At 49.9% G+C, this 57,671-nt stretch carries 58 protein-coding genes (1 of these 58 running past the window's edge); 21 read left to right on the top strand and 37 right to left on the bottom strand.

Going from position 1 to position 57,671, the window contains the following annotated elements:
* Positions 1–239: the end of a sulfate ABC transporter permease subunit CysW gene (gene cysW, locus G3I67_RS00290; RefSeq protein ID WP_163650984.1), read on the top strand. It extends 634 nt beyond the left edge of the window; only the last 239 of its 873 coding nucleotides appear in the window; the start codon falls outside the window, past its left edge; the stop codon is at positions 237–239.
* Positions 236–1,315 carry a sulfate/molybdate ABC transporter ATP-binding protein gene (locus G3I67_RS00285; protein ID WP_163650982.1) on the top strand — a complete coding sequence of 360 codons (1,080 nt, stop codon included), beginning with the start codon at positions 236–238 and terminating at the stop codon, positions 1,313–1,315. Before cysW ends, G3I67_RS00285 begins: the two co-directional genes overlap by 4 nt.
* A gap of 25 nt (positions 1,316–1,340) precedes the next feature.
* Here the strand turns inward: G3I67_RS00285 and pyk are convergent, their stop codons facing one another.
* The gene (gene pyk / locus G3I67_RS00280) at positions 1,341–2,786 is read right to left on the bottom strand and encodes a pyruvate kinase (protein WP_163650974.1); all 1,446 of its coding nucleotides are present in this window, start codon (positions 2,784–2,786) and stop codon (positions 1,341–1,343) included.
* A gap of 120 nt (positions 2,787–2,906) precedes the next feature.
* Here pyk and G3I67_RS00275 point away from each other — a divergent pair, with 120 nt between their 5' ends.
* Complete coding sequence (locus tag G3I67_RS00275; protein ID WP_163650972.1) at positions 2,907–4,157, top strand: Zn-dependent hydrolase; 1,251 nt, start codon at positions 2,907–2,909, stop codon at positions 4,155–4,157.
* Between the two features lie 93 nt (positions 4,158–4,250).
* On the opposite strand, the gene G3I67_RS00270 is transcribed toward G3I67_RS00275, so the two are convergent.
* Positions 4,251–6,110 carry a phosphoenolpyruvate carboxykinase (GTP) gene (locus G3I67_RS00270; protein WP_163650970.1) on the bottom strand — a complete coding sequence of 620 codons (1,860 nt, stop codon included), beginning with the start codon at positions 6,108–6,110 and terminating at the stop codon, positions 4,251–4,253.
* Positions 6,111–6,278: 168 nt separating this feature from the next.
* Here G3I67_RS00270 and G3I67_RS00265 point away from each other — a divergent pair, with 168 nt between their 5' ends.
* A complete protein-coding gene (locus tag G3I67_RS00265) occupies positions 6,279–7,163 on the top strand; it encodes a TauD/TfdA dioxygenase family protein (protein ID WP_163650968.1) in 885 nt (294 codons plus the stop codon).
* 66 nt (positions 7,164–7,229) lie between these two features.
* Here the strand turns inward: G3I67_RS00265 and G3I67_RS00260 are convergent, their stop codons facing one another.
* Complete coding sequence (locus tag G3I67_RS00260; protein ID WP_203583494.1) at positions 7,230–8,054, bottom strand: aspartate dehydrogenase; 825 nt, start codon at positions 8,052–8,054, stop codon at positions 7,230–7,232.
* 116 nt (positions 8,055–8,170) lie between these two features.
* Between G3I67_RS00260 and G3I67_RS00255 the strand changes: the two genes are divergently transcribed.
* Positions 8,171–8,380 carry a hypothetical protein gene (locus G3I67_RS00255; protein ID WP_163650964.1) on the top strand — a complete coding sequence of 70 codons (210 nt, stop codon included), beginning with the start codon at positions 8,171–8,173 and terminating at the stop codon, positions 8,378–8,380.
* Here the strand turns inward: G3I67_RS00255 and G3I67_RS00250 are convergent.
* Positions 8,377–9,093: a class I SAM-dependent DNA methyltransferase gene (locus tag G3I67_RS00250; RefSeq protein WP_163650962.1), complete on the bottom strand. Its 717-nt coding sequence runs from the start codon at positions 9,091–9,093 to the stop codon at positions 8,377–8,379. The genes G3I67_RS00255 and G3I67_RS00250 overlap by 4 nt on opposite strands.
* 150 nt (positions 9,094–9,243) lie before the next feature.
* On the opposite strand from G3I67_RS00250, the gene G3I67_RS00245 reads away from it, so the two are divergent.
* Positions 9,244–9,864 carry a nucleotidyltransferase family protein gene (locus G3I67_RS00245; RefSeq protein ID WP_163650960.1) on the top strand — a complete coding sequence of 207 codons (621 nt, stop codon included), beginning with the start codon at positions 9,244–9,246 and terminating at the stop codon, positions 9,862–9,864.
* 4 nt (positions 9,865–9,868) lie between these two features.
* On the opposite strand, the gene G3I67_RS00240 is transcribed toward G3I67_RS00245, so the two are convergent.
* Positions 9,869–10,663 (bottom strand): DUF2076 domain-containing protein, encoded by a 795-nt coding sequence (locus G3I67_RS00240; protein WP_163650958.1) that lies wholly within the window; start codon positions 10,661–10,663, stop codon positions 9,869–9,871.
* Positions 10,664–10,755: 92 nt separating this feature from the next.
* Between G3I67_RS00240 and G3I67_RS00235 the strand changes: the two genes are divergently transcribed.
* From G3I67_RS00235 to G3I67_RS00215, 5 genes are all read left to right on the top strand, one after another.
* Positions 10,756–11,967 carry a pyridoxal-phosphate-dependent aminotransferase family protein gene (locus G3I67_RS00235; RefSeq protein WP_163650956.1) on the top strand — a complete coding sequence of 404 codons (1,212 nt, stop codon included), beginning with the start codon at positions 10,756–10,758 and terminating at the stop codon, positions 11,965–11,967.
* A 40-nt stretch (positions 11,968–12,007) separates the two neighbouring features.
* Positions 12,008–14,968, top strand: a complete 2,961-nt coding sequence (locus G3I67_RS00230) for an FAD-binding and (Fe-S)-binding domain-containing protein (RefSeq protein WP_235931579.1) — start codon at positions 12,008–12,010, stop codon at positions 14,966–14,968.
* A 9-nt stretch (positions 14,969–14,977) separates the two neighbouring features.
* On the top strand, positions 14,978–15,466 hold the full coding sequence (locus G3I67_RS00225; RefSeq protein ID WP_163650940.1) for a protease inhibitor I42 family protein: 489 nt from the start codon (positions 14,978–14,980) through the stop codon (positions 15,464–15,466).
* 4 nt (positions 15,467–15,470) lie between these two features.
* On the top strand, positions 15,471–16,088 hold the full coding sequence (locus tag G3I67_RS00220; protein WP_163650938.1) for a nitroreductase family protein: 618 nt from the start codon (positions 15,471–15,473) through the stop codon (positions 16,086–16,088).
* Positions 16,089–16,166: 78 nt separating this feature from the next.
* On the top strand, positions 16,167–17,795 hold the full coding sequence (locus G3I67_RS00215) for an acetate--CoA ligase (protein WP_203583493.1): 1,629 nt from the start codon (positions 16,167–16,169) through the stop codon (positions 17,793–17,795).
* Positions 17,796–17,843: 48 nt separating this feature from the next.
* Here G3I67_RS00215 and G3I67_RS00210 read toward each other — a convergent pair whose 3' ends face one another.
* From G3I67_RS00210 to G3I67_RS00200, 3 genes are read right to left on the bottom strand one after another with little or no spacing between them, the layout of a single operon-like run.
* A complete protein-coding gene (locus G3I67_RS00210; RefSeq protein ID WP_163650936.1) occupies positions 17,844–18,854 on the bottom strand; it encodes a Bug family tripartite tricarboxylate transporter substrate binding protein in 1,011 nt (336 codons plus the stop codon).
* Positions 18,855–18,885: 31 nt separating this feature from the next.
* The gene (locus G3I67_RS00205; protein ID WP_163650934.1) at positions 18,886–19,266 is read right to left on the bottom strand and encodes an AtuA-related protein; all 381 of its coding nucleotides are present in this window, start codon (positions 19,264–19,266) and stop codon (positions 18,886–18,888) included.
* Positions 19,266–20,642, bottom strand: a complete 1,377-nt coding sequence (locus G3I67_RS00200) for an acyclic terpene utilization AtuA family protein (RefSeq protein WP_163650932.1) — start codon at positions 20,640–20,642, stop codon at positions 19,266–19,268. The genes G3I67_RS00205 and G3I67_RS00200 overlap by 1 nt, the downstream gene beginning before the upstream one ends.
* Before the next feature lie 90 nt (positions 20,643–20,732).
* Between G3I67_RS00200 and G3I67_RS00195 the strand changes: the two genes are divergently transcribed.
* The 5 genes from G3I67_RS00195 to G3I67_RS00175 all read left to right on the top strand — a co-directional run bounded on the left by G3I67_RS00195 (position 20,733) and on the right by G3I67_RS00175 (position 25,450).
* Positions 20,733–22,058 (top strand): dicarboxylate/amino acid:cation symporter, encoded by a 1,326-nt coding sequence (locus tag G3I67_RS00195; protein ID WP_163650930.1) that lies wholly within the window; start codon positions 20,733–20,735, stop codon positions 22,056–22,058.
* 21 nt (positions 22,059–22,079) lie between these two features.
* A complete protein-coding gene (locus G3I67_RS00190) occupies positions 22,080–23,063 on the top strand; it encodes a Bug family tripartite tricarboxylate transporter substrate binding protein (RefSeq protein WP_163650928.1) in 984 nt (327 codons plus the stop codon).
* A gap of 144 nt (positions 23,064–23,207) precedes the next feature.
* Positions 23,208–23,660: a RepB family protein gene (locus G3I67_RS00185; RefSeq protein ID WP_163650926.1), complete on the top strand. Its 453-nt coding sequence runs from the start codon at positions 23,208–23,210 to the stop codon at positions 23,658–23,660.
* A gap of 106 nt (positions 23,661–23,766) precedes the next feature.
* On the top strand, positions 23,767–24,990 hold the full coding sequence (locus G3I67_RS00180) for a CaiB/BaiF CoA transferase family protein (protein ID WP_163650924.1): 1,224 nt from the start codon (positions 23,767–23,769) through the stop codon (positions 24,988–24,990).
* 16 nt (positions 24,991–25,006) lie between these two features.
* Positions 25,007–25,450 carry an acyl-CoA thioesterase gene (locus tag G3I67_RS00175; RefSeq protein ID WP_163650922.1) on the top strand — a complete coding sequence of 148 codons (444 nt, stop codon included), beginning with the start codon at positions 25,007–25,009 and terminating at the stop codon, positions 25,448–25,450.
* A gap of 10 nt (positions 25,451–25,460) precedes the next feature.
* Here the strand turns inward: G3I67_RS00175 and G3I67_RS00170 are convergent, their stop codons facing one another.
* From G3I67_RS00170 to G3I67_RS00085, 18 genes are all read right to left on the bottom strand, one after another.
* Positions 25,461–25,865 (bottom strand): Zn-ribbon domain-containing OB-fold protein, encoded by a 405-nt coding sequence (locus tag G3I67_RS00170; RefSeq protein ID WP_163650920.1) that lies wholly within the window; start codon positions 25,863–25,865, stop codon positions 25,461–25,463.
* A 3-nt stretch (positions 25,866–25,868) separates the two neighbouring features.
* On the bottom strand, positions 25,869–27,038 hold the full coding sequence (locus tag G3I67_RS00165; RefSeq protein WP_163650918.1) for a thiolase family protein: 1,170 nt from the start codon (positions 27,036–27,038) through the stop codon (positions 25,869–25,871).
* A gap of 117 nt (positions 27,039–27,155) precedes the next feature.
* Complete coding sequence (locus G3I67_RS00160) at positions 27,156–27,704, bottom strand: NUDIX domain-containing protein (RefSeq protein WP_163650917.1); 549 nt, start codon at positions 27,702–27,704, stop codon at positions 27,156–27,158.
* On the bottom strand, positions 27,701–28,096 hold the full coding sequence (locus G3I67_RS00155) for a YchJ family protein (RefSeq protein ID WP_235931577.1): 396 nt from the start codon (positions 28,094–28,096) through the stop codon (positions 27,701–27,703). Before G3I67_RS00155 ends, G3I67_RS00160 begins: the two co-directional genes overlap by 4 nt.
* A gap of 11 nt (positions 28,097–28,107) precedes the next feature.
* Positions 28,108–28,794: a glutathione S-transferase family protein gene (locus G3I67_RS00150; RefSeq protein WP_203583492.1), complete on the bottom strand. Its 687-nt coding sequence runs from the start codon at positions 28,792–28,794 to the stop codon at positions 28,108–28,110.
* 18 nt (positions 28,795–28,812) lie between these two features.
* Positions 28,813–29,595 (bottom strand): bestrophin-like domain, encoded by a 783-nt coding sequence (locus tag G3I67_RS00145; protein ID WP_163650913.1) that lies wholly within the window; start codon positions 29,593–29,595, stop codon positions 28,813–28,815.
* Between the two features lie 23 nt (positions 29,596–29,618).
* Positions 29,619–30,185, bottom strand: a complete 567-nt coding sequence (locus G3I67_RS00140) for a hemerythrin domain-containing protein (protein WP_163650911.1) — start codon at positions 30,183–30,185, stop codon at positions 29,619–29,621.
* Positions 30,186–30,212: 27 nt separating this feature from the next.
* A complete protein-coding gene (locus G3I67_RS00135) occupies positions 30,213–30,914 on the bottom strand; it encodes an ABC transporter ATP-binding protein (RefSeq protein ID WP_203583513.1) in 702 nt (233 codons plus the stop codon).
* 36 nt (positions 30,915–30,950) lie between these two features.
* On the bottom strand, positions 30,951–31,706 hold the full coding sequence (locus G3I67_RS00130; protein ID WP_203583491.1) for an ABC transporter ATP-binding protein: 756 nt from the start codon (positions 31,704–31,706) through the stop codon (positions 30,951–30,953).
* Positions 31,707–31,711: 5 nt separating this feature from the next.
* A complete protein-coding gene (locus G3I67_RS00125) occupies positions 31,712–32,668 on the bottom strand; it encodes a branched-chain amino acid ABC transporter permease (protein WP_163650907.1) in 957 nt (318 codons plus the stop codon).
* Positions 32,665–33,540, bottom strand: coding sequence for a branched-chain amino acid ABC transporter permease (locus G3I67_RS00120; protein ID WP_163650905.1), 876 nt, complete (start codon positions 33,538–33,540; stop codon positions 32,665–32,667). Before G3I67_RS00120 ends, G3I67_RS00125 begins: the two co-directional genes overlap by 4 nt.
* A 49-nt stretch (positions 33,541–33,589) precedes the next feature.
* Positions 33,590–34,741 carry an ABC transporter substrate-binding protein gene (locus G3I67_RS00115; RefSeq protein ID WP_163650903.1) on the bottom strand — a complete coding sequence of 384 codons (1,152 nt, stop codon included), beginning with the start codon at positions 34,739–34,741 and terminating at the stop codon, positions 33,590–33,592.
* Between the two features lie 192 nt (positions 34,742–34,933).
* Positions 34,934–35,521, bottom strand: coding sequence for a TetR/AcrR family transcriptional regulator (locus G3I67_RS00110; RefSeq protein ID WP_163650901.1), 588 nt, complete (start codon positions 35,519–35,521; stop codon positions 34,934–34,936).
* Between the two features lie 12 nt (positions 35,522–35,533).
* Entirely contained in the window at positions 35,534–36,541 is a 1,008-nt protein-coding gene (locus G3I67_RS00105) for a 2Fe-2S iron-sulfur cluster-binding protein (RefSeq protein ID WP_163650899.1), read from the bottom strand.
* A 14-nt stretch (positions 36,542–36,555) separates the two neighbouring features.
* On the bottom strand, positions 36,556–37,647 hold the full coding sequence (locus G3I67_RS00100; protein WP_203583490.1) for a hypothetical protein: 1,092 nt from the start codon (positions 37,645–37,647) through the stop codon (positions 36,556–36,558).
* 43 nt (positions 37,648–37,690) lie between these two features.
* A complete protein-coding gene (locus tag G3I67_RS00095; RefSeq protein WP_163650897.1) occupies positions 37,691–39,031 on the bottom strand; it encodes a phenylacetate--CoA ligase family protein in 1,341 nt (446 codons plus the stop codon).
* Positions 39,032–39,059: 28 nt separating this feature from the next.
* The gene (locus G3I67_RS00090; RefSeq protein ID WP_163650896.1) at positions 39,060–39,830 is read right to left on the bottom strand and encodes an enoyl-CoA hydratase-related protein; all 771 of its coding nucleotides are present in this window, start codon (positions 39,828–39,830) and stop codon (positions 39,060–39,062) included.
* Positions 39,830–40,285, bottom strand: a complete 456-nt coding sequence (locus G3I67_RS00085) for a MaoC/PaaZ C-terminal domain-containing protein (RefSeq protein ID WP_163650894.1) — start codon at positions 40,283–40,285, stop codon at positions 39,830–39,832. The genes G3I67_RS00090 and G3I67_RS00085 overlap by 1 nt, the downstream gene beginning before the upstream one ends.
* A 179-nt stretch (positions 40,286–40,464) precedes the next feature.
* Between G3I67_RS00085 and G3I67_RS00080 the strand changes: the two genes are divergently transcribed.
* Positions 40,465–41,493, top strand: coding sequence for a Bug family tripartite tricarboxylate transporter substrate binding protein (locus tag G3I67_RS00080; protein WP_163650892.1), 1,029 nt, complete (start codon positions 40,465–40,467; stop codon positions 41,491–41,493).
* A 7-nt stretch (positions 41,494–41,500) separates the two neighbouring features.
* On the opposite strand, the gene G3I67_RS00075 is transcribed toward G3I67_RS00080, so the two are convergent.
* The 4 genes from G3I67_RS00075 to G3I67_RS00060 all read right to left on the bottom strand — a co-directional run bounded on the left by G3I67_RS00075 (position 41,501) and on the right by G3I67_RS00060 (position 44,140).
* The gene (locus G3I67_RS00075) at positions 41,501–42,088 is read right to left on the bottom strand and encodes a hypothetical protein (protein ID WP_163650890.1); all 588 of its coding nucleotides are present in this window, start codon (positions 42,086–42,088) and stop codon (positions 41,501–41,503) included.
* Positions 42,089–42,095: 7 nt separating this feature from the next.
* Positions 42,096–42,929, bottom strand: coding sequence for an undecaprenyl-diphosphate phosphatase (locus G3I67_RS00070; protein WP_163650888.1), 834 nt, complete (start codon positions 42,927–42,929; stop codon positions 42,096–42,098).
* Between the two features lie 69 nt (positions 42,930–42,998).
* Positions 42,999–43,481, bottom strand: a complete 483-nt coding sequence (locus G3I67_RS00065) for a SixA phosphatase family protein (protein ID WP_163650886.1) — start codon at positions 43,479–43,481, stop codon at positions 42,999–43,001.
* 32 nt (positions 43,482–43,513) lie between these two features.
* Entirely contained in the window at positions 43,514–44,140 is a 627-nt protein-coding gene (locus G3I67_RS00060; protein WP_163650885.1) for an FMN-binding negative transcriptional regulator, read from the bottom strand.
* Between the two features lie 183 nt (positions 44,141–44,323).
* Between G3I67_RS00060 and G3I67_RS00055 the strand changes: the two genes are divergently transcribed.
* Positions 44,324–44,575 carry a hypothetical protein gene (locus G3I67_RS00055; protein WP_163650883.1) on the top strand — a complete coding sequence of 84 codons (252 nt, stop codon included), beginning with the start codon at positions 44,324–44,326 and terminating at the stop codon, positions 44,573–44,575.
* Positions 44,576–44,615: 40 nt separating this feature from the next.
* Here G3I67_RS00055 and G3I67_RS00050 read toward each other — a convergent pair whose 3' ends face one another.
* From G3I67_RS00050 to G3I67_RS00025, 6 genes are all read right to left on the bottom strand, one after another.
* Complete coding sequence (locus tag G3I67_RS00050; RefSeq protein ID WP_163650881.1) at positions 44,616–45,779, bottom strand: HPP family protein; 1,164 nt, start codon at positions 45,777–45,779, stop codon at positions 44,616–44,618.
* A 17-nt stretch (positions 45,780–45,796) separates the two neighbouring features.
* Entirely contained in the window at positions 45,797–46,999 is a 1,203-nt protein-coding gene (locus tag G3I67_RS00045; RefSeq protein WP_163650879.1) for a M20 aminoacylase family protein, read from the bottom strand.
* A 90-nt stretch (positions 47,000–47,089) separates the two neighbouring features.
* Positions 47,090–47,611, bottom strand: coding sequence for a (2Fe-2S)-binding protein (locus tag G3I67_RS00040; protein ID WP_163650877.1), 522 nt, complete (start codon positions 47,609–47,611; stop codon positions 47,090–47,092).
* Between the two features lie 218 nt (positions 47,612–47,829).
* Positions 47,830–48,009, bottom strand: coding sequence for a molybdopterin cofactor-binding domain-containing protein (locus G3I67_RS15165; protein ID WP_375539292.1), 180 nt, complete (start codon positions 48,007–48,009; stop codon positions 47,830–47,832).
* Positions 48,010–48,117: 108 nt separating this feature from the next.
* Entirely contained in the window at positions 48,118–49,935 is a 1,818-nt protein-coding gene (locus tag G3I67_RS00030) for a bifunctional metallophosphatase/5'-nucleotidase (RefSeq protein WP_163650874.1), read from the bottom strand.
* Positions 49,936–50,336: 401 nt separating this feature from the next.
* Positions 50,337–51,059, bottom strand: coding sequence for an amidohydrolase family protein (locus G3I67_RS00025; protein ID WP_235931620.1), 723 nt, complete (start codon positions 51,057–51,059; stop codon positions 50,337–50,339).
* Positions 51,060–51,455: 396 nt separating this feature from the next.
* On the opposite strand from G3I67_RS00025, the gene dsrO reads away from it, so the two are divergent.
* From dsrO to G3I67_RS00010, 3 genes are all read left to right on the top strand, one after another.
* A complete protein-coding gene (dsrO, locus tag G3I67_RS00020) occupies positions 51,456–52,232 on the top strand; it encodes a sulfate reduction electron transfer complex DsrMKJOP subunit DsrO (RefSeq protein ID WP_163650870.1) in 777 nt (258 codons plus the stop codon).
* A gap of 39 nt (positions 52,233–52,271) precedes the next feature.
* Positions 52,272–53,312 (top strand): NrfD/PsrC family molybdoenzyme membrane anchor subunit, encoded by a 1,041-nt coding sequence (gene nrfD / locus G3I67_RS00015; RefSeq protein WP_163650868.1) that lies wholly within the window; start codon positions 52,272–52,274, stop codon positions 53,310–53,312.
* A gap of 79 nt (positions 53,313–53,391) precedes the next feature.
* The gene (locus tag G3I67_RS00010; protein ID WP_163650866.1) at positions 53,392–56,550 is read left to right on the top strand and encodes a molybdopterin dinucleotide binding domain-containing protein; all 3,159 of its coding nucleotides are present in this window, start codon (positions 53,392–53,394) and stop codon (positions 56,548–56,550) included.
* A 717-nt stretch (positions 56,551–57,267) separates the two neighbouring features.
* On the opposite strand, the gene G3I67_RS00005 is transcribed toward G3I67_RS00010, so the two are convergent.
* Entirely contained in the window at positions 57,268–57,432 is a 165-nt protein-coding gene (locus G3I67_RS00005) for a hypothetical protein (RefSeq protein WP_163650864.1), read from the bottom strand.
* Positions 57,433–57,671 lie beyond the last annotated feature (239 nt).

Genomic DNA, 57,671 nt, shown 5'->3' with positions numbered 1-57,671 from the left:
GCAATGCGCGATCACTTGGCGAGTTTGGAGCAGTCGCGGTTGTCTCGGGACACATTCGCGGTCAGACCAACACCATGCCTTTGCAGGTGGAAATTTTATATAACGAATATCAATCCGTCGCGGCCTTCGCGCTAGCATCGCTGCTTGCTTTGCTGGCCATATTGACGCTCATCATCAAGACTTTCGTCGAGTGGCGGCAAAGAGTGGCGGAAGAATCGATCGAACGAGGTTTGCCATGAGTATCGAAGTCAAGAACGTCACCAAAAATTTTGGACCAATTCGTGTTCTAAACAACGTCAATCTTCGTATCGACTCGGGTGAACTCGTTGCACTGCTTGGACCCTCGGGTTGCGGCAAAACATCTTTGCTAAGGATCATCGCCGGCCTCGAAACAGCCGATTTCGGCAGCATTTATCTTGAAGACGATGATGCGACGCTGACCGATGCCCGTGAACGACAGGTGGGATTCGTGTTCCAGCACTACGCACTTTTCAGGCACATGAGCGTATTCGAGAACGTCGCCTTTGGATTACGCGTCAAACCCAAAAAGCAACGTCCAAGCGAAGATCAGATTCGGGCCAAAGTGCATGAACTGCTCGACATGGTGCAGCTCAAGTTTCTAAAAGACAGGTTTCCTTCGCAGCTATCGGGTGGCCAGCGCCAGCGGATCGCGTTGGCAAGAGCTCTTGCGATTGAGCCCAAAGTGCTTTTGCTTGATGAGCCTTTCGGCGCGCTGGATGCCAAGGTCAGAAAAGAATTGCGCAAATGGTTGCGCAGATTGCACGATGACCTGCATGTCACTTCTGTGTTCGTGACTCACGACCAGGAAGAAGCGCTTGAAGTATCCGATACTGTTGTTTTGATGAACCAGGGCAAGCTCGAACAGATCGGTTCGCCGCAGGAGGTCTACGACCATCCAGCCACACCTTTCGCCTATGGTTTTCTGGGTAACGTCAATCGTTTTGAAGGCACCATCAGTCGCGGTCAATTCAAGTTCGGCGATCTGATCCTGGAACAAGCCGATGCGAGCGATCTGGAGGATCAATCCAAAGCGATTGCCTTCGCACGGCCATCGGATCTGGACATCGCGACGCAGCAAAGCAGTCAAGTGGGAATCCCTGCGGTCATTGATCGAATTTTGTCTTTCGGTCCGACTTCAAGAATCGAGTTGACATCTTCGGATGCATTGACTGAATCCGGCAGACCACTGGAGTTTGAAGTGCATTGGCCGCGCAATCGGGTCGACGATGCATCCCTCAAAGAAGGAATGCATGTGAAACTGATCCCGAACGGGTTAAGAGTGTTCGGACATTAGTTCCCGGGCATCCGTTGCCTGAGCATTAGTTAGGCGCATCCCCGATCCACGCAATTCGAAGCATATTGGTCGTACCCGAAACGCCAAACGGCGTTCCCGCGGCGATCAGTAACGCCTGCCCCGGCACTCCAAAACCGTGCTTGGCAGCAGCTCGCGTAGCATGCATGACGATCTCTTCGATGCTGACGACATCGGAAGACTGGATTGAATGTACTCCCCAGACAAGAGAAAGCCTTCTCGCTGCGGCAGGCACTGGCGTCATACTCAAAATCGGAGCGCGCGGACGCTCATGCGCAACCCGCAATGTTGTCGTACCGGATGATGTGAAAGCAACCGTCGCGGCAACAGGCAATGTCTCCGCGACTGTTCTGATCGCAGCCGAAATCGCATCACGCGTATCGGAATGGCGACGCGAATGAACTGCATCCATGGTGATGCGCTGCAAAGGATCTCGCTCGGTGCTTTGCAAAATTCGATCCATCATCGTGACCGCTTCGATCGGATACGCTCCGGATGCCGACTCGGCAGACAGCATGACCGCATCAACACCATCATAAACGGCGGTAGCCACATCACTCACTTCCGCCCGCGTAGGAACCGGTGTTGAAATCATCGACTCAAGCATTTGCGTGGCCACAATCACGGGCTTGCCCGCCTCACGACAGGCACGCACAATGCGCTTTTGCAAAACGGGGACTTCCTCGGGCGGCAACTCCACGCCCAGATCACCCCGCGCAACCATCACGCCATCAGCAGCGGCAACAATCGCATCCAGCGAGTCGATCGCGGAAGGTTTCTCAAGTTTGGCCATCACCCAGGCGCGGTTGCCGACGATATTCTTCAACTCGTGAATATCCTCAGGACGCTGCACGAAAGACAATGCGATCCAGTCAATGCCGATACTTAATCCGAACTCAAGATCTTCCCGATCCTTTTCGGTCAAAGCTGATAAAGGCAAAATCGCCCCGGGAACATTTACGCCCTTACGATCGGAAATCACGCCGGCATTCAGCGCGATGACCTTGGCATGATCTTTTGAACATTCAAGCACACGCAAGCGCACCTTCCCATCATCGATCAACAGCTCGTCACCCGGACGAACCGCTGCAAAGATTTCTGGATGAAGCAACGGCACGCGACCGTTTTCACCCATATCGGGATTCAAATCCAAGCGTAGTTCCTGTCCGGTTTCAAGCGCCATCTTGCCACCGACAATCTTGCCCAGGCGCAGCTTGGGCCCCTGCAAGTCCATCAGAATTCCGACCGGACGACCTACATCGGCCTCGATCTGGCGGATCGCATCGTAACGGGCCTGATGATCCGCATGCGCACCATGGCTGAAGTTCAGCCTGAACACATCCACGCCGGCATCGAATAGTTGTCGAATTGTCTCGGGATCACTGCTTGCGGGACCCAACGTGGCAACAATCTTGGTGTTTCGGCTACGGTGGGAGATCGCGTCGAGTTTCATGCGTTTAAAACCTTATATGATCAAAAACAGGATGTGCCCAATAGCTGTGCACGATTGCTGTTTGACAGCAGTTGCGTGCCTAGATACGATCCATTAAACCAGACTTCCGGAGTATTTTTAATGACAAATGCTGCAAAATCCATTACCGACCTGCGTATCAATGGAAAAAGACTGTGGGATTCGCTGATGCGTCTGGCAAAAATTGGCGCAACGCAAAAAGGTGGTGTTTGTCGTTTAGCCTTAACCGACCTGGATCGCCAGGGCCGTGAATTCTTTGTCAATGAAGCCCGCGCAGCAGGGTGCACTATCCGTGTCGACCATATCGGCAATATTTTTGCGCGCCGGGCGGGCAAAAATCCCAATCTTCCCGTCGTCATGACCGGCAGTCACATCGATACCCAGCCAACAGGGGGCAAGTTCGACGGAAACTACGGCGTATTGGCCGGCATCGAAGTCCTCAATACCCTCAATGATGCAGGCATCGAAACAGAAGCCCCTCTCGAGGTTGTTGTGTGGACCAACGAAGAAGGCTCGCGCTTTGTGCCTGTCATGATGGGATCGGGCACATTTATTGGTGAATTCAAAATCGATGATGTGCTGGTGCAAAAAGACCGTGACGGAATCACTGTGGGCCATGCGCTTGAAGCCATCGGCTATGCGGGCAAAGATAGCGTCAGTCCTTCTGGCATCGCCGCCTACTTCGAATCACATATCGAACAAGGCCCTGTCCTTGAAGCCAACGACATCACCATTGGAGTCGTCACCGGCGCACTTGGGCAGAGATGGTTCGATGTTGTTATCACCGGATCCGAGGCGCATGCTGGCCCGACTCCGATGAATCTTCGGCACGATGCCCTGCTGGCTGCCTCGCATGTCGTGCAGTTGGTGAACCGTTTGGCCCTCGATCATGCACCTAACGCCCGCGGTACTGTTGGAATGATGGATGTGTATCCGAACTCGCGTAACGTTATTCCGGGTACGGTCAAGATGTCTGTGGATCTTCGTGCCGACAATGATCAGACCTTGACCAAGATGGTCGATACCCTCCACGCTGAATGCGCCAGCATCGCAAAAAAGGGCGACGTCGAAATCGACTTGAAACAGGTGGTTTACTTTCCTCCGCAAGCCTTTGCAGAGCCGCTTGTCGAAGCCATTCGCGCCGGTGCTACAAATATCGGCTTATCCCAAATGAATGTAGTCAGTGGCGCCGGGCATGATGCGGTTTATCTTGCTCGTGTCGCACCGACCGCCATGATTTTTGTGCCCTGCAAGGATGGCATCAGCCACAATGAAATCGAAGATGCGAAACCTGAACATCTTGAGGCGGGATGCAATGTCTTGCTGCATGCGATGTTGAAACGCGCAGGCTGAGCCAATGTCTCCTGGGGGATTCAACCCTTTTAACGGAACCCTCAAAAAAAACGGCCTCATGTTTGAGGCCGTTTTAATTCGAAACCAAAGCTATTAGTTGCCGAGTCTAGCCTCGAACTCGGCCTTGATCGCCAAAAGACGCTGAGGCAAACCCGCTGCCAGCTTATCAAAGAGTTCGGAGTGCAATTCGAATTCTTTGCGCCACGCATCCGCATCAATCGAGGTGATTGTCAAAAACTTCTCGAGCGAAAAGTCCATACCCGCCCAGTCCAGATCGTCATAGCTTGGCGTAATGCCGAACACGTGTTCACGCCCCGCTGCTTCGCCTTCTATTCGACCAAGCATCCACTTCAGAACGCGGGTGTTTTCACTAAAGCCAGGCCAGACAAACTTACCGTTTTCATCTGTACGGAACCAGTTAACGCAGAAAATCTTCGGCAACTTGGCGCCGGATGCCTCAAGGTGCTGACCCAGTTCGAGCCAATGCGAGAAGTATTCAGCCATGTTGTAGCCGCAGAAGGGCAGCATCGCGAAAGGATCGCGGCGAACCACGCCTTGCTGTCCCATTGCCGCTGCTGTCGTTTCCGACCCCATGGTGGCGGCCATATAGACACCTTCTGCCCAGTCGCGTGCTTCGGTTACCAATGGCACAGTAGTCGAGCGGCGTCCACCAAAAATGAATGCGTCAATGACGACTCCTTCCGGGTTATCCCATTCGGGATCAAGCACGGGATTCATGGTTGCAGAAACCGTAAAACGTGCATTCGGATGAGCGGCCTTGACGCCCTTCTCTTTCGCTAGTTCAGGCGTCCAGTCGCGTCCCTGCCAATCGATGGCGTGAGCGGGCGGCTCTTTGGTCATGCCTTCCCACCAGACATCGCCTTCATCGGTCAAAGCGACGTTGGTAAAGATCGTGTCTTGTCTGAGGGTCGCCATGCAGTTGTAGTTTGAAGACTTGTTGGTGCCCGGCGCAACTCCGAAATAACCCGCCTCAGGATTGATCGCACGCAGATTGCCTTTAGCATCAGGTTTAATCCAGGCTATGTCGTCACCGATCGTGGTGATTTTCCAACCTTGTTGAGCTAAACCTGCGGGCGGAATCAACATGGCAAAGTTAGTCTTGCCGCATGCCGAAGGAAACGCGGCCGCAACGTGATACTTCTTGCCCCACGGCGCTTCAACGCCCAAGATCAGCATATGTTCGGCCAGCCAACCTGGCGATTTGCCATCTGCTTCGCTACGCCCCATTGTCGATGCGATGCGCAAGGCGAAACACTTTTTACCCAACAGTGCGTTTCCGCCATAGCCCGAACCGTAGGACCAGATTTCGCGTGTTTCCGGAAAATGAACGATGTACTTGGTCGAATTGCAAGGCCAGACTACATCAGCCTGACCCGCAGCCAGTGGCGCACCCACTGTATGGATGCAAGGCACGAATTCGCCTTCACTACCCAGCACGTCGTAAACCTTCTTGCCCATGCGCGTCATCATGCGCATGTTGACGACTACATACGGGGAGTCAGACAACTCGACTCCGATTTGAGCGATTGGAGATCCCAGAGGTCCCATCGAAAAAGGGATGACATAAAGCGTACGCCCTTGCATGGCCCCATCGAACAATTCGTCCAATTTAGCGCGCATCTCGGCAGGGGCGATCCAGTTATTGGTCGGGCCTGCATCCGCCTCTTTCTCGCTACAAATGAACGTGCGGTCTTCCACGCGCGCCACGTCATCGGGAGACGAGCGAGCCAGATATGAATTGGGGCGCTTAGCTGGATTGAGCTTTTGCAGCATCCCAGCCTGCACCATTTCGGCACATAAACGGTCGTACTCTTCCTGAGAACCGTCACACCAAACGATTTTTGCAGGACGCGTCTTAGCCGCAATCTCTGCAACCCACTTTTTTAGACCCTCGTGGCGGACATATTCGGGTGCATTTAATGAAATACTCATGGAATTGTTACAAGCTGAAGACAAATGGTTAAGTTCAATAACCCAAAATAGTATCACCGTAACCACTATGTAGAAAACTGGTTTGGAGTAGGAGTATATTTATCCGAATAATTTCAAATAATTCAAATGATTAAGAAATACTAAGTTAGTTTCAACCGAGGGGACGACATGAGTTTGAGCTTTAAACGGATACATCCTGACTTTGGTGCTGAGGTCAGTGCAATCGACCTGAATCAAACCTATGACGAACAAACGTTGCAGGAATTAAGGGATGCCATGGCGCAATACAGTGTTCTGGTCTTCAGAGATCAGCACTTTAGCGCTCAAGAGCAGCTTGATTTCGCAAAACGCATGGACGGTGAGTTGCATGCGAAAACTTCCTCATCGGTGTTAGCCAAAAATCGCTACGGTAACGAGGCATTAACCGATATTTCGAATGTCGGGCAAGACGGAGATATTCTGGGGGCGGAAGACCGTCGCCGCATGAACGGAATCAGCAATCGTATCTGGCACACCGATGCTTCTTTTGAAGATCCGGCCGGCCGCTATTCGATGCTTTACGCGCGCAATATCCCCCCGGTTCGTGCCGACACTGAATTTGCAGACATGCGCGCCGCCTACGACGCGCTCGATGACGAAACAAAAAGGACCATTGAAGGTTTGCATGTGAATCACTCGATCGTGTATTCAAGACATACGATGGGATTTGATTTTTCTCCGGAAGAAAGTGAGCGCTTGCCGGGCGCAACTCACCCGCTAGTCAAAATTTGCCAAGACTCTCCGCGCAAATCCCTTTATCTGGCATCACACGCATCCCGCATCATCGAATGGCCTATTCCCGAGGGACGTTTACTGCTGAAAGACCTGATCGAACACGCAACCCAGCGCAAATTCGTGTTTTCGCATGAATGGAGACTCAATGATCTGGTGATCTGGGATAACAGGACCACCATGCATCGCGCACGTCCTTTTGATGACAAAAAGTACAAACGCGAACTCACACGCGTGACCACTCTGGATCTGCCTCGTGAAAAACAAGCTCGTGTAGCTTAAGGGTCTGTGGCCTACCTCGATCGGTGCATGGCGCCCCACGCAAGCCTGATCACCGATCTTGCACAATCATGTTCCGATCCTGAAGCTTGATCTCATTTTGCCAAGCAAAGCAATCACACTCTGGCTCACAATTTTGCTGGTCTTAGGGTTTTCGGAAGGCAGATTTTCCATCGTCGAGGTGAAACGGGTCGAGTCTGAATCGACGATGATTGTGTGGGAATTGCGATGAATTCCGGGATCGGCCCAGACTTCAAGCATGGTTCGCTGCGGACCAATACCCGCCAAAGACAGCGCTGCCACAACATTCACGTTTGCGGGAAACCCGACTGCGGCATCCAGGGCATTTCCTTCAAAAACCTTGAGTGGTGCGGTCAGATTTTGCACATCAATATTATTTTTGACCAAATGAGGCGCCCCTTCCAGACCTGAAGGAGGCTTACGGGTAATCATTTTGACCGAGTGAATGGTACCTCGCGCCGCAGCGAGCATTGCGTCCAAACCGATCAGCGCACCGGTCGGAACATGCATCACCGTGCCCTGGCTCTTGGCCAAATCGATCAGATATGGATGTTTTAACAATGCTGCGACCGATAGCACCATCACTTGTTTGCGCGCCCGAAGCGCCGGCTCAACGATTTCAGCAAACACCGATGCCGGCGCGCACTCAATCACCAGGTCTGCCTTGTCGGACAAATGCGACACTTCAACCACTTGCACATTCGATGCGTATTGTGACAAAAAGTCCTTGGCCTTTTGGTGGTTTTTTGCCGACACCGCCACCAACTCTACGCCAGGAACCTCACCGGCCACTAATGCTTTCGCAATAGACCTTCCAACCGAGCCCAACCCCGCCAAAGCGACACGAAGATTTTGCGAAGAAAATTCATTCATCACGTGATTATTCCTGTTTCCATACGCATACAAGACTTATAATTTGTTACATTGTTTAACAAATTTGAATTAATGCGGTTTTCGCTTCAAATTATTTAGTAGATAAAGGAAATTTTATGTTGAAGAAGCTTGCAGTAGTCGTTCTGGTTGCATTGTTCGGCTTGGCTCAAGCTGCTCCGGTGGCCGCACAAACATCGTCGACGGGCACTCAGCAAACCGCAAAGAAAAAATCCAACAGCAAAAAACAGACAAAAAAGTCGAAAAAATCGAAGAGTTCAAAGAGTTCGACAGCCAAGAAATCGGGTTCAACTTCAACAGCACGTTAATCACAGGCAACGGCTGAAACAACAAGCTGCCGGCCGTACACAACCTGATCCGAAAGCGCCTGCTCCCAGAGTCTGCGAACGCTTTCGTTTTTTGCTTTCCTGACGCGTTTTCTGGCGTAAGCCTTGATGATCCAACCCACAAGTCGCTCCCATGATCTGCGGGGTTTGGGCTCTTGAACCTCAAGCACTGTAATGTCCTTGAAACCGTTTAATCCCAGCAAAAGCCATAACTGAAAGAGTCCGAGCGTAAGCCATGGCATATGGGGCTCGGGCGTATCATTTTGGGAAAACCACGAATACGATCTGGGAAATCCCTGAATCAAATGATTGATTCTGGCGCCGGCGTAGTTTGGATTGGGCACCGACAAAATGAATCGACCGCCCGGATTCAAGTGCGCCCGCACACTCTGCAAAAACAGTCCGGGGTTTTGCAAATAACCCATTGCCTCGCAACAAATCGCGGCGTCATATCGACCTAGATTGTCCGGCACCCCTAGATTGAAATCCCCTTTTTGAAATAAGGCGTATCCACTTGGAGATTCAGCATACAGATCAAGACCGTGGATATGCGCGGGATATTCCAGACTTTCTGGCAACCAACCGTCGCCGCAACAAATATCCAGAATCGTGGTCGGCCGGGATTCATTAAGCGCTTTGGCGACAGCTAAGCGATGCGTGCGTGTCGGATTGATCGAAATAGGCTGTTGCGCCATGGATTTTGCTCGGTAAAAACGACTAAAGGAAGACTATAACAATGAATATGCGCTCACAGTTCCAATTAAGGTTTTAATAGAAGCCTTAAGTGGACGTGCTCTTGAAGGCGGTCGCCCTTGAAATGAAAAAAATGAAACTCGGAGTTGCAATTGAAAATTTGCGCAGTCTTGCTTGCGGCGGGTGAAGGCTCCCGAATGGGGCATATACCGAAATCATTGTTGATGCACAACGGAGAATCTTTTCTCTACAGGCAGCTAAATAGCCTACGACAGGCAGGTACCCAATCAATTTGCGTCGTAACGGGATACTATTTTCAACAGATCGAAGATGCACTGCATGAAATCATGCACCAAGACGGCACTGACAAGACGCTCATCAAAATTTTGCGTAACCCGGCTCCCGATCAAGGTCAGCAAAGCTCAGTAGAACTTGGACTGACGTCCATCAATCCGGATTGCAATGCGGTCATCATTGCGCTTGCCGACCAACCATTAATTGATGCGAAAGACATGATTGAGTTGTTGACCGCATTCGCACAACGCCCCCCCGGCAAAGAAATCCTATACCCAGTTGTGAAGGGGCAACGCGGCAACCCTGTGTTGCTATCCGGAGTTGTGCTTCGGGCCCAACAATCGCAGTCGGGCCGCATGACTTGTCGGGATTTCATCGATACGCACCCCGATCTTGTTGAGAGATGGCATACCGATAATGATCACTACATCATCGACGTAGATACGCCGCAAGATCTGGAGCGGCTAAATAAAGGCTAGGCGCTCACTCGCCATCACCTCCATCACCAAAACCACCGTCCATATCTGAACCGGACTCATCCACCACATCATTATCCACATAGGCTGTGTATACATGCCCTGAAGAAGGCGCGACGGATTGATCCCAATCGGTGCCACCCGAAGACTCTCGCCCTCCTGGCGACGCGTTCGATGCGTTCGATGCGTTCGATGCACTCGCACCATGATTTGAGCTCATCAGGTTTTGAATCCCGTGATAAAGGAATGAACCGGCGACGACACCTGCAGCGGTTGTCGCAACGCTACCAAGAAAGCCTGAGCCCCAGGTCGAGGGCGCCGAGACGGGTGCGGGTGCGGGTTGCGCAGACGGCGCAGACGGCGCAGTCGCCGCAGCCGCCCCACTTGCGCGCAAAGTCTGATTAACGGGTGCGGGACCTGTTGCACTCGCCGACGGTACCATCCCCGATCCTGAAGAAGTAGAGCCGGATGAAGCAACCACTGAGGTGGGCCCCGTCGGTGATGTCCGCCCCCAGGCGTGAACATCGCCAAGAAAGCTGGTTTCAGCAGATTTATCCACCGGCTTGTCGATCTTTTTTTTCAGCTGGTCGATTTCAGCCTGCATGTCAGTCATTCTTGATTGAGCCTGTTGCAACAGCAAATCGAATTGCATTGCGCGCTGTACCAGCAAATATCCCGAATCGGGCTGCTTTTCCATTGCCGATCTGATGAGTGTTTCAGCCTCCTGATCCTTGGGTCCTGGACGTGCCTGAACCATTTGCTCAAGGAAAAGATTTAATGCATCGCGTTCCTGGCTATTCATGAATGAGCTTCCCTCAAATAAAACAAACTGACCCTGTGGATTGTAGTTCCACGATGTGGTAATTTTCTCCGATCCCCCTAACGGAATCCGCCATGATCAAACTCGACTTTCATCCGACCGGCCGACACTTTCTGCAAATTCCCGGTCCTAGCCCTGTACCCGACAGAATTCTGCGTGCCATCAGCTATCCGACGATTGATCACCGCGGCCCGGAGTTTGGCGCGTTAGGGCTTAAAGTCATTGCCGGAATGCAGAAAATCTTCAAGACCAGACACCCGGTCGTGATTTACCCTGCATCGGGCACCGGAGCTTGGGAAGCTGCACTGGTTAATACGCTAAGTCCAGGTGATCATGTTCTGATGTTCGAAACCGGACAATTTGCGTCGTTATGGAACAAGCTTGCAACCCGTATGGGATTAAAAACAGAAATACTGAGCTACCAGGGAAGCGACGAGGTTTTGCCGCAAGCGCCGGGCTGGCGTCAGGGCGTTCAGGCAGATCTGATATTCGATCGCCTGAAACAAGATACGGGACACAGCATCAAAGCCGTCTGTGTCGTACATAACGAAACATCAACTGGTGTCACATCTGATATTGCAGCCGTTCGCAAAGCTATCGATGCAGCCAAACACCCTGCCCTTTTGCTGGTTGATACGATTTCCGGTTTGGGCAGTGCCGACTATCGCCACGACGAATGGGGAGCGGATGTATCGATCAGCGGATCGCAAAAGGGCTTGATGCTGCCGCCCGGCATCAGCTTCAATGCACTGTCCCCACGCGCGATCGAAGCCTCCAAAAGCGCCAAGATGCCACGTGCATTCTGGGCCTGGGATGAAATCGTAGACATGAACAAAGGCGGATACTGGCCCAGTACATCAAGCACTAATCTGCTGTATGGTTTGTCTGAAGCGCAAGATATGATCGAAGAGGAAGGGATGGATCAGGTTTTCGCCCGGCATCAGCGCTGGGCAAAAGGTGTCAGATCGGCCGTTCAGGCATGGGGGTTACCGATTCAATGCGCAGATCCCAAACTGTATTCTCCAGTGTTAACCGGAGTGATCACACCGGATGGAATTGATGCAGACGCCGTACGTCAATTGATTCAGAAACGATTCGATATGTCGCTCGGAACCGGTCTGGGTAAGCTCAAAGGCCGCATGTTCCGTATTGGACATCTGGGCGACAGCAATGACCTCACCCTACTTGCCACGCTTACCGGCATAGAAATGGGTCTGAAGCTATCCGGAGTCAAACTTTCCGGCAGTGGTGTTCAGGCCGGCATGGACTATTTCTCGCAATCGTAATTTCAAATATAGGTTCGACCGAAATATCATGGGTTCAAGCATGCCTTCGCCGCTCGCGAACATACTCAAGAAAGAAATCCGCGGCGATGTGCTGTTTGATACAGCCAGTCGGGGTCGATACTCTACCGATGCATCGATCTACCAGATCATTCCGACCGGCGTAGTCGTACCTCGGGATCAAGCCGATGTGCTGCGAGCCCTTGATATTGCCCGCGACCTTAACGCTCCTGTCATATCCCGCGGTGCAGGCACGAGTCAATGCGGCCAGACGATTGGCGACGCATTGATCATCGACAACAGCAAATGGCTATGCAATGTTATCGACTTCGATCCCGTTGCTCGCACAGTGACAGTCGAACCCGGAATAGTGCTTGATCATTTGAATGCATTCCTCAAGCCCCATGGCCTGTGGTTTCCGGTAGACGTATCGACAAGTGCACAATGTACGATCGGTGGCATGACCGGCAATAACTCTTGCGGATCGCGCTCGATCGAATACGGCAACATGGTCCACAACGTGTTGAGCATCGATGCCGTGCTGGCTGATGGCACGCAAGCCAGATTCGGCCCGGTGAGTCAGCCGATAAGTGGCTCGCGACTGCAAAACATTCACGAGGAAGTAACCCGTATCGCCATGCGTGAACGAGGCGAACTCGCCGAACGCATCCCGAAAGTCCTTCGACGCGTCGCAGGTTACAACCTGGATATTTTCGATTGTCAGAATCCCAGAGCGTACTCGGATGATGGCGTGGCTAACTTGGCTCATCTACTGGTCGGGTCAGAGGGTACCCTTGCCTACAGTAGACAAATCACGCTTAAATTAAGTCCGATCCCAAAGCACAAAACACTGGGGGTTGTGAATTTTCAAAGCTTTTACAAAGCGATGGAAACAACACAGCACATCGTCAAGCTTCAACCCACCGCAGTCGAACTGGTTGATCGCACAATGATCGACCTGGCGATCAGCAATCCGGCATTTAAACCTGTCATCGAAAAAGCGCTTGTTGGAGAGCCTGCAGCCATTTTGCTGGTTGAGTTTGCGGGTGACGATCAATCCGGCTTGATTCGTAAGCTCGATGAGCTTGACACACTGCTAAGTGATCTCGGACTGCCGAACTGTGTAGTCAAAATGCCGCAGGCCAATGCGCAAAAGGCATTATGGGATGTACGCAAGGCCGGCTTGAACATCATGATGAGTATGCGTGGTGACGGCAAACCCGTTTCTTTTGTCGAGGATTGTGCCGTCCCGCTCGAACATCTGGCCGAATACACAAGTCGTTTGACCGAAATATTTCACGAATACGGCACTGAAGGCACTTGGTACGCCCATGCCAGCGTCGGTACATTACATGTGCGTCCGATTCTGGATATGCGTCGTGATGGTGCACACAAAATGCGCGAGATTGCAGAAAAAACAGCCGCCTTGGTTCGCGAGTATAAAGGCGCGTTTTCGGGGGAACATGGGGATGGCCTTTGCAGGGGCGAATGGGTGCAGTGGCAATACGGGCCACGCATTCATCAGGCATTTTCCGAAATAAAAACGCTTTTCGATCCGAACAATCTGTTTAGCCCTGACAAGATCATCAATCCGCCTAAGATGGATGATCGCAGCAAATTCAGGTTCAATGAACACTATGCCGTGATTCCGATCAAGACAGCTTTGGACTGGTCGGCATGGAACGTCGTGCGCAACCCGATGACCGGAGCCGAAACGGCACCCGGCACCGGAAACGATGTGACCAACGGATTGGCTTCGGCAGTTGAAATGTGCAACAACAATGGTCATTGCCGTAAATTCGATGCCGGCACCATGTGCCCGAGTTATCGCGTCACCAAAGACGAACAGCACTTGACGCGTGGACGCGCAAACACCTTGCGCCTAGCTATATCCGGTCAACTTGGACCGGAAGGACTCACCGGGCAGGACGTCAAAGAGACACTCGACCTTTGCGTATCGTGCAAAGGATGCAAGCGCGACTGTCCAACCGGTGTGGACATGGCAAAAATGAAAATCGAGGCTCGAGCCGCATGGTCCGACAAGCATGGCCTTTCATTGCGTGAAAAACTGATTGCCGGCATGCCGCACTATGCCCCGTGGGCATCTAAAATCGGCAGCATACTCGACGCCGCTCAGCGACTTCCCTTCATTGGTCATTTAGCTAAACGCACGCTTGGTTTCGCGACACAGCGTTCATTGCCCAAATTCGAATCGCCTTTCTTGAATGGGCATTCAATTGTGAATCAAACAGATCAGAATGCGAGTGACAAAAAAGAAGTTCTACTTTTCGTCGATACATTCAATAATTATCTTGAATCCGATAATGCCCGTGCTGCCTTGAAAGTACTGCAGGCTGCAGGCTATACCGTTCACCTGAATACCGTTGAGGATCAACGTCCGCTTTGTTGTGGTCGAACATTTTTGTCGACGGGACAGGTCGAAAAAGCGAAAACCGAGGCGCAACGTACGATCAAAGCATTGTTACCCTTTGTCAGGCGCGGTGTAGCCATTGTCGGACTCGAGCCATCTTGCTTATTGACGATGCGAGACGAGTTTATGCAATACGGCTACGGATCGGAAGCAAAACTCATTGCAGATCACGCATTTCTGTTCGAAGAGTTTCTGGTTCGAGAAAAGAATGCCGGCAGGTTGAATCTGCGACTTAAACCGCTCCCAACCGATACAATCATGTTGCATGGGCACTGTCACCAGAAAGCATTCGACGCACTCAGTCCGGTTCAAACGGTGCTGGGTTGGATTCCGGACTTGAAAGTATCTACGATAGAATCCTCTTGTTGCGGGATGGCAGGCAGCTTCGGCTATGAGGCCGAACATTATGGTACTTCCATGGCAATGGCAGAACTGTCTTTGTTACCTGCGGTGCGATCCCGCCCGCAAAATGCCATCGTCGTGGCCGATGGCACAAGCTGTCGACATCAAATTCGCGATGGCGCACAAACTGAGGCTTTGCATTGCGCCGTCGTTCTCGCGCAGGCAATTTGATTTTCATACATGTTCAAGTTCAAGCACGTCAATAAGTTATACCAAGCCTGCGCTTTCGGGTTGCTGACATCGTTGTCTGCTTATGTGCCGGCAGCCGATATTGCGCAGCCCCCTTCGACCAATCAATCTGGCTCAGCGGCTTTGAGATCGATCGAGTTAAATGGCGGCGACGAGATTGCGCTGCATCTAGAGCTAGGCGAAATCGTCCTGATCGAAATGATCAGTAATCCCTCCACGGGTTATCGCTGGGATGCAACCCAACTCACTCGCGAAAAACGTTGCTATCTTGTTAAAGAGTTTGAGATGGAAACCTCGCGCACGCCAACCGAAGGGCAACCCTTGGCCGGTGCCCCGGTCAAGCAACGATTTACGCTCAGACACGACCCGGATTTCCCCTGCTTGTCCGAACAACGCGTCACTTGGACATACCGGCGATCCTGGGAACCATTCAACCACTCGGACCAACGCGCCTCCGTATTACTTCAAGGATTAAAGTAAGTTCATGAAACAAGCCATTACAAATTTGATCGAACAGCGAATTTCAGCGAATCAGTTCGATACAACCAAAAAAATCAGCGTATCCGAAATCCAAGAGCTTGTCCGGCTCGCGACGCGCGCGCCATCTGCATTCAACTTTCAAAACTGGAAGTTCATCGCAGTCCATACCGCCGAAGCTAAAGAACGATTAAAGGCAGTTGCTTATGGTCAGCAAAAAATCGCCGATGCATCAGTGACATTCATTATCTGCGGCACGCTTGCCCCGCATCAATCACTCTCCCGTGCGCTTCAACCATCATTGAAAACGGGATTGCTCGATCAGGCCATGCACGACTCATGGGTAGCCATGGCAACGGCCGGGTATGCTGAAAATCCACAACGCCAACGAGACGAAGCTATCCGATCGGCATCGATGGCAACAATGAACTTGATGTTGGCCGCTCAGGGAATGGGCATGATTAGTGGGCCGATGATCGGCTTCGACCCTGCCGGTGTTGCCAAAGAATTCAATCTGACCGACAACGATGTGCCTGCCATGCTGCTCGCAGTCGGCTATCCTGCTCCCGGAAACTGGCCCCAAAAACCGCGTCTTCCCGTCGATCAGGTATTGTCGATCGTTTAACGTTCATTTAACGATTCAGATCAGGCGGATGCGGGCATAGAAATCGCAACGCCGTTACAACTTAGCACTGGGGGAGACATGATGCTACAAGCCATGCACGATTACGATGCGACAGCGCGTGATTTTGTGCTGGAGGTGCCTGACACCTTCAATTTCGGACATGATGTCATCGATGCGCAAACCTATCGAAACGATAAACCTGCGCTGATCTGGTGTAACGATCAAGGTGACGAACGATTATTCAACTATTCCGATATCACCCGACTGACGAATCAGCTTGCCAATCTTCTGGTCAAGCATGGAGTGAAAAAAGGCGATCGCATTCTGGTCCTAATGCCGCGCATCCCTGAATGGCAGATTGCCATGGTCGCCTGCATGAAAACAGGCGCCATTCCAATCCCTTGCATCGAAATGCTGACCGAAAAGGATGTCGCATTCAGAATTGGGCACTCAGGTGCGATTGCCGCGATCACGACGCTTGCCAACACGCACAAGTTCGATTCTTGCGATGCGCTTTCGGTACGAATCGCAGTCGGTCATCCTTCCGACATGCCAACAGGATGGATGTCTTTAGAAGCATCCACACATCAACCCGACACGTTTGAATGCGCGATCATGCAGGCCGAAGATCCTGCCCTGCTTTACTACACCTCGGGATCGTCCGGCCAACCCAAGGGAGTATTACACTCAAGCAGAGGGGTCTTCTCCTGGCGATTATCGGCCGCATGGTGGCAGACTCTGGTTGAGTCCGATATCAAATGGTGCACAGCGGATACCGGATGGGCCAAAGCAGGCACAGGCATTCTGTTCGGCCCATGGAGTCGCGGAAGTTGCGTCCTTTTCTATGATGGCAAATTCGACGCGACCGAACGTTTGCGCCTGCTTGAAAAATACAAAGTGACCGTATTTTGCGGTCCCGCAACCGAGTTCAGACATCTGGTCAATCTTTCCACCAAGGACTACGATTTGTCTGCACTCAGGCTGTGCGTATCTGCGGGAGAATCGGTGAACCCCGATATCGTGAAACGCTGGCATGACATGACAGGAGCGCAATTACTGGATGGTTATGGTCAAACCGAAACGCTGATGACCGTACTAAACTATCCCTGCCTGCCGGTCAAACCCGGTTCAATGGGCAAAGCCATTCCCGGTACGCGCTTTGAAATCCTCAGTCCCGAAGACGAAGTTCTGGGCCCCATGGAGGATGGCCACCTTGCAATGGAATTACCCAACCCGCAATTCATGCTGGGATATTGGAAAGACCCAAAAAAGACCGCAGACAACATCAGGCACGTCAACGGTAAAGACTACTGGCTGACAGGTGATTTATCTTACCGTGATGAAGATGGCTACATCTTTTACGCCGGAAGAACTGACGACATCATCAGTTCTGCAGGTTATAGGATTGGACCGACCGAAGTCGAAAACGTCTTGATTGAACATCCTGCAGTACTTGAAAGCGCAGTCGTGGCCAGTCCGGATGCCCAACGGGGTGAAGTTGTTAAAGCATTCATCATCCTTCGTCCGGGCTATGCTGCATCTGACGCTCTGGTCAAAGAGATTCAGCAGCATGTACAAAAAACGACCGCACCGTACAAGTACCCCAGAAAAATCGAGTTCGTGCAATCTTTGCCCAAAAACCCCTCGGGCAAACTGATGAGGCGCGTATTGAGAAATCAAGAGTTCGGTGCGGCAACGGCAACCTGAATTCAGGTGCCGTAACCGTTGCGAATTAACCAGACAAAAAAGTATTGATCAATCCACTTGCATATTGGTCAACTTGACGACTTCACTCCATTTTTTAATTTCGGACTGAATGAATGCTGCGTATTCTTCAGGGGTGGATGAAACAGGGACAGTTGCCTTGGCCAGAATGCTATCGCGCACATCCGGCATTGCAATGACCTTAGCGGCATCGGCCGATATTTTTTGAATAATTGGCCTGGGAGTGCCCGCCGGCGCCATGAAGCCAAACCAGGCCGTGATTTCGAAGTTGGGAACACCCGCCTCGGCCATGGTCGGGACATCTGGCGCGGAGGGCGATCTAGTCGCACTCGTGATCGCAAGCGCCTTGAGTGCTCCCGACTTGATATGAGGCAACACTACGGGAGCATTATGGAACATGATCTCGATCTGGCCACCTATCGCATCGGTCGTCATTTGCGCACTGGACTTATACGGAATAGCAGTCAACTTGATACTTTCACGCAAATTGAGCAGCTCACCCGACAAGTGCTGTGTCGTACCCGGACCCGCTGTGCCGTAACGCAATTTGCCAGGCTCTTTTTTGGCAAGAGCGATCAATTCGGCTACCGAATTCACCGGTAACTTCGGGTGTACTGTCACAAAGTTAGGCATCTTGGCGATGAGGCTGATCGGAGCAAGATCTTTCACCGGATCATAGGGTAATTTGCCTTTAAACAAGGTGTAATTGACCGAAATCGGTCCCATCGTATTGAACAATAAGGTGTATCCATCCGCAGGTGACTTGGCTGCACGATCCGTTCCGATGTTGCCCGAGGCGCCCACGATATTTTCAACAGTGACTGTTTGTCCCCACATCACGGAAAATTTCTGGGCAAACATGCGCACTAGACCATCCGGGGCGCTTCCGGGTGGAGCAGGCACAATGATTTTGACCGCTCTTTCAGGCCATTTTTCTGCCTGAGCGCAGGCAGTACCCGCAGTAATCGTCAAACCGACCGAAAGCATCGATAAAACCGAAAGGCCTGCATAGCGTTTGATTGTTTTTTGTATCTCGAACATATTGTCTCCATTTATTGATTTGATTTTGGTCTCAGGATGCAGATTGCTTCACAAATTTAGCTGGAACCCGTACAGGCATGGCCAGCAAGATGAAAGAATTACTCTTGCCGTGACCATCCAGATTGAGGCTACCGTTCACGCCTCCTTCGAGCACATCGTCAATCACGAAATTCATCGCGGGCAGCAAAGGTAGGTCGTAACGCTTGACCGAACTCGCTCCGCGATGCTTGTACAAACCAAGCACGCATTGTTCGGTCAATTGTTCCGCAAGCAGCGAAAAAGCGTCAGAGTCATAGGGCATGATGCTGACATTCAGACGATTGCCTTTATCGCCTGCCCGGCCATGCGCAACGCGATGCAGGGGTACAGTCACAAAAGTATCGGGAGTATGGTTCGATTGATTGGTAGTCATCACGCAAGCTCCTTGGCCGTATGAACTGTGCAGCCTGGTGACAAATCACTTGGCAGCATTAAATAAGACTGGGTGCGAATGCGCGGCGTGGTTTTCCATCGCACACCTCCCCCTCCGGCAGGGCCGCAACAATACAGGGCCAGTGCTTCACGTGCAGCCTGATCCGCATCGTCCTGCGTACGAGCCGACACAGCCAGTCGAACGCGAATGTCGTCCGGTTCTGCCATGGACTCACGCCATTTGGTACCGCCATCTCCATCATGGACACTGGCAACTCCAATCAGATCGACACGCGCCTGAACGTCAAGCTTTCGGATTTTCAATCGCTCAAGCAGCACATCTGCAGCGATTCGGGCACGCGCACGACAATTCGGTCCCGCATAAGATATCTCTCCTTCGCCTAACCAGCCGCCATCAAAGCAAACGGTCGCTTTAATGGTTGTTGGAGCAGCACTACCCTTGATACCCTTGATCTGTACCCTATCCTTTCCGATTTCGGTTACGGTCACACCCGATAAATCCAGAATCACATCAGGGGTAATGTATCGACTCGGATCATGAATTTCGTAGAGCAATTGCTCTTTCACGACTTGTGCGTTGACCAGACCGCCTGTGCGGTTTGCCTTAGTGATAACCAGGCTGCCATCAGCCCCTACTTCGGCAATTGGAAATCCGATATTGGCAGGATCAGGAATATCCTTGAAACCCGGATCATAGTAATAACCACCAGTGATCTGGGCTCCGCATTCCAGCAAATGGCCTGCCGTTGCACCGATCGCCAATTTTGCCCAGTCGTCTTCCGACCATCCGAAGTGATGCATCAATGGAGCCAGCGCAAGAGATGGATCTCCCGTGCGCCCCGTCACCACGACCTGAGCCCCGGCTTTTAAAGCTTCGACAATCGGTTTGGCCGAAATGTAGGCATTCGCAGAAACAACATCACCACCACCCATGTCCAACCCGGTATCAGCCTCGTACACGGCGTGAGTCTCCAGGTTAAGGCGATCGCGAACATCGTCTCCGTACACCACACCAATTTTCAGATCGGGCAAGCCGAGTCGCTTAGCTAATTGTGCAATCAGTTTGGCCGCTCCCGGCGGGTTCGCGGCGCCAAAATTGCCTATGATCGGAATACCGTGCTTTGCGCAACGCACCAAAATCGGTTCAAGCAACCGCTCAAGCATAGGCTCATAACCACGCGAGGGATCGCGTCTTTTTTCAAGTTGAGCTAGCGCAACCGTTCTCTCACCCAGAGTCTCGAAAAAAATAGCGCAAGGCCCCCCTGCTTCAATCAGCGTATCCACTACAGGGCTAGCCGCGTCTACACGGTCTCCCGAAAAACCAGCACAATTTCCTATCCTGAATACATTACTCATCCAGATCCCCTCCATTCTTGTCATCGGTCTTTTTTAACATGAGGATATGCTTAAATGTTTATCCATTTTCAAATTTGAAACCGAATACAAATGACTCACCCAAGCAGCACCCGTACTGAGAAAAAAAGTTCGCCACTGATTATTGTTTACGCAATGATTCTGGGCATTGTGGCAGGATATGTCATCAATACCCAAACAGCCAGCCCAGAAAGCGCACTACACATAGCCGGCTATTTTTCAGTGATTTCGGATGCATTTTTGCGCTTAATCAAGATGATCATCGCACCGTTGGTGTTTTCGACGCTGGTGGTCGGTATAGCGCACATGGGGGATGCCAGCTCTGTCGGGCGAATCTTCGCAAAATCCCTAGCCTGGTTTCTGACTGCATCATTATTTTCCTTGCTCCTCGGAATGACTCTTTCCAATCTGTTGGAGCCGGGCTATTACTTGCACCTTCCACTTCCCGATAGCAATGCATCAGCCAATTTAGCCCAAGGCGGATTCTCATTGAATGAATTCGTCAAACACCTGATCCCGCAGTCTGTGATCGAATCAATGGCCAAAAACGAAATACTGCAAATTGTCGTATTTTCATTATTTTTTGGCATCGCAATGTCTGCAATTGGCGAAAAAAACAAAAACCTGCTTGCCTCAATCGACGATTTGTCGCACATCATGCTCAAGATCACCGGCTATGTGATGAAGTTCGCACCTCTTGCCGTATTTGCAGCGATTACCGCCACTATTGCAGAAAACGGCATTGGCATCATGGCCCAGTTCGCAATCTTCATGGTGGACTTCTATCTGGGGCTTATTTTGCTTTGGTGTGCGCTGATTTTTGCCGGTTACCTGTTTCTGGGTAAGCGCATTAAGCAATTGCTGATCAATGTACGCGAAGCTTTTCTGATTTCTTTTGCCACCGCAAGCTCAGAAGCGGCCTATCCGAAAATCCTGGACGGATTGGATCGTTTTGGTGTCAATCGCAAAATCTCGAGCTTTGTCATGCCGTTAGGTTACTCGTTCAATCTGGACGGGTCGATGATGTATTGCACCTTCGCCACACTGTTCATCGCACAGGCATATGACATTCAACTCGATCTGGGCACGCAAATCAGTATGCTACTGATTCTGATGCTGACTTCCAAAGGGATGGCCGGGGTACCACGCGCTTCGCTGGTTGTCATAGCAGCCACCTTGAACCAATTCAATATCCCCGAGGCCGGACTTTTATTGATATTGGGGATCGATACCTTCCTGGACATGGGGCGCTCGGCAACCAACGCAGTCGGCAACTCGATTGCGGCAGCTGTCATCGCAAAATCTGAAGGTGAATTATTATCAGTACACGATGCAAAAATTCGCGCCGCAGCAATCGAGCAGGAAGCCAGCGCACATATGCATGGCGTAAAAGATTGATCAACAACAAATGGAGACAACATGAAAAAACGCACTTTTTTCAAGCAAATAGTCAGCACCGTTGCACTTGCCACAAGTGCGATGTGTCTGCCTGCAATCGCCCAGGCGCAAGCATGGCCGAGTAAGCCTATTCGTATTGTCTTGCAGTTTCCACCCGGTGGATCAACTGATGTCGTTGCCCGAGTGTTGGCACAAGCTTTGACAACGAAACTTGGCCAAACAGTCATTATCGAAAACAAACCCGGCGCCGATGGCGCCATTGCTGCTGACTATGTTTTGAGAAGCGAGCCGGACGGACACACCTTTTTTCTGGCTTCCAATACGCCAATGATGCAGGTTCCGCTTCTAAAGAAGAATCCACCCTACAATCCCGTGACCAGCTTTACCCCGATTTCGCTGGTTGGCCGCTACATTTATGTCCTGGTCGTCAATCCGACCGTACCTGTCAAAACAGCTGCCGAACTCATCACTTACGCCAAAAACAATCCCGGCAAGCTTAATTACGGCAGTTATAGCAGCGTGACACAACTGATGTACGCCTCGATTCGCGATCAGGCCAAAGTGGACATGAATGCAGTGAATTACAAGGGCGAAGGTCCCACCGTCAACGATATTCTCGGTGGTCATATCCAGCTGACATTCTCGACACCCACCAGCACACTCAACCAGATTAACGAAGGCAAATTACGTGCCCTGGCGGTTGTGTTGCCCGAGCGGGTACCTTATTTGCCCAATGTGCCGACTGTTGCCGAAGCCGGCCTGCCTCCCTTAAAGCCAGCTACCTTTGCCGCACTGTACGGTCCGGCAAAAGTGCCGCCCGAAATCGCTACAAAAATGAGCGAAGCGCTTAAAGATGTGATGAGTCGCCCCGACATACGCGAACGCGTCGAAAAACAAGGTCTTAAGCTTGAAGGCTCGACTCCTCAATGGCTTGGAAACTTCACCAAGGATCAACTTGGTATCTGGAAACAAGCCTTTGATGAAGCAGGTTTGAAGCCGGAGTGATTCAGGCTGCATGATCAGGGCGATCTTCGATTACAAACCGAAAATCGCCCCCATGCTTCGAATAGTTAACCGATCACAAATTAACCAATTACAATATCCGGATAATAATTTACTTGGATTAACTTTTGGTTTGTGGCAGATGCAATGACTATTCCTAAACCACCCAATCTTGATTTATTCGGAAATCCGGATACAGAAAATCAAAAGCCAGCTCATAAATCCGGTAGCCTTAAGAAATCTAAATCATCATCGATTCCAAAAAAATCCAAAATTGAAGACACGGAATCAACAATTCAAGCGAGCCAGGCAAGTAAATCACGAGCTAAAAATCCGGATATTAATATTCACCAGGGGTTTCTGCCCGGCCTATCTCGCAGAGGACGCCCAAGATCAAAGAATCCGATCAGTGCGGTTGAACGCACAGCTAAACACAGGCGTGAACGTCTAGAGTCCGGCTCCAAGCGCGTCGAAGTGATTTTGTCGCCGGAGGTGACGCAAAAACTTCAGACATTGGCTGATCAATTGAAAGAACCGAAATCGGAAGTGATCTCAGCACTCATTACCAAGGCTTACTCTCGATTATCGAAAGCCAAGTAAAGGCGTCCGGTCATTTGCAATTGAGCAAGGCATCTGCGCACTGTATTAGTTTTCGCTATGATCTAGTGATCAACTTAACCAAGATTCAGTTTAGAAGACAACTTTAATGAAATCAGCACTCGGTCATTTACGCATTCTGGATTTATCACGTATTTTTGCCGGCCCCTGGGCAACTCAAAACCTTGCAGACATGGGTGCCGAGGTCATCAAAATCGAACGCCCCAAAAAAGGCGACGACACGCGTGCTTGGGGCCCTCCGTTTTTGAAGGATGCAGATGGCAAAGACACAAAAGATTCGGCCTACTTTCTCGCAGTCAACCGGGCCAAGAAGTCCCTGACGGTCGACATATCGAAGCCCGAGGGTCAGGAAATCATTCGTGAACTAGCCAAGATTTCGGACGTCGTGGTCGAAAACTACAAAGTCGGCGATCTGGCACGCTATGGATTAGCCTGGGAAGACCTGCAAAAAATCAATCCCCGACTGGTTTATTGCTCGATCACCGGATTTGGTCAATCAGGTCCCTATGCCGAACTGCCCGGCTACGATTACGTTTTTCAAGGCATGGGCGGACTAATGAGCCTCACAGGCATTCCCGACGGCCAGCCCGGCGGAGAACCCATGAAAGCCGGTGTCGCAGTCAGCGACCTGATCACAGGCATGTATGCGACGAGCGCGATTTTGGCTGCAATCGAGCACCGACACATCAGCGGCAAAGGCCAGTACATTGATCTGGCATTACTCGACTGTACGGTTGCATTGACCTCGTACATGTCGATGAACTACTTCCTGTCGGGCGTCATCCCTCAACGTATGGGCAATGCACATTCGAATATGGTGCCCTACCAGGTATTCAAGGTTGCGGACGGCAACATGATTGTCGCGGTCGGTAACGACAGCCAATTCGTGTCATTGTGCAATGTGATCGGATTGCCCGAACTGGGCACGGATGAACGCTTCCACTCGTCAGGGCAACGCAATGTGAATCGTCAGATTCTGGTGCCAATCATCGCCGAGGCATTGCTCAAGCGCAATATGAATGACTGGGTTGCTCTGATGGACGCAGCTAATGTTCCTTGCGGTCCGATCAATAATCTCAAGCAGGTTTTCGAACACGAACAGGTGATTCATCGCAACCTCAAGCGATCATTACCCCATGCGATTGGCGTTCAGGCACCTGCTGTTGCCAGTCCAATGAACTTTTCCGATACGCCTATCCAGCACACCCGATCGGCACCTGCACTTGGTGAGCACAGCCGCGATGTTCTGGAAAACGTATTGAAAATGGATAAGCAGAAAATCGACGAACTTGCCAGCAAAGGCATCATCTAACCCCCGAACCGAAATCATGAGTCGCTCCCCTGCAGAAAACCGAAGTGATTTTGCGCACTTCCATAAAATCGAAACGCGCTGGAAAGACAACGACATTTTTGGGCATGTGAACAATGTCGTTTATTACTCGTACATCGATACGGCAGTCAATTCCTTCCTGATTCAGCAGGGGGTGCTTGATCTTCAAAACTCGAAAGTCGTCGGCTTGGTCGCCGAAACCCAGTGCCGCTATAACAGCTCACTGGCGTTTCCGGACACGGTATACGTTGGCTTGAGACTCGCCCACCTTGGCAACAGCAGTATCCGTTACGAATTTGGCGTATTTCGCAACGATGAAGAAGTGGCCTCGGCGCAGGGGCATTTTGTGCACGTTTATGTGGATACGACAACCAACCGTACTGTGCCCATGCCCGAGACACTAGTCCGTGCCGCGGATTTACTCCGGGTCACGAACCGATAGCAGATTTGCTTCAGACAGGCTTGTAAACCGGGACGCTACGACCCTCGGGTGTCTGCTGAAACTGCACCTTCACCTTATCTCCGATCTTGATCGATTTGAAATCGCAATCAACCAGATTGGTTATTGCGATCGGTCCCTCTTCAAGCTCGACGTAAGCCAATACATAAGGCGGATCGGCACGCTCGATCACGCTGAATGAGTAAATTGTGGCATGACCACTCGCCTCTTTCCATTCAGTGTCGTCACTGCCGCATAAAGGGCAAACCACGCGCGGATACCAGTGCGCTTTTTTACAAGTCTTGCATGTCTTGACCAGCAGACGGTTGTTTGCCGCAGCTTCCCAGAAAGGCGCATTTTCGGGATACGAAGTCGCGAAAATATCGTCCAGATATGTTTTTGTCGATTGTGCAGTCATGATTTATTCGCGATCCATAATGATGGTTGAGTGGGCATGTCCGACACCTAACACCAAGCCTGGGCCGGTCGCAAGCGCGATGTCGCAGTTCTTAACCTGCACCGCGGGATGTGCTTCACCCCTGAGCTGTCGAACCGCCTCGATCACTTTGGTGATACCCCCACGATTGTTTGGATGGTTATTGCAAAGACCACCGCCATCGGTATTCCATGGCAACTTACCCTTACCGGAAATCAAGTTGCCTTCAGCGACGAATGCGCCGGCTTGTCCCTTTTTACAGAATCCCAGATCTTCAAGCTGAATAAGCACCATGATGGTGAAGTTGTCATAGATAGAGGCATACTTAATGTCGTTTATCGACACACCGGCCTCTTCGAATGCCATCTTGCCGGTCACAGCCGCGCCAGAACTGGTCGCATCAAGATATCCACCTCGACTGGTATTAATCGTTTCGCCGGTTCCTATCACGCGCACGCGCGGACGATTCAATTTTTTAGCGATTTCGGCATTGGTCAGTATCAACGCACCGCCACCATCGGTAATCACACAACAATCCAGGCGATGCAAAGGTGAAGCGATGATCGGCGAATTCACGACATCCTCGACAGAAACAACCTTGCGCAACAGTGCATTCTCGTTGTACTGGGCGTGAATTGAAGCAGCCACTTTGACAGCGGCAATCTGCTCGGAAGTCGTGCCATATTCATACATATGACGTTGCGCCAGATTGCCATAGACTCCTGTGATAGTTGTCTGATACGGCAGATCAAACGGAGTCTCGGGGCGCTCAGGTCCCAGCGCGCGCGGTTTAGTTCCGGTTGCCATGCCCATGCTTTTGGGCTTACCGGCTAACGTAATCAGCGCAACCGAGCACTTTCCTTCGGCAATCGCCAAAGCTGCGTGACGGACATGAACCATGTACGAGCATCCACCGAGCTCGGATCCATCCATCCATTTCAAATTCAAATTCAGATACTCTGCCATCGACAAAGGTGTCGAACCCGGCACATCTCCTGCGCAGAAATAACCATCCACGTCCTGTATCGACAACCCTGCATCGCGCAGCGCTCCCATGGCCGCCTCGGCATGCAACTGCGTGACCGACTTGTCGGGCGCATAACGTGTCGGATGCTCATAGGCACCCATAATGTAAGCCTTACCTTTTAATGTCATATTGCTCTTCCGAATGAGTGGACTTCATTAATTAATTTTTAAAATTTTCTTACTCGATTCTATCTAAAATCACGCGACCGGGCACGGAAGAATAATCAATCGCCCATTACCAGCCGATTAGCGAAGTAATTGCATGGCGTCCAGTATGATTTTCATATGATCGAAGGCAATCTCGCCACGCCGATGCATAGAAATAATTTCGGACAGTTTCAACCAAGCAACATCACTTGCATCGTCCATTCCCCGCAACTGATTCTTCTGGGCATGAAAGACTTCAGGATGAATCCGATGCAAATAAGCATATGTTTTGGTCCAAGACTCTTCGTTATCACGGGGATCACGTTGATTGCCTTCATAGGTGCCAATCAAAACAATTTGCGAATCCGGTGGTAAATCCAGATTCGTTTCCTCGCGCAACTCTCTTCTGGCGGCAAACTCCGCAGACTCCTTACCCTCTTCCCAGGGATCGCCTCTCTTTGCATCCGTACCGATAAATCCGCCCGGCAAAGCCCATAGTCCGGCACAAGCTTCGGAGGTCTCGCTACGACGAATCAGCAAAATACGCTCATCCGGCGCCACGACCATTAAATCAACAGTCGGATTCACGCCGAAGTGGTAATAAGGATTGTCGGGATTGCGAATGTGTCGAATCGCAGTCGCATTCATTTCAACATGACCCCATCAACGTAATACCACCTCCGGTCTCGAAGCTCAAAACAACTCAGCTCATGCAAACGAGTGGCTATACCATGCAGACGACTTCTGGCGATGAACTCGACCTCGGCATGATCCGGGCCAAGCATGCGATGTGCCTTAACCGCTAAACCAAGCCATTTCACATCGGGATCAAAATCCAGTTGTGCCGGCCTGTGTTTTTCATCCCATGTATCAAGTAGATATTGGGCACGTTCAAGCACAAAGGCTGAATACCTTGATCGCATCAAACTTTCAGGATCTGGAGCAGGTGTGGAGTCAAACGATTCCAGATAACGACCGCAACACTGAACATAAGACAAAGTTTTTTTGCCCTGCAGGCGTCCACAAGGACAAGTCGTCATGATTGATGAGTTCAATCGTAGCCGGGAGCGGATCCGGCCAAGCCATTAAATGCCTGCAATAGTCGTGAACGCCATTGCGCGATCGGATCATCGGATTCAAGCAGCTTGAAAGGGCTAATGCAACGCGCCCACTGAAACACTCCGAAAATGGCGTAATCAGCATACAGAGGCGATTCACCGCCAAAAAATGGCTGTGAACGCAAGGTCATGCGCAAGGGGTGCAGGCTATCTCTAAAACCTTGCAGCTTGTGATCGCGATCAGCCACAACTTGCTCAAGGGTGGCGCCAAAGCGTTGCTCTCGAGACTGCCTGAAATAAGCCTGATCGGTATCGTGCAGGTGGTTATAAATATCAAGCAAAACAAAACGAACAACCTGGCCTGCAATCACATCACCATAGTTGGAATACAGCTTAGATAGCGCCATGCCCTGATGTCCCCCAAACAAAGTTGGTCGATCAGGAAACGTGTCCTCCAGATAGTGAGCGATATCCCACGACTCATGCAACCATTTATCTCCATGCACCAGAACAGGCACTTTACCCTGGCCCGAAGGTGCAATGACATCCTTGTCGCCGAAGCGCCAGGCAACGGTTTCGACATCAAGGCCTTTATGCGCGATCGCCATGCGGATACGCCAGCAATAAGGACTAAAACGCCGATCGCTTTGCGCGCCTGCCAGATCAAATAGCTTCAACATGATTATCGTATCCGGGTATCAAAGAGTCAGTCTGAATTGAGCAAACAGTTCATCATAAATGTTTCTGGAAATAGTCATCGTCCCTTCATAGGGCATACTGTAATCCAGACTGATGGAAATCATCATGGCAAAAATGAACGCCAATCCAAAGCATTGCAGAAAATAAACCCGACCTTTCTGACCGGTACTGAGTATTCCCATGATCGCCATCACCAGCAATGCGGATCCGATCAGAACGACCCACAATAATGTAGCCCCGGACGATACCAGACCGATCAATCGGTGTTGTCGCAGTTTAGCCGCAGCATTCGCGTCTGCGACAATCGACTGGAAGATTACCTGGTCTCCGGGCGTTCGGATCGTCGGAGCAAGCTTTTGCAATGCGGTCCAAAATTCGTTCTGGCGATTTTGAGTTGTGACGTTGACGATTTCCCCATTCGCATGACCTGTCACTTCATCCTTAACCATTGAGGCTACGTAATCTTTGAAGCGCATCATGAGGACAGTCTTTTCGGGGGAGTCTTGCAGCAAGGTGATATTTCGATAGGTGACAGTGATGTTCTCGACTTCTTGATGCGCCGAGTTGCTCACATCCTGGAAATCATTCCAGAAACTCACCACGACAAAGGCTTGCAAGATGCCGGCAATTGAACCAAGAACCTGAAAAATAACCGAGGATGTCGAATAAAACTTTTGAAGTGTTTCTTTATCGATCAGGCGATCAACAAGCCAATGGGATATCCAGGTCACGCACATTAGACCTAGCAACAATATGACAACATTCAAAAAAAAAGACTGCATCGAAAACTTCCAAAATATCCAAATCAGGAACCCAGTCCATAAGGTGCCGGAACCATTGAAACAATGCGAGAAAACAAAGCCTGAAACTCACCGGTCGGCCCCGACCATGGGTCTCGATTGGCTTCAAAAGCCTCGTCTATATCGGCCCAATCTGACGGATTCAAACCTTTTTCCGCCATTGGCAGCAACTCGCGCTCTTCCAATGCAATATGATTCCACGAAAACTTGATGTACGTGCGTGCGATCGATTCAAATGTACTGAAATAGGTATCGCCCGATGCTTCATAAGCGACTAGCGCATCCCTAAGCGCGTGGGTTCTTCTCGCACCCTCTGCATGATCGGCAATCAGTTTATCTAGCAACGCGATAGCTTGCGGCACACGTTGACGGATCTTAACAAATAAATACTCATCCTCTTTTGGATGATGCAACTTATCGGGAACTTCGGTGATGTATTCGATCATCGCCGCCAACAGCTCGAAGTCCGGTTTGTATTTACCATCCCGAATTCCGTCGAGCATGAATCCCAGTGCCTGCAATACAGCTCCGCAAGCCCGGTGCTCGGCATGGATAATATCGATTGATCTCATATTTGCCTCAGATCATTTCCACTCGGATTACATTCCGAGATATGCGCTCTTTACTTCTTCGTTATTCAATAAATCGGCACCCGGTCCAGAAATCTTGATCATGCCTGTTTCGAGCACATAGCCGTGATCGGCAATGGCTAACGCAGCCTGAGCGTTTTGTTCGACCAGTAGAATCGTGATGCCTTGTGCTTTTAGACTGCCAACGATACGAAAAATCTCTTCAACCAATAATGGCGCCAATCCCATGCTCGGTTCATCCAGCAACAACAATCGAGGATGTCCCATCAAGGCCCGCGCCATCGCGAGCATTTGCTGTTGGCCTCCCGACAGTGTGCCAGCAAGCAATTGCCGTTTTTCTTTCAAGATGGGAAATAAGGCATACATCCTTTCAAGGTCGGCACTTAGGTCACCTTTGGGACGAACGTATGCCCCAAGCAAAAGATTGTCCTCGATCGTCATTGGACCAAACACTTGTCGCCCTTCAGGCACCTGGCATATACCTGCCCTCACCCGCTTGTCTGAAGACATATTCGTAATGTCGGCACCATGCAGCGTCATACTGCCACCACTCACAGGCTGGACACCCGAAATCGCACGCAACAAGGTCGTTTTGCCGGCACCATTGGCACCGACCAGCGCGACTAATTGACCTTCATACACATCCAGATCGATACCATGCAAGGCTTGAATCCGACCATAATGACTCGTCAGATTCCTAACCTGAAGCATGGAGGCACCGTTATTTGTCTCAACCATCATGCCCTCTTACGCCGGATGTCCGAGATAGGCAGCAATCACTTCCGGATTGGCGCGCACTTCAGCTGGGGTACCTTCGGCAAGTTTCTTGCCATAATCCAGCACAGTGATTCGAGTAGACAAATTCATAACCAGTTTCATATCGTGCTCGACCAGAACAATCGTGACGCCTGAATCGGCAACCTTGGCAATCAACGCCTCGATTTCACCGGTCTCGGTATGATTCAATCCGGCCGCAGGTTCGTCCAGTAAAAGAATTGAAGGACGCGCCGCCATCGCGCGACCGATTTCAAGGCGTTTTAACGCACCGTAGGGCATTTGATTCGCTGCATAATCGACATACTTACCGACGCCAACAAAATCCATCAACTCACGCGCTTCATCTCGACACGCTGAATCAGCCTTCCTCAATGCAGGCAATCTGAAAATTCCGGCAAGCAAACTATAGTTCAGGCGCAGATGCGCCCCCACCATGACGTTTTCGATCGCACTCATATTCATGCAGATTTGCAGGTTTTGAAACGTGCGACTCATCCCTCGCCTGGCCAACTCGTCCGGTGTCAGACCATCGACACTTTCATCATTGAGCTTCATCGACCCGGTTGTGGGCGTATAAATTCCGGTCATCAGATTCAGCAACGTCGTCTTGCCCGCACCATTCGGACCGATTACGGAGTGAATCGAACCTTTAGAAACGTCCAAATCAACGTTTTGCACTGCCTTCACGCCACCGAAGGTTTTACTTAAGTTCTGTATATTTAGCATGGCGCTTATCCCCGCTGCCCGAAACGTTTGGCCAGCGTAGGCACAAGACCCTTGGGCATGAACAGCATGGTGGACATCAGGATGACGCCATACACAACTGTTTCCCATCCATCAAAACTGACAAGCAACTGCGGCAATAACGTCAGCAACGCCGCACCGACAACAGAGCCGAACACCGAGGCCATTCCACCAACCACCACCATCGTGACCAGTTCAATCGAGTGAAAAAATCCTGCAATTCCGGGCGTGATGAAGCCAACATAATGCGCGGTTAAGCTACCGGCCACACTGGCGATCACAGCCGACAAAACAAAAATACGCGATTTGAATCTGCTGGTTTGAACGCCGACCACACGTGCGGCAACTTCCGATCCATGCAGTGCCTGTAGCGCCCTGCCTCCAGGTGAATCAATCAGATTCAATGCGCCCCATACGACAAGTACAAGAAGGCTCGAGATCAGTATGTACCAGTTCAAGTCACCCGAGACAGTCCAGCCAAAGATTTCCAGCGAAGGGACGGAGACGCCATCGGGACCGCCAGTCCACTGTGTTTCGTTGTTAATCGCGATGGAAATAATGATGCCAAGTCCCAGCGTAGCCATTGCAAGCATGTAACCCTTAAGCTTGAGAATCGGACGTGCAACGATGAACGCCAGCAAACCGACTGCTGCCGCTCCCGTCACCAATGCCAACAAAGGCGGCCAACCGAAGGGCCCGGATAAAACCGCTGATGCATAAGCACCTATGCCAAAAAACGCAGCATGCCCCAGGCTAAGCTGACCGGCATAACCGAGCAAAAGATTTAAGCCGATCACGATAATCGCGTTAATCGCGATGCGTATAACCACATCGAAATAAAACTTATTGGATAACAACAAGGGGATCGCCACAAGTATGGCGACCAACAACAGTAGCCCTGTATAGCGGCTCCACCCCTTTGCGTTCGAAAACGGGTTAGTCATACACGCTCCGAAGATTTCGCGCCGAACAAACCGTTGGGTCGGAAAAATAAGATCAACAAAATCAACAAAAACGGGACTGCATCCTTGTACGAGGATGAGATGTAGCCTGCGGCCATCGCTTCGGCGATGCCAAGCAATAGTCCACCGGCGACCACTGCGGCACCACTGCCCATGCCGCCTAACACTGCGGCGACAAACCCCTTTAACCCCAGCATAATGCCCACGTCATAGGACGTGAAAGTGATAGGAGCGAGAATCGCACCACCAATCGCACCAAGAATCGCTGAAAGTCCAAAGGATAAAAACAAAATGAATTTAGTGTTGATACCCATCAACTGAGCAGCCAGCTTGTTATAGGAAGTGGCCAGCATCGATTTACCCATCACGGTTTTACCGAAAAACCAGCCAAGCAATAAAACAATGACAAAAGCAACCCCCAATACCCACAAGCTCTGGGGCAATAAGCTGGCATCGAAAATTTTCAAAGGCGCGTCACCTGAAAAACTCGGCAGTGTGCGATTTCCCTTGCCCATCCAAACCTGCACACATCCGCGAATAGCCAGAGAAGCGCCAATCGTGATGATGATCAAACCGATCACGTCGGTATTTTTGGCGGGTTCGATCACCAATTTCTCGACAATCAGACCCACTACACCTGTCGCTACGACAGCCACTGCGATCGCCAGATAAAGAGGCAAACCAAAAGCCAGTAATGCAGCTGACAGCATTCCGCCCAGCATGATGAACTCGCCTTGGGCAAAGTTAATCACGCCACTGGTGTTATAGATGATGGTGAAACCAAGCGCAGCCAAAGCATACGCTGCTCCCACCGTAATCCCGGAAAACAGAAACTGCAAAAACTCGGCTGTCATGCTCTGCCTCTATCGTGACGATCAGATTCGATCATGCTTGAATCGCGCTTCAGTCAAGCAACTTCCATGCGCCATTACGCACTTCAGCAATGCGGAAAGCCGACAGATCCAGACCCATGTGATCTTTAGCAGTCATGTTGAACTTACCCGTAGTTCCGATAAAACCGGCAGTCTGTTCAAGTGCATCACGTACTTTGGCCTTGTCTGTCGAGCCTGCCTTCTTGATTGCGTTGACGGCTAAATAAAGCGCATCGTAGGCATAGCCGCCAAAAGTCGATGGATCGGCCTTGTACTTGTCGCGATAAGTTTTGTCGTAACCAACCACAACAGGCTTTTGCGGATCATTATCGGGCAGCGAATTGGCGACCAGCAAAGCGGGCGTCGGCATACGTACACCTTCGGCTGCCTTGCCTGACAGCGTGATGTATTCATTCGATGCTACGCCATGCGACTGATACATAGGAACGGTGATACCTAACTGGCCGTAGTTTTTGGTGGCCACGGCAGAGCCCTGACCAAAACCAAATACAAAGATTGCCTGTACGCCAGGCGTTCCCTTAATCTTGGTTAACTGGGTCGTCACATCGGTATCGGCTGGACCATAGGTCTCGTCGGCGACAAGCGTAATGCCATACTTATCGATAACGCCCTTAGCTTCTTTGCGGCCGGACTGACCAAAGCCACCCGTATCGGACAAAAGCGCGATCTTGGTGATGCCACGTTTTTTCATGTCGGCGAACACTTTTTCTGCAGCCATACGATCCGTGTGTGGAGTCTTGAATACCCATTTCTTAACAGGCTCGATCACCACAACCGCACCGGCCAGAGAAATAAATGGAATTTCTGCTTTTTCGACGAGCGGAACCATTGCCATGGTCGCGCCCGTAGTCGTACCACCGATAATGAAATCAACTTTGTCGGATTCGATCAGGCGCTTTGCAAAGCTATTGGCCTTGCCTGCTTCGGTACCGTCGTCATAGTGGATCAATTCGATCTTGCGTCCGATGACTCCACCTTCGGCATTGATCTTTTCCACATATGTTTGAAGCGTTTTGAGCTCAGGGTCACCCAGATAAGATGCCGGACCGGTCACGGATAGAACCGCTCCGATCTTGATCGGGGCGTTCTGGGCCGAGACGCCGAAGCTGGTAGCCAGGATGGCAGTTGCTGCAAGTGTTTTACAAAAAGATCTACGAATCATGTGAGTCTCCACCAAAATTTTTCAAATTTTTACAACCGTGAGAATTCCTGCGTCTCCGCATTAATCTTCTATTTGGTCAATTATTCGTTAAACAACTGGATATATATATCAAGATAAACCCTATACAGCCATACACCGACTAACTTGCTACTAACCTTTTTTTGCTAACTACGCCCTAATCGATTAAACCAATCAGAGAATTCCGTTCAGACAAAGACTCGTTGCCTCTGCGGCTAATTTTTCGAACGACATGCGATCCGAGGGCTTGTACCAGGTGTAGGTCCAGTTGAGCATGCCATAGATCAGCATGGCATTTGAAAACGTCACATCCCTGTCGCTAAACCGCTTGGCATTTAATTTCTGCAAAATACTTGTCAAACATTCGACAAGCTTGAGTTCGGCCGATTTAAGTTCTTTACGCGCATCCGGCGTCAGATTGTCCGCATCCTGAATCATGACGGAATGACGCTCGCTATGTTCGAAATAGTATTCAAGGTGAGTACGAATGAACACTTCGAAAGTCTCTTTCGGATCCCCCTGACGCTCAGTCAGTGCGGAAACCAGCTGGAGCAGCTCTTGAACGTGCGTATGCAGCATCTCTTCGAGCATGGAGTCTTTGGATGGAAAATAGTGATACATCCTGGACTTCGAAGCCTGACAGGCCTGACCAATCTCGATGATGTTCGTATTCGAAAATCCTTTCTTCGCAAAAAGTCCAGTCGCACAGATCAGTATGTGATCCTTGATGCTATCGAACTCATTAGACTTTGTGCGGGCCATGAAAGAGCGTTCCTAAGCGACATTCGTGAAACTATCGGCCGACATTGCATCTTGAGCCATTCCGAGATCGACGCATGCCGTGGTGGCAGCATCGACAAAACCGGGAGACCCGGAAAGCACCGCGCGCCATCCTTGCAACGAGTCGAATCTGCTACGCAAATACTCCGTAATCAGACCGGTCTGCGCGCAAAATACACTGGGCGCTTCAGCGACAACCATCTCGTATTTAAAATTCGGATAAGCCATTTGTAATCGATTCAACCGCGCCAACTCGAAAACATCAGCGTCTTTCAGCACGCTGAACAACAATAAGAAATCTTCAGTGGCTCCGGATGCGAGAGCATGCTCGAAAATCGAAATAACCGGCGCCAAGCCCGTACCACCCGCCATACCCAGGACATTCCAATTTCCCTCAGGCAACCGGCAAGTACCGAAGGGACCTTTCAAGTCAATGACCTGACCCACACGCAATTGTTCGTGAAGATAAGTGCTGGCTTTTCCACCAGGGTGCAACGATACCAAAAATTCCAACTGACCGGCATCAGTCGCCCCGTTCGAATAACTGTACATTCGGTTAGGAGTGATACCAGGCAATTCAATTTCAGCATAGGCTCCCGGCCTGAATAACTGCGCAGCATTTGACGTCTGCACAATGATACGACGCACTCGATGATTCAATTGCTCGATCGCGACGACTTGACCTTGTAATTGAACAACAGGCGCAATCGCTTCGCCAAAAGGTTCTACGGTTCGAATCGAAAGCTCAGGACTGGTCGGATGGGCCTGACACATTAAACAATAGCCCTGCTCTTTTTCTTCGTCCGTAATGGCAAATCCGAAGGACCAGCCGTGATCGACCGTGCCATGCTCGATGTGAGCCTTACACTGACCGCAAGATGCCCCGCGGCACTGATGCGGCAAGGCGATCCCTTTTGCCAGGCCCGCATCGAGAATGCACTGATCGAATGGGACATCGAATACGATGCCATTATTCAAAACAGTGACTTTGGATTCGCTCATGATATGAAAAATCCTCAGAAAATCGGAATGATTTTTTCAGCATCAAAAGAGACTTCTTTGCCGCTGATTCCGACTTCAGGCAGCGCCGGGAACTCGATGCCATAAGGATCCAGGTTGGCTTTCATACGCAGCACGGCAGTCTTCCAGTTCTCCTTGCGCTCTTCAAGCGTGAGGATACCCAGCCCTGCGCTACGTGCGACCTCTTCCAGTGCCCGTTGAGCGGGAATAAATGTTTCGGGAAGTTGCCAGAAATGTTCTGGCGGCTCGAACAAAATACCGGAAAGGAACACGAACCCGGCGCGCAACTGCAAGGTAATCATTTCCTTGTCCTCAGGTGTCAATTGTGGCAATAGTTTTTGCAACACGGCCAAACAGATGCCCAGATGACGTCCCTCGTCCTGGCCAATACGCTTGAATGCCTCCTTGAATACCGGAATGGTTGTCTTCTCGTACATGCCATGAAACAGCGTGCTGGAAGCGACCTCGCCAAACAAGAATGAAGTAAACAAAATCGGTAATGAGTACTTGTCCACTGCGGCATTAAAGCCCTTCCAGTAGCGCGATCCGTTGTAGTAAAGCCATTCGACGTTGTTGCGCGCAAGTTTGCCAAGTGGTGTAGTCGGCTCGTATCCAAGCGGACCGTTCGGGGTCATCGCTTTGATTGCACGACCGCAAATTTCCTCGTGATTCATCTCGTCGCGTACGACAGAGAAAAAGCATTTACGAATTGGATCTTCTTCTTTGGCTTCGTAGGTATAGATCATTGCGCGTGCGAACACGACCGGACCGGACCCGTCAAACACAGACAACAACGAAAACCAATAGGCAATAGCGTAGCGTTGGTCTTGCGTAAACTTGCTCGGATCCAAGGTATCCCAGGGCAACTTGTTCGGCGCCCAACCCGGATCGCGCGCGCCATCATAGATATCGTAGAGCTTGGGCGTTTGCACATTCCATTCGAGCGGGAAGATATTTTTCTTTTCGATGACGGGAGCCTCGCCCGTTTCGAATAATAATTTTTCAAGATCGGTGACTTCTGTAAGTTTTTCAGGCGGTTCCTGAATCGAAGAGGCCAGATTGCCCAATTTATCGTTGACTGAATTCATGTTGCATTCTCCTGATTTTTAAATGACAGATGCGACAGCAAAACTATTTAGACTTTGGCGGACGCATCAGCACACGCGTCGCTTTAGCTTCGTAACGCGGCAATGCCCCCTCCTCATGACAAACCACCGTGCAGGTCAGTCCCAGTCGGGATTTCAGTTGCCCTTGCACTTCCTGCTCCAGATCGGCGACAGACGCAGCTGCACCAGCGATGCGCTCGATCGCGACCTCGATCTGGCCCAACTCTTTCTCCTGACTGTCGACGTATATCTGCCAAGCCTCTTTGGTGGTGCCTTTCACGCCTGCGATGATTTCTTCGATCTGAGAGGGATAAACCATTACACCGCGAACTTTAAGCATGTCGTCCGATCTGCCGATGATGCGACCGATCAACGGATAGCCATTGCGCCCGCACGCACATGAGTATGGATTTTTAGACAGTCGAACAAGATCGTGTGTGCGCCACCTCAAAACGGGCGATGCCTCTTTGTCCAGCGTTGTCACCACGACTTCGCCAACCTCCCCGGGCGACACGGGTTTTAGCGTCACCGGATCAAGAATTTCGGTCAGCACCGTGTCATCGTTTATCAAATGCATCTCATCGCTAGCGTGCGAATGATCGCAGGATATTGACAGGATCGGTCCGCCTGCTTCGGTCGTGCCGTAAATATTGTGTGCTTTGAAACCGGGAGGCATTTGGGCTTCAAGCTCATTGCGAAACGCGGTCGAAACCGACTGGCCACCAAACAAGCCAACACGCAGCGCCCAATCGGTTTTCGGATTGATGCCCGCCTTGCGCGCGTGGCCGATGAGCGTAGACAACCATAGGGGCGACATTGTGGTTGCGGTGTATTTGTGATCTTTCAGCCATGTAGCCATCAACTCGCCACGTCCCGGACCGACCGGAAAATTGGTCATGCCGTAATGACGAAACGCCTCATCCATTGATGAGCCTCCGATCCACAGTCCGTAACCGTAGCCTTGGTAAACCAAATCGTCTGCAGTCATGCCTACTGTGCGAAAAATTCGCGTCAACTGCCTGACTAGTGTCACTTCCCAGTCATGTTTGGTGAATCCGAAAAGAACCGGCAACCCCGTCGTACCAGATGTCGCGCAGAATCGCGCCACATCGCGGATGGGGGCAGTCAGCATCGGGTAGGGATAGCGCGCCCTCAAATCCGATTTCTGTAACGTAGGTATGTGTGCCAGATTATCCCGATTCATCAAATCCAAAGGGGTCGCACCAGCAGTTTTAAGATGCTCTTTCCACTCGGGATGATTTTTAAGACGTTGCCCCATGGCGGCCAGCTTCACGTTCTGCGTAGCAATGACCGTTTCCCGATCCGCGAAATCCAACGCAAGATGCGGGCATTCGTTTCGATTCATATTTTGTCTCCCTGCTTTGGTTTAATTATTAGCGGCCAACGAATTTCGGCTTGCGCTTTTCCTGAAATGCGCGAATTCCTTCGGTACCATCTTCACCGCGTATCAAAGTCGACTGGTGATGCGCTTCAAGCTCAGCCATGGCGTCGTAACCGTCGCCGCAAGCCAGTATTTCTTTTGTCGCCTTGAAAGCCGCGGTCGGACCGCTTGCAATTGATCGCGCCAGGGCTTGCACGAACTCATCAAGATCCATCGCCCCCAGGCTGCGATTGATCAATCCCATTTTTGCCGCGTCTTTACCCGAAAACATCTTTCCGGTAAAAATGATCTCAGCCGCCCGGTGTGCGCCCACACGATCCTTCAAATAAAAGTGGCCGCCCGAATCGAGAATCAAGCCAATATTGCGAAATGGACTGCCCAGTAAAGCGTTATCGGCGGCATAGGTCATGTCGCAAGCCAGGGCCAATCCAAATCCGAAACCAAGCGCCGGACCTTTCACGGATGCAATCGTCGGCACCGGACAATTTCTGACTTTTGCCAGAGATGGATTAATCACTTCGCGAATGATCGCCAGCGTATCCTCATTTTGGGTGTCCACACCCTGCAAATCCCTGCCTGCCGAAAAAACATCCGACACACCTTTAATGACGATGCAGCGTGCACCCTTCTCAACTGCTTGCTCGACAAACGTTCCAACTTGCCCCATTTGATCCACGGTCAGGCTATTCTTTTTTTCGGGACGGTCGATCACGATGTTGGCTACACCACCCGCAAGCTCCAAACGTAACGCTTCGGTTGTCATTATTTTGCCGCTCCAGAAAAACTCATCAGAATCTGCAGATCACTGCTCATCACCAACGTGCCGTCTTGGTTATGCACGTTCCAGTCGAGTTTGAGAACGCCATCGCGTCCTTCACGTTTTGTGGTTTTCTCGACGACTGCCGACCGTAAATGAATTGTGTCGCCGATAAATACAGGTGCCACAAAGCGCAAGCGATCCGTTCCATAATTGGCCACGATCGAAGGAGCATCCGGCGGTACGCCAAGTCCCGCGGCGTAAGCCAGCACCAACAATCCCGGCGCAATCCTCTGGCCGAATCTTGTCTGCGCGGCATAGTGCTCATTGCTATGCAGCACATACCAGTCACCCGTGTATGAACACCACTGGACGATATCGGCCTCAGTGATGGTGCGACCTCTGGATCGATAGCTGTCACCAACCTCGATCTCGTCGTAATATTTTTGTAGAAAGTTCACGTTTGTCTCCAAGATTCGAGAATATTAGAATTTTCCATCCGGACGGTCAATTAATAAAAGTCATTCATATATAAGGACTTACCCGTATTTGAGACAGAACACATCCTCTTCCGATACGATTGAGCCACAAAAAATGAATAACCCGTCAGCGAAACGGAATTTGGGACAACACATATCAAATGAAAAAATCGAAAACACTAAATAAACGATACGAAAGCATCGGTGCAGCGGCCGGTCATTCAATCTCTCGAAGGCGTGCGATGCTTGCCTGCGTTGCCGCACTGACACTTTGCAGCGCGCCAGCCATGGCTGCTTATCCGGACAAGCCAATCAGGATCATCGTGCCCTTTGCCGCCGGCGGCATCACCGACGTGATGGGACGCACGGTTGCAAGCAAGTTGTCAGCCGAACTCGGACAAACCGTTATCGTCGAAAACAAACCCGGCGCAAGTGGAATGATCGGTTGTGCCTTAGTTGCCAAAGCCGCTCCGGATGGTTACACCCTGCTGATGGCCGGCATTGCGCCTTTGGCCACGAATTCGGTCATGTTCAAAAGCATGGATTACGATCCGGTCAAAAGCTTCGAACAAATATCGATGGTTGCAAAACAGCCTTTGATTGTTGCTGTCAACAATAATGTTCCGGCCAAAAACATCGCCGAACTCATCGCATACGTGAAGACTAAGCCGCCGGGTGAAATTTTCTACGGCACATCCGGTAGTTCATACCAGTTGATCACCGAGGCGTTCACTGGCAGCTTGGGAGTCAAGATGACGCATGTTCCTTTCAAAGGTAGCTCACCTGCAATCGAGGCGCTGATGGGTGGACAGATCAATTTTATGATTGACCCCTTTTCCACCTTGATCAATCAAGTGCGTGGCGGCAGGGTTCGCGGCCTGGCTGTTACGTCCGACAAGAAACTGGACATCGCTCCCGAGTTCGATACGGTATCCGATACCGCCATTAAAGGCTTCGAAGCATCATCGTGGCAAGGGCTGCTAGCACCAGCGGGGACGCCACCTGAAATTGTCAATAAACTTAATCAGGCCGTAGTCAAGATTTTGCAGACAGACGAAATCAAACAGAATTTTGCCAAGAGTGGCGTTCAGCCCTCACCGTCCACACCGGCGGAATTCAGAAAGTACATCCAGGATGAAAATGCACGTTATCGTAAAGTCGCACTAGAAGCGAATATACAGCCGGAGTAAGTCATCGTTAGCGTCTGAAGGGACCGAAACCACGCTCAGTCTTGGTTTCGGTTTCGACCACGGGTTTGCCGTTCTCATCTTTGTACTGGTAGATCATTCTCTCATCCGTGATCTGGATCAGACCATACTCTTCAGTTTTGCCTTTAGGGCTTTCATCTCGATAAAACCGCTGTATCTCCGCGCAAAATTCCAACAAGGTCTGAATGTCCTCCGCGCTGTTCAGTTCGTTTCCCTGCTCTTTCACGTAATTCGGAAACACTTTTGCATCAACCATGGTTTGGTACAAATGCTCTTTCTTGATTTGCCATGTATAGGTTGCGTTGTGTCCGCAGTAATACGATACGTTAGGATCATCTTTAACATAACTGATGATTTGACCTTCATAATTGACCGTACCGTTTCTGAAATATTCAGTCACGCCAATAAATTTAGTCAGCATCTCGGCATCGTCACGGGTAATTTCCGAATACCAGCGCCCCAGAATTTTTTCGGCCAGATGCTGACTTTTGAAGAACACCTGTGCTTGGGCCGTACTGACACAGGCAATTAGAACGGATCCAGCCAGCAGTACACGCGCGAATTTATATTTCAGCATAATGATCTCAACCTAGACGATACAGCCACAACCCGACAATCAACCCCAGCACAATCCTGTACCAACCGAAAACACGATATGTATGGTTGGAAATAAAAGCCAAAACTGCCCGAACAATCAACAGCGCACTTATGAATGCGGAAAGGAAACCTACCGCGATGGCAATCATGTCCGCACTGGAAATCACACTTGCGTTTTTGTACATATCGTAGCCTGCGGCTGCCAACATGGTTGGCATAGCCAAAAAAAACGAAAATTCGGTCGCTGTTTTGCGTTCGATGCCTGCCAGCATTCCACCAATGATTGTCGATCCGGATCGCGACGTGCCGGGGATCATAGCCAGGCACTGAGCAAAACCTACTATTAACGCCTGCTTCCAACTGATTTCCTCGAGAGTCGAAGCAGTGACATCAGGACCAGGCTGACGACCATCGGGCCTGGATCGTTCAACCCAAAGCATGATTAAACCGCCCAAAACCAATGTGACGGCAACTGTCGATGGTTCGAACAAGGATTTAATAATTTTGATGAATAAAAATCCGATGATCGCCGACGGTAAAAATGCGATGATCAAATTACGCATGAAAGCAAGTTCGGCCGGATCGCGCGACAGAGTGCCGCCAACTAATTTGTATAACCGTTGCCGGAAGATCCACATCACAGCCAGAATGGAACCCAACTGGATCACAACCTCAAAGGCTTTTCCTTCGGTTGAAGTGAATTCAATCCATTTACCGACAACGATCAAATGACCAGTGCTTGAAATCGGTAAAAACTCGGTGATACCCTCTACGACACCGAGAAAAAAAGCCTTTACCAACTGCAACATCGAATCGGACATGCCGAGACTCCACATGGATAAATTACGTCAAACGTGGAGTTTACTTCAGTTGACTAAACTTAATTTGGACTAAAACTCATCATGAAAGAGTACTTTTGTGGGTTTTTGCTTGGCTACTTCGTTCCATGATTGCGCGTCGAACTTGAAAAGGATAAGTTCACCGGTTTTCAAATGATGCGGCGTGTGGAGAAAGTGCTCGGCAATTTCATCCAGCTCCGGATTATGACCAACAAGCATTAATGTCGATGTCTTTTTTGAAGCTTCGGCCACTATTCGCAGCAATGTGTTTAGATCGGATGCGTACAAGCGCTCCTGAACCGACCAAGACTTGATCTGATCGCCAAGCTCTTCTTTCAGGATTTGTGCAGTCTCTATGGTTCTGGTTGAAGGACTCAAAATCAGCTCATCAATTTTCAGTTCATGTTTGATCAGCTTTTTTGCGGATTGCTTTGCATCCTCAATACCTTGGTGCACCAATGACCTATGCAAATCCGTCAGATCAGAACTGATATGCTGCGCTTTGGCGTGTCGCATCAAGATGAGTGTTTTCATGTGATGAAAATGCTTATCCATTCCGATTCAAGCTATTTCTTGGCATCCTGCATCGCCTGTGCCAGCCCATCATTGCCCTGGGATCTCAAGCCCCTTATCGCACCTTCGCGATCTTTCAATTCGTGATGCTGGTTAAGCTTGCGCTTACCTTCAAGCTTGCTCAAGCGGATTTCGATTCCAACAATGTTTTTCAATTGCTCGGCAAGATAGTCCGCAGGCGCATCGGTCATTTTCCATGGTGCAGGCTGGGTGGCTTCATGCTGACGCGTCAATCGCGCTAGTACGCCACGCAAGAACCTTTCGTCATCATGGACATGAATCGTGCCGTGCGCATGGACGACTTCATAGTTCCATGTCGGTACGCGACGATGCGTTTCCTGTTTACCAGGATACCAGTTAGGCGATATATATCCCTGCACGCCTTGAAACACCACCAGCACTTCTTCCCCGTCTTTCACATCAGTCCAAACATGATTAGCTCGGGCAACGTGTGCAATCAATGCACCGTTGGGACCGTTTTCAGGATCCAGCAAGAACGGAATATGGTTTGCCTGAAACCCCGCCGCATTTTTAGTCACCAATACGCCAAGCGAATTTTCACGGATGATGCGATTCAGTTCATCAACGCGAGTTTCGGCGAACTGCTGCGGGATATACATGGAAGCTCCTAGTGATATCGGATGGTTGCAACCAACAATAGCATAAAGCAAAGCCTGCTCCGCTGATTGCCTAAAAGTCTGTTTCATTCGATTTCAAAATACCCCTTAAGATCAATTGCATTTTGCTTTACTTCCTTTCGCGGTGCTAGCATGAACTGCACTTAACTTTTAGGGGTTTGCAAAATGAAAAAGCTTCTAGTTTCCGCAGTTGCCTCGCTTGCTTGCACAGCCGCATTTGCCCAGATCAATAGTACGAACGCACCAGGCCAAACAAAGCCTGCGGGCCAATCCGCAAAGCAATATGCGCCAGGCCAGGAAAAAAGTTCTGGGCAATCCGCTAAACAGTACGCGCCTGGATCGGATACAAAAAAGTCAGCTCAACCAACCGATAAGGGTAAAAGCGGCGATAAGAAGCAAAACAAGAATAAAAACTAAGCTTGCGTCAAAAAACAAGGTATCGAAAATCTCGGACTAGTTATGCAGCCGAAAGGGCCAGCCGTCGATATAACGCGCCCAACAGGTCCGATTGCGTGACGATTCCGATGATTTTTTTACGATCATCAATAATGGGAACATGACGGATACTGTGATCTGTCATATGTCGCAAGATTTCCGAAATCGGCGTATCGGTCTGGGCAGTGTAGACTTTTGAAGACATGATCTGCCCAACTACTTCAGCTTTTTCGGATGTCGGGCCAGAAGTGCGTTTCAGTAGCCCTTGTAAACGAATCGCAACACCTGCAGATGTCGTATCGTCCATCTGGCGTAAAAAGTCCGCAACGGTCAGTATCCCGATCAATGTATTGAAATTATCGACAACGGGCAGTGCTTTAACTTTGTGTTTACGAAGCTGGCTCCACGCCTCTTCAAGACTCGTGCCGAAATTCACCGTGATCAAATCTCGGGACATGATGTCGCCACAGGTCAAACCGACATTTCTTTCGAATGCATGATCTACAGCTAATCGATAAATCTGAATCAACTCGTTTTCTTGTACATCAACGAATGTATCGAGCTTTTTCATTGCACTTTGCAAATCCGGATGAGTAATGCCGTTTCGCTCCAAGGGATTCGTGTCATCGGTTTGATGGATATTTTTATCTTCAACCTTAGGGCGATATGGATATCGTCTGCCAAGCACCAAATTGTTGACCAATATGGATGCCAGCAAGATGAGCACTCCGTTAAGCGCAACCAATCCAAGCATTGGTCCAATCTTGTCTTGCGAGTAAGGCCCCTCCAACACGACAAATAGTGCAATAGCTCCACCAGATGGGTGAATACAATTGAATCTGGCCATCAACCAGATAGTTGCCGCAACGGCTACTGCCGCGGCTAATTGTGATTGAGGAATAAGCGCAACACTTAACAGCGCGGCTGATGCCGCGAAAAGATAACTCCCCATAATCGACCAGGGCTGGGCGAGTGGGCTATGCGGCAGGGTAAACAGCACCACCGCACTTGCTCCTATCGGAGCAATAAGCCAATGAGAAGAGATCGGAATGTAATATAGGATCAGACCGCAAAACCCTATTCCAAGCAAAGCGCCGGCTGTGGAACGACGTCTTTCTTGTGCAGATAGGGCGGGCGTATCGACCGAAAATAAAATCGTAGCCAGATTGCGAATTCGACTGATCATGAAGTTGATTGTTTCGACTACTTCAAATACCGCTTGACCAGCAATGACCAATACGCCGCACCGACTGGAATGTTCGCATCATGAAAATCATAGCCGGGGTTATGAACCATGCAGGCACCATGCCCATCACCCTCGCCGTCACCATTACCAACTAATAGATAACTGCCGGGGACTTGTTCCAGGAAATACGCAAAATCCTCGCTACCCGTCAACGCGCGAGCTTGCCTAATCACGCGATCTTTACCCACAAGTTCTTCAGCCACATCCCGCGCAAAGTCTGTCTCTTTGGGATGATTATTCAATACGGGATAGCTGCGTACATACTCGACTTTTGCCTTAACGCCATAGCTTTCGGCCTGAGCCTGTGCAAGCGCGACAATCCGCTTTTCGAGCAAATCACGCACCTGATTGTTCAATGACCTGACACTCAAACGCAATGTCGCAATTTGTGGGATCACATTATTTGCTTGGCCTGCCTGAAACGAGCCCACAGTGATCACGGCCATTTCCTGAGGATCCACATTACGCGCAACAATGCTTTGCAAACCCATGACGATTGCAGATCCGGCAACAATAGGATCTGCCGCTTTTTGCGGGACAGCTCCATGACCTCCCGTTCCCTCGACCGTAATCGTCACCTGATCGGAAGATGCCATGAAGGGACCGTCTCGAAAGACGAGATGGCCTTGCGGATAGCCAGGCATGTTATGCATTCCGAAGACCGCGTCGCAGGGAAACTGTTTGAACAAGCCGTCTTCCATCATTTTCTTAGCGCCGCCCAATCCTTCTTCTGCTGGCTGGAAGATCAAATTCAACGTACCGTCAAAATCCACACTTTCAGAGATGTGCTTGGCAGCAGCTAGCAACATCGTCGTGTGGCCATCATGCCCGCAAGCGTGCATCACGCCTGCATGACAACTTGCATAAGGTAAACCCGTCGCCTCTTGAATGGGTAGTGCATCCATATCGGCTCGAATACCCACTGTCTTTTTACCCGTGCCGCGCTTTAGCTGCCCCACTACTCCTGTGCCACCAATCCCACGCGTCACGGCGTAACCCCATTTCTCAAGGGACTTGGCGACTAGTTCACTTGTCCGGTGTTCTCGAAACCCCATTTCCGGATGTTGATGAATATCACGGCGCACAGAGACGAATTCATCGGATTGTGTCTCCAGGGTTTTAAGCATGTCGAAGGCAATTTGGTCTTTGGGGGCGTTCATAAGAATGACGAAACAGTTACAAGAGTCTGGGAAGTAAAAAATAGTCAGGTGGAAGGTTAAATCTGCCGACAGAGTAAGCTCAAAAACACATCAAACCACCAGACCTGGAGTCTCTGCAATAATCGCATGAATAGCTTGATAATATTTTGCATAGCCAGTACATCGGCAAATGTGTTCGCCTATATTTTCCTCGATCAGTTTATCCAAATTTTCACGTTTGATTGGCTTTCTTTTGAGTTGATCGATCAATAGCGTCACCCCCATCAGAAATCCGGGTGCGCAGTATCCACACTGAAATGAAAAATGTTTCAGAAACGACTGCTGCTGCAGGGACAATGATTGTGAAGATGCCAAGCCCTCAACAGTCAGTATGTCGCATCCATTCAAAGCAACTACAGGCATGACACAAGCCTGTATTCTTTCAAAACTGGACTGACCCGGCCTCCTGGCAGCTACAGTGCAAGCCTTACAAACGCCTATCCCGCAGGAAACTTTAGTTCCTCTCAGACCTATTTTCTCGTGTAGAAAATCTGCCAACGTCAACTCTGGAAACGCTATTTCCGAAACGTCTTTATCATTGATGCGCAGCTGAATTTTGATTTTTTCTATCATTTTAGTGCTGCCTTTATGTCGATCGGCTTGATAGGAAGCTGTGTGAATCTCACACCGGTGGCGTCTGCGATTGCATTAACAATGGCAGCTGGAACTGGATTAAAAACCACCTCTGAAATCCCTCTTGGCTCATCATCCTCCAGTGGTGGAATAATATTGAATCTGGCCTCCCCAACAGCACAATCTGCCTTAAGTGGAAGCCTATATCGATTCAGGTTTCATCCACCATTGCCAGCTGAGTTAGAGGAGTCTGTCAGGGATTCAGTCAATGTTTGGCCTATGCCCATTGCAAAAGCACCTTGCATTTGACCCTCTACAATTAGGGGAATGGGTTGCTTCGTTTGTGCATATGAATCGCCCCCCGTCCCACACCATATCGCAATGAATGCAAATAGCATCGTTAAGAAGTTGATAGGAATCCTCATCATGATTCGCTCATTTACTTGAAGCTTTACTCACATTAAATAAATTTGATCTGCAGGCAGATCTCGTTACCTTGAATCTATTTACTCTAGCTCGGGGCACCCTTTACATTTGACACGTTTTTGAGGCTTTGGCATGGGTGATTCTCTAGGGTATTGCTTGATATAGGCAACGATTGACTCGATATCGACCACGCCAATGTCTTGCAAACCTGTGCCTTGTTTAAAAACAGTAAAGTTGTCACCGCCCTCTTCTGCTAGGAAGGAATCCGTCACGATCCTGTATTTTTTCTTCAAATCCAGTGATTCTTTGTTAGGACCTATTCTGACCGAATCGACCAAGATGAGGTCACCCTTGCCCGATGCTTTACCGGGACCACGTCTTACATCCCAGGTGTACGTTAATGTAGAGCTTGGTTGTAGCAGACGACCGCACAGGTTGATGTTTTTAATAACCAAGGGCTTATTGTCACAGTTAGGCTTCTCCCATTGTTGCTCAAGCAATCGGATCAACTGCGCGCCAGTCAGATCTATATAAAACAAATTGTTGCCAAACGGTGCCACAGCAAATATGTCGTCATAGGTCACCGCACCGGATCGGCGCAAACCACTGCGCACACCGCCTGGGTTAATGAGCGCGATGTCTGCCTGGATCGATTTTGGTGCGCTTGACAAAAACGCATCAGCCATAACGTTGCCTAGGTCCTGCTCAGCCATGTTGTTCCTTGAATTGGCTCCGGGAATCGTAATGAGCGGCATGGGAACTGATGTGTAGCCCTGTACCTCAGATCGTTTTTTTTCTGAAAGTTTGTTGTATCTTTGAACTTCGACATGAACATCAGGGTCTTTGCTCAGGATGGCATACCCGCGAGGAACATTTTTATTCTGATCCGTGATGACCGGCATATTGTCAGCACTTTTAGACACCACTCCTTTGCCTGGCACAATCTTAAAGTTCATGTCTGTCAAGACATTACCGTAGTAGTCAGCTTGAGTGAACAGGATCCCTGTTTTGGGTTCGACGCATACATACTCCCTGTGAGTATGTCCGCTCAAAACGGCATCAACATTTTTCAATCTTTGGATGATTGGAACAATCGGTCCAGTGATATCTGGACAGCGCTTGTCGTTCAATGTTTGGGCCGTAGTCCCTCCTCCCTGATGAAGAAGTACAACTATCGCATCAGCACCTTGCCCCTTTAGATTAGTGGCATTTGAGTTGATGACCTCTACCTCATCAGTAAAGATAAGATCATTTGCTCCACGCGTTGCTTTCGGTGTTTCGAGCAAAGTCACCCCTATGAATCCAACTCGAATGCTTCCAAACTCCTTTATATATGTTGATGGGAATAGCGTCTTTTGAGTTTGAGGGTCAATGACATTGGCCGCCAAGTATTGAAACTGTGCGCCTTGAAATTGATTGTTCTTGACGCAGGTTTCGATACCGACTTCTTTTCCTGTGGCACAACCACCATATTGGATACGCTTAAGCTCTTCTTTGCCCTTATCAAACTCGTGATTACCGACAACTGACACCTCCATACCAAGCTGCCCCAGAATATTGATGGTTGCCTCATGCTGAGTAAACGATGAGATAGCTGGTGAACCGCCAATCAGATCTCCAACACCCACAAATATGGAGTTGGGATTCTCAGCTTTCAATTTTTTAACCAGAGAGGCGATATATGAAATCCCTCCAACCTGAACCCTCGTCAGACCCTTTGAGGCATCAGGATCAACAAGATTGACCTCCGCATTTTCTGCTCGAATCAAATAGCCGTGAAGGTCGTTGATCGCGATAATTTTGACTTTGACTGGCTGTCTGTCAGACACCTGCTCGTTTACAGATGCACAACCTATCAGTGCGACTAAGGCAGCGATTGAGGAAAATAAATTCAGCAATTTCCTGTTCAAGTGAGTCAATAACATGATTTATTGTTTTTTATTTGAAGAAAATGCCTAAGTTTTTTTATATTATGAAACCGCTATCTAATGCAATTTATTCCTCGCAATCAGACCACTAACTGTCATATTGGTCAATGTATTACTGAGGCAATCTGCTCTTGATCGAGCTGATGTTTTGTACTGACGAAGGTTGGCATTTCCCACGAATCAGCGGACATCTAAGATGGAAAAGATGTCCCGAAGGGAGTTTGGATTTAGGAATTTTGAAAATGACCGCTTGAGAGTCTTGGCTCACTGCGGTTGGAACGGCATTTTTTTACTGTGTTTGATGCGTATCCTTCCCCCGATAATGGGGAAGAGCCGTCACCATCCCCTGATACGATCAGGGGCCTTGGAGATTAATGGTCATGGACATTTTTGAAAGCAGAGTTTGACAAACCTTGATGCTCTGTAGGATCAATTGCAGAGATTTGCTCAAGGAACTTTGCAGTATCGATTTTTTTACCGCCAAGCCATGTTCCTTTAACTTTTACTTTCTCTACAATCTCATTGGGTTTAACAGCGGTAATATCAGCGGAAAGCTCTACAAAATCAGCGTACTTACCAACCTCAAGAGATCCAATTTCTTTTTCGCGCTTTAACTGATATGCACCATTAATAGTTGATGCTCTTAGTGCCTGGTCTAGGGTGACCGCCTGATTCGCTCCATGAACCTTGCCAGAATCGGTTGTACGAGTCACCATATGCTGAATATTTCTCAACGTATCTGGCGGTGATACAGAGCCGTCGTTATGGAATGTAGTGGGTGTTTTCATTTTCATGCCATCACCAGCACGCTGCCATTGGGAACCATATTCCGGCTTAAACATCGTACCGTCTAACAAATCACCCCAATAGATGAATTGAAATGGTGCAAGTGAAACAGTTACACCAAGACGCTCTGCGCGCTGGAATTGATCTGCACGCGCTGCGCCCAAATGCTCAACACGCCAGCGATGATCAGTACCTATGGGATTATGTTTATTCAGAGCGTTCTCATAGGCATCCAACACGACGTCAAAGCCCACATCACCATTACAGTGAAACGCCATTTGATAGCCCATAGGGGCATATTTATCCAGCATTTGGTCAAGCTCATCTCCAGGAGTTCAGCCTGTCGGGGATGTGCAGGGTATTGAAGGTGCATCGCAGTGGCTACTACGCCTGGCTGGCTCGGCCTCACTCTCCCAGATGTTCCTTAGCTTTTACGTTGATTGCAAACTAAACCACTCCCAGGCGCATGATGCGAATGATGCCTTTTCAACTGTCATGATGAGCTTTGTTGTCCCGATCACAGTCGTCACGCTGGTCGCATTCATGATCAGAAGTCGGACGAATCATTGAAAGGAGGGAATGTGCTCGAACATGGCGGGTACTTTTCCGTGAAATAGCTATGACTTGATTTATCTCAAACCATTTTATAACTCATAGAAATAAACTTATAACTGTTTTTAATTTAGAATGTAAGGCCTAGAAACATGGGCAAGTCAGCAAGTTCGGATAATGCTCAGATCGCAACGAAGCGCGGATTTTTAAAGGGATGTTTAGGAATTGGAGCATCAGCAACAGCGGTGATTCCGATTCAAGCCGTCCGGGCAGCGATTGGCGAGCAGCCACCGAAAAGACCTGGCTTACCAGGTAAGCGATATGGCATGGTAATTGACATGCGCAAGTGCATTGGATGTCAGGCTTGCACAGTCAGTTGCTCCATGGAAAATCTACCCCCCATCGGTCAGTTCAGAACAACCGTTTTGCAGTACGAGGTCGAAAGCAAGGATAGTTCGGCGCCTTCAGCGATGGTCAGTCTTCCTAGGCTGTGCAACCACTGCAACAACCCACCTTGCGTACCCGTCTGTCCAGTTCAGGCAACATTTCAGCGTACGGACGGCGTGGTATTGGTGGATAACGAGAGATGCGTTGGTTGCGGCTATTGTGTTCAAGCATGTCCCTACGATGCCAGGTTTATCAATCACGAAACTCAAACAGCGGACAAGTGCACATTCTGCGAGCATCGACTTGAAGTCGGACTTCTGCCGGCTTGTGTGGAAAGTTGTGTAGGTGGCGCGCGCGTGATTGGCGACTTGAATGATCCCAACAGCATGATCTCCCGCACGATTGCTGAACACAAAAAAGACATCAAAGTGCTCAAGCCAGATATGGGAACAGCACCTAACGTGTTTTACATCGGATTGCCCGATGAGTTTGTCAATGGAATAGATGGCCAGGCAAGCGTCCGCCTGGTCGCGTCGCATTGATAGATCCGCGTTGAATCACTCGAACTCCAGGATATTATTGTGCAAATCGTTGAGCTTCTGACACCTGCCTATGAAGCAGCTTGGCTTCCCTGGGCAGTGCAATATTTCTTTTTTATCGGGATCGCTGCCACATCAGCTTTGACCGTTGCAGGATTGACTCTGTTTGCAAGAAACAGCAGAGCTGCCTCCATGCTGATGCCTGCTGCAGTCGTGGTGCTGGCCATTAGCGTGATTGCAGCACCTGTTTCATTGCTTGCAGACTTACACCAGCCGGGGCGGTTTTGGCATTTTTATGCTCATTTCACGCCTTGGTCCTGGATGTCCATTGGCGCATATTTATTGCCAGTGTTTGTATTTCTTTCGCTGGCCCTTTGTGCTGCATGGTGGTTTGGAAAAACTGGCTGGTTGAGGTTGTTCGCTGTACTGATCAGCTTTTCTGCGATTTCGATTCTTGCCTATACCGGCCTTGAAGTGATGGTAGTGCGGTCACGACCTCTTTGGAACACACCGTTTCTCCCAATCAACTTTGCGCTGACAGGTTGGATGAGTGCGCTTGGTGCGATGCTGCTGATCGTTCGATGGCTACCCGGTGGGCTTGGGAAAGAGTCTGCAGAACTGCTGCGACGCCTTGGGTTGGTAGCACTTGGACTTGCGTTTGCTAGTGCAATCGTGTGGACCATAATGGGAGCATTAGGGCATGACGCCTCCTTCACCATGGCTAAAAAATTGTATGAGCAATTCCCTGTCTGGAAGCTAAGTGTGGTTGGATCCGTTTTAACTGCAGCATTCATTCTTGGTCTGTTGCTGAGGCATTCACGCTTCTTGATGCGTCCACACTACAGCATGCTGGTTGCAGCTGCCTTGATGGCCTCAGCATGGGTCTTTCGCTGGATCATTTTCATGGCAGTTCAGGGGGTGCCTAAGTACGGTGCCGGTTTGTATCTTTATCACATGCCTATTGGTGGTGATGGCTTACTTGGCATTCTCGGTATGTTCGGCCTTTGCGTAACGATCATCGCAGCCATTTTATTTTTATTGGAAAAATTTCCAAAGTATGCCGTACGCAGCCAATCGTCCTGAATGTCACGCGTAACTTAATCAAGCCAGTTATTAACCCTTTAAGGGTCGGTGCATCTACTGGCCAACCGGATTGAATGCCATGAGCAAAAAAACAGACCATAATGGTCAACAAAATCAAAATAAAACCAATACCACGCGCCGAAAGCTCATACTGCAAGGTGGTGCCGCTGCTGGCGGATTGGCAGCATTTGCTGCAGGCTATGGCGAAACAGCTTACAAGGCTGTCAAAGGCTTGGCTACTGGCTCGGCGGGAGTCAAAACTGCGCATGGCACAAGAGGACAATCTCTTACACCCGAATTCAGCATTGATCCAGTCACTGGATTGTTGTCCACTCAGCCCGGGCAAACGGTCACTCCTTCAAGTTGTTTGGGATGCTGGACACAGTGCGGTGTTCGCGTCAGAGTGGACACTGCAACAAATCGCATCATCCGGGTCGCGGGTAACCCTTACCATCCTCTAGCAACGACAAATCCTGCACCGATGGAGATGCACGTGCGCGATGTTTATGCTGCGCTAGGAGGGGAGCAGGGACTTGAAGGACGCGCTACTTCATGCGCACGCGGATCCTCAATGTTGGAGCAGCAATATAGCCCATACCGCGTGCTGACACCGCTCAAGAGAGTCGGCAAGCGCGGTGAGGGAAAATGGATGTCCATCACTTTTGAACAGTTGATTGAGGAAGTCTGTGAAGGCGGCAATCTTTTCGGTGAAGGTCAGGTGGATGGCTTGCGAGCCATTTTTGACAACAAAACGCTGATTGATCCAGAAAATCCTGAATATGGTCCAATTTCGAATCAATTGCTAGTGACCGATGCGTCCAACGAGGGACGCACTCCGCTCATCAACAGATTTGCTCGCCAGTCTTTTGGCACAGTAAACGTTAGCAACCACGGAGCCTACTGCGGTCAGTCTTTCCGAGTCGGTGCTGCCGCAGCACTCGGTAACATCCCTGGCATGCCACATGGAAAGCCGGACTGGTCAAATGCACAATTTGGTCTTTTCATTGGCACGGCACCTGCGCAGTCTGGTAATCCATTCCAGCGGCAAGGTCGTGAGCTCGCTCAGGCACGTACGCGCAGCTCGAACATCTTCAAGTACATCGTTGTGTCTCCCATCCTTCCAACCTCCTCAAGCTTTGCAGCCGGCTCGGGCAATCGCTGGGTCGCTGTAAAGCCTGCAGGAGATCTTGCATTGGCCATGGGTTTAATTCGATGGATTATTGAAAACGAGCATTTTGACGCAAGATGCCTCTCACAACCTGGGCCCGCAGCGATGAGGGCAGCTGGAGAGGCTTCTTGGACCAACGCCACACATCTCATAGTGGCGGAGCCCAACCACCCACGCTTTGGCACTTTTTTGCGTGGTGCTGATTTTGGCTGGCCGAAGGTGGGGGATGAAAAAGCGCCAGACGTGTTTGTGGTGAAAATGGTGAGTGATGGAAAATTGATGCCACATGACACACCAGATTCAGCGGCTCTATTCATTGATGAACAGATGGAGATCCCGTCTTTGGGGAATGCTCCAGTAAGAGTGTGCTCTGCCCTCGCGATGTTGCGTGAGCAGTCACAGCTAAAGACCCTCGATGAATACGCTGAATTGTCCGGTGTACCCCGCGCTGAAATTGAATCTATTGCCCGTGAATTCAGCAGCTATGGCAAGTCTGCCGTAGCTGATGCACATGGTGGAACAATGAATGGCGCGGGCTTTTACACGGCTTATGCGATAGCGATGCTCAATACGCTAGTCGGAAACCTCAACGTAGAAGGCGGATTGGTGCTGGATGCAGGTCCCTTCGGTCCTTTTGGGCCGGGTCCAAAGTACAACTTTGCAAACTTTCCTGGGAAAGTCGATCCCAAAGGTGTTGCACTATCACGCAATCGCTTTCCCTATGAAAAGACAAGTGAATATCGCCGAAAAAAAGAAGCTGGGCAATCCCCATACCCCGCACCCGCTCCATGGTATCCACTGGTTGGGGGATTGAGTAGTGAGATGTTGGCTTCTGGTCTAGCAGGTTATCCCTACCACGCAAAGGTCTGGATCAATCACATGAGTAATCCTGTGTATTCCATCGCAGGATTCAAGAGCGCATTGGTAGACCAATTGCGTGACCCAACACGGCTTCCTCTCATCGTGTCAGTAGACCCGTTTATCAATGAAACGAGTGCAATGGCTGACTACATTGTGCCCGACACCATTACCTACGAAAGCTGGGGTATAGGTGCACCCTGGGCGGACGTCATCGCCAAAACTTCTACTGTACGTTGTCCTGCAGTTGAACCGCGTGTTGCGAAAACTGCTTCAGGGGTACCTGTCAATCTCGAGACATTTTTGTTGGCTGTCGCCAAGCGTCTGAAGATGCCGGGATTTGGTGAAGGCGTGATTACAAACAAGGCAGGAGAAAAGTTCAATCTTGAAACCGCAGAAGATTTTTATCTCCGCGGAATTGCCAACATCGCCTTCGCTGGTGTTAAACCCGTTGAACCTGCCAGTGACGATGATTTGGAGATTACTGGCATGCAAAGATATGTATCGACTCTTCAAGCGAAACTAAAGCCAGATGAGTGGCGTGAAGTTGCCATGGTCATGACCCGCGGAGGGCGTTTTGACAAACTCGAAAATGCATGGGATGGAAAGCACTTGAGATCAAAGCATGTACCTGCATTGCAAGTCTGGAGCGAAGATGTATCCAAGACACGTCACTCAATGACCGGAGAGCGCAATTGTGGCTGCCCCACTTGGTATCCAAACAGGCTGGCAGGTGGGCAGGCAGTTCGGGATGTTTTCCGTAGCCAGGACTATCCATTTTTACTGACTTCATATAAGTCCAATCTGATGAGTTCCATATCGATTGGCGTGGATAGGTTGCGACAGGTGCATCCGCACAATCCTGTGTCAGTTAATCGTGCAGATGCAAAACGACTCGGAATTCAGAATGGCGACACGATTCGCATTACAACGCCGGGTGGTTCACTGACCGGCATTGCCATGATTCGCGATGGTGTGATTGATGGATGTATTGCGATTGAACATGGCTATGGCCATACTGACCTTGGTGCCAGAAAGCATATTGTGGATGGCAAACCGTTACCCCATAACCCTGCGTTGGCCGCAGGCATCAATCTGAATGATTTGGGTCTGAACGACAAAACACACGGTGACGTTAGCAATGCATGGATCGATTGGATGTCTGGTGCTGTTGTCAGGCAGGGGTTGCCAGCTCGAATCGAGAAGGCATGAAGAGTCCGGTAATCAGTGACGAGGTGGCTCTTGGACATGATGGGAGTTGGAATCGTCCCAAAGATTGAACACTTCATAATTAAAAAGACCGGGTTCTACGGTCAACGCCCCACCCTGAACAACTGTGGGCCTCAATTTGGGTAAATTCAGTCCATGAACAAATTCACCCCATTCTTAAATAGATGGTGAATGAAAGTCTTGGTTATTAAGTTTACCTGATCTCAACATTGCTTAATATTGTGGTCGATTTGAAAATATAAGGAATCGTTCGTACAAATTATTGTGTAAAGGGTGCGCAGGAGTCCCAAACCGATTCCGGGGGTGGGGGTATGGTGAGGATCGACCTGACAGAAAACGAAATTTGAGGGGATGGCATCAACTTGAATACCGCAATACGGCGTAAACCCGCCCGGCTCTTCTCGAATAGACGACACATTGATTGACAGAAAATGTCTACATGCTGTCTACATAGACGATAAAAACATAAAAGGCCTTAAAGCAAAATGCTTCAAGACCCTTGAATTTAGTGGTGGCGCATCCCTGATTCGAACAGGGTACCTGCGGATTATGATTGAGGGATTTGACACAAGTTAGTGATAAGTTGTATGCAATAGTGTAATTTTATCAACGCGTTACCGTACGAAGACCATCACTGTGCAACACTGAGCAACACAACTTATCACCACTTTTTATGTACAAAAATTGCACAATCTGGGATCAATCCGATCCCATGATTGCATCTTTGAACTCTGGTCCAGCTTCCATTACCGCCTTGACCGCACGACCGTAGAGTTCCTTTTCGCGCTTCCTTGCGAAGTTCTTACGTTCGACCAATTCAGCTTGGCTGATATTTGGCTTACCTTCAAATTCAGGTAGTGGCATTCCCCCAAATCAGTAGACATCTATGATGTAAAAACTGAGATGGGAGAAAACCATGAAGAGAACACAATACGCTGTCAACGGCAATTGAATTTTGATACAGTTTTTCCGACATCGGCAATTGAATTTTGATACAGTTTTTCCGACATCGGCAATTGAATATTGATACACCAGTTTGTCATGTTATTTATTTTGCTAGTCTCGATTAGACTGCCAAGCTCTCCTTTTCAGTAGTCGATTTT

Source organism: Sheuella amnicola, from assembly GCF_010499255.1.
In the GTDB taxonomy this organism is placed as follows: domain Bacteria; phylum Pseudomonadota; class Gammaproteobacteria; order Burkholderiales; family Burkholderiaceae_B; genus Zwartia; species Zwartia amnicola.
This window is presented reverse-complemented; position numbering and strand designations above follow the sequence as displayed.

Coding starts and splice junctions, on each gene's coding strand:
- G3I67_RS00135 (WP_203583513.1), bottom strand. CDS start 30,914: ATGCTTCAGGTTAGGAATCTGACGAGTCATTATGGTCGGATTCAAGCC.
- G3I67_RS00045 (WP_163650879.1), bottom strand. CDS start 46,999: ATGAACGCCCCCAAAGACCAAATTGCCTTCGACATGCTTAAAACCCTG.
- G3I67_RS00205 (WP_163650934.1), bottom strand. CDS start 19,266: ATGACTACCAATCAATCGAACCATACTCCCGATACTTTTGTGACTGTA.
- G3I67_RS00265 (WP_163650968.1), top strand. CDS start 6,279: ATGAGTTTGAGCTTTAAACGGATACATCCTGACTTTGGTGCTGAGGTC.
- G3I67_RS00150 (WP_203583492.1), bottom strand. CDS start 28,794: ATGTTGAAGCTATTTGATCTGGCAGGCGCGCAAAGCGATCGGCGTTTT.
- G3I67_RS00115 (WP_163650903.1), bottom strand. CDS start 34,741: ATGATTCGTAGATCTTTTTGTAAAACACTTGCAGCAACTGCCATCCTG.
- G3I67_RS00140 (WP_163650911.1), bottom strand. CDS start 30,185: ATGAGATCAATCGATATTATCCATGCCGAGCACCGGGCTTGCGGAGCT.
- pyk (WP_163650974.1), bottom strand. CDS start 2,786: ATGAAACTCGACGCGATCTCCCACCGTAGCCGAAACACCAAGATTGTT.
- G3I67_RS00100 (WP_203583490.1), bottom strand. CDS start 37,647: ATGAATTCAGTCAACGATAAATTGGGCAATCTGGCCTCTTCGATTCAG.
- G3I67_RS00200 (WP_163650932.1), bottom strand. CDS start 20,642: ATGAGTAATGTATTCAGGATAGGAAATTGTGCTGGTTTTTCGGGAGAC.
- G3I67_RS00075 (WP_163650890.1), bottom strand. CDS start 42,088: ATGCTGAAATATAAATTCGCGCGTGTACTGCTGGCTGGATCCGTTCTA.
- G3I67_RS00105 (WP_163650899.1), bottom strand. CDS start 36,541: ATGAGCGAATCCAAAGTCACTGTTTTGAATAATGGCATCGTATTCGAT.
- G3I67_RS00225 (WP_163650940.1), top strand. CDS start 14,978: ATGTTCAAGTTCAAGCACGTCAATAAGTTATACCAAGCCTGCGCTTTC.
- G3I67_RS00080 (WP_163650892.1), top strand. CDS start 40,465: ATGAAAAAATCGAAAACACTAAATAAACGATACGAAAGCATCGGTGCA.
- G3I67_RS00215 (WP_203583493.1), top strand. CDS start 16,167: ATGATGCTACAAGCCATGCACGATTACGATGCGACAGCGCGTGATTTT.
- G3I67_RS00130 (WP_203583491.1), bottom strand. CDS start 31,706: ATGCTAAATATACAGAACTTAAGTAAAACCTTCGGTGGCGTGAAGGCA.
- G3I67_RS00175 (WP_163650922.1), top strand. CDS start 25,007: ATGAGTCGCTCCCCTGCAGAAAACCGAAGTGATTTTGCGCACTTCCAT.
- G3I67_RS00270 (WP_163650970.1), bottom strand. CDS start 6,110: ATGAGTATTTCATTAAATGCACCCGAATATGTCCGCCACGAGGGTCTA.
- G3I67_RS00185 (WP_163650926.1), top strand. CDS start 23,208: ATGACTATTCCTAAACCACCCAATCTTGATTTATTCGGAAATCCGGAT.
- G3I67_RS00195 (WP_163650930.1), top strand. CDS start 20,733: ATGACTCACCCAAGCAGCACCCGTACTGAGAAAAAAAGTTCGCCACTG.
- G3I67_RS00005 (WP_163650864.1), bottom strand. CDS start 57,432: ATGCCACTACCTGAATTTGAAGGTAAGCCAAATATCAGCCAAGCTGAA.
- G3I67_RS00255 (WP_163650964.1), top strand. CDS start 8,171: ATGTTGAAGAAGCTTGCAGTAGTCGTTCTGGTTGCATTGTTCGGCTTG.
- dsrO (WP_163650870.1), top strand. CDS start 51,456: ATGGGCAAGTCAGCAAGTTCGGATAATGCTCAGATCGCAACGAAGCGC.
- G3I67_RS00070 (WP_163650888.1), bottom strand. CDS start 42,929: ATGTCCGATTCGATGTTGCAGTTGGTAAAGGCTTTTTTTCTCGGTGTC.
- G3I67_RS00220 (WP_163650938.1), top strand. CDS start 15,471: ATGAAACAAGCCATTACAAATTTGATCGAACAGCGAATTTCAGCGAAT.
- G3I67_RS00250 (WP_163650962.1), bottom strand. CDS start 9,093: ATGGCGCAACAGCCTATTTCGATCAATCCGACACGCACGCATCGCTTA.
- G3I67_RS00235 (WP_163650956.1), top strand. CDS start 10,756: ATGATCAAACTCGACTTTCATCCGACCGGCCGACACTTTCTGCAAATT.
- G3I67_RS00065 (WP_163650886.1), bottom strand. CDS start 43,481: ATGAAAACACTCATCTTGATGCGACACGCCAAAGCGCAGCATATCAGT.
- G3I67_RS15165 (WP_375539292.1), bottom strand. CDS start 48,009: ATGCTATTTGCATTCATTGCGATATGGTGTGGGACGGGGGGCGATTCA.
- G3I67_RS00060 (WP_163650885.1), bottom strand. CDS start 44,140: ATGTATATCCCGCAGCAGTTCGCCGAAACTCGCGTTGATGAACTGAAT.
- G3I67_RS00110 (WP_163650901.1), bottom strand. CDS start 35,521: ATGGCCCGCACAAAGTCTAATGAGTTCGATAGCATCAAGGATCACATA.
- G3I67_RS00260 (WP_203583494.1), bottom strand. CDS start 8,054: ATGAATGAATTTTCTTCGCAAAATCTTCGTGTCGCTTTGGCGGGGTTG.
- G3I67_RS00165 (WP_163650918.1), bottom strand. CDS start 27,038: ATGACATTAAAAGGTAAGGCTTACATTATGGGTGCCTATGAGCATCCG.
- G3I67_RS00155 (WP_235931577.1), bottom strand. CDS start 28,096: ATGACGACTTGTCCTTGTGGACGCCTGCAGGGCAAAAAAACTTTGTCT.
- G3I67_RS00230 (WP_235931579.1), top strand. CDS start 12,008: ATGCCTTCGCCGCTCGCGAACATACTCAAGAAAGAAATCCGCGGCGAT.
- G3I67_RS00095 (WP_163650897.1), bottom strand. CDS start 39,031: ATGAATCGAAACGAATGCCCGCATCTTGCGTTGGATTTCGCGGATCGG.
- G3I67_RS00050 (WP_163650881.1), bottom strand. CDS start 45,779: ATGATCAGTCGAATTCGCAATCTGGCTACGATTTTATTTTCGGTCGAT.
- G3I67_RS00090 (WP_163650896.1), bottom strand. CDS start 39,830: ATGACAACCGAAGCGTTACGTTTGGAGCTTGCGGGTGGTGTAGCCAAC.
- G3I67_RS00055 (WP_163650883.1), top strand. CDS start 44,324: ATGAAAAAGCTTCTAGTTTCCGCAGTTGCCTCGCTTGCTTGCACAGCC.
- G3I67_RS00210 (WP_163650936.1), bottom strand. CDS start 18,854: ATGTTCGAGATACAAAAAACAATCAAACGCTATGCAGGCCTTTCGGTT.
- G3I67_RS00170 (WP_163650920.1), bottom strand. CDS start 25,865: ATGACTGCACAATCGACAAAAACATATCTGGACGATATTTTCGCGACT.
- G3I67_RS00240 (WP_163650958.1), bottom strand. CDS start 10,663: ATGAATAGCCAGGAACGCGATGCATTAAATCTTTTCCTTGAGCAAATG.
- G3I67_RS00160 (WP_163650917.1), bottom strand. CDS start 27,704: ATGAATGCGACTGCGATTCGACACATTCGCAATCCCGACAATCCTTAT.
- G3I67_RS00010 (WP_163650866.1), top strand. CDS start 53,392: ATGAGCAAAAAAACAGACCATAATGGTCAACAAAATCAAAATAAAACC.
- G3I67_RS00145 (WP_163650913.1), bottom strand. CDS start 29,595: ATGCAGTCTTTTTTTTTGAATGTTGTCATATTGTTGCTAGGTCTAATG.
- G3I67_RS00180 (WP_163650924.1), top strand. CDS start 23,767: ATGAAATCAGCACTCGGTCATTTACGCATTCTGGATTTATCACGTATT.
- G3I67_RS00125 (WP_163650907.1), bottom strand. CDS start 32,668: ATGACTAACCCGTTTTCGAACGCAAAGGGGTGGAGCCGCTATACAGGG.
- G3I67_RS00040 (WP_163650877.1), bottom strand. CDS start 47,611: ATGATAGAAAAAATCAAAATTCAGCTGCGCATCAATGATAAAGACGTT.
- G3I67_RS00120 (WP_163650905.1), bottom strand. CDS start 33,540: ATGACAGCCGAGTTTTTGCAGTTTCTGTTTTCCGGGATTACGGTGGGA.
- G3I67_RS00285 (WP_163650982.1), top strand. CDS start 236: ATGAGTATCGAAGTCAAGAACGTCACCAAAAATTTTGGACCAATTCGT.
- G3I67_RS00275 (WP_163650972.1), top strand. CDS start 2,907: ATGACAAATGCTGCAAAATCCATTACCGACCTGCGTATCAATGGAAAA.
- G3I67_RS00190 (WP_163650928.1), top strand. CDS start 22,080: ATGAAAAAACGCACTTTTTTCAAGCAAATAGTCAGCACCGTTGCACTT.